Annotated in this window: 47 protein-coding genes, 1 tRNA gene and 1 pseudogene (1 of these 49 running past the window's edge); 25 read left to right on the top strand and 24 right to left on the bottom strand. The window is 70.1% G+C overall.

What is annotated here, in order from left to right:
• Positions 1 to 97 precede the first annotated feature (97 nt).
• From mshC to PIJ49_RS12270, 3 genes are all read right to left on the bottom strand, one after another.
• Entirely contained in the window at positions 98 to 1,342 is a 1,245-nt protein-coding gene (mshC, locus tag PIJ49_RS12260; protein WP_271826708.1) for a cysteine--1-D-myo-inosityl 2-amino-2-deoxy-alpha-D-glucopyranoside ligase, read from the bottom strand.
• On the bottom strand, positions 1,339 to 2,169 hold the full coding sequence (locus PIJ49_RS12265; RefSeq protein ID WP_209682544.1) for an undecaprenyl-diphosphate phosphatase: 831 nt from the start codon (positions 2,167 to 2,169) through the stop codon (positions 1,339 to 1,341). Before PIJ49_RS12265 ends, mshC begins: the two co-directional genes overlap by 4 nt.
• 61 nt (positions 2,170 to 2,230) lie before the next feature.
• A complete protein-coding gene (locus PIJ49_RS12270) occupies positions 2,231 to 3,547 on the bottom strand; it encodes a M20/M25/M40 family metallo-hydrolase (RefSeq protein WP_271826709.1) in 1,317 nt (438 codons plus the stop codon).
• A 187-nt stretch (positions 3,548 to 3,734) separates the two neighbouring features.
• Here PIJ49_RS12270 and PIJ49_RS12275 point away from each other — a divergent pair.
• Positions 3,735 to 3,820, top strand: a tRNA-Leu gene (locus PIJ49_RS12275).
• Positions 3,821 to 3,995: 175 nt separating this feature from the next.
• Here PIJ49_RS12275 and PIJ49_RS12280 read toward each other — a convergent pair.
• From PIJ49_RS12280 to PIJ49_RS12310, 7 genes are all read right to left on the bottom strand, one after another.
• Positions 3,996 to 4,577: a hypothetical protein gene (locus tag PIJ49_RS12280; protein ID WP_271826710.1), complete on the bottom strand. Its 582-nt coding sequence runs from the start codon at positions 4,575 to 4,577 to the stop codon at positions 3,996 to 3,998.
• 11 nt (positions 4,578 to 4,588) lie between these two features.
• Positions 4,589 to 5,728: a zinc-dependent alcohol dehydrogenase gene (locus PIJ49_RS12285; RefSeq protein ID WP_251155504.1), complete on the bottom strand. Its 1,140-nt coding sequence runs from the start codon at positions 5,726 to 5,728 to the stop codon at positions 4,589 to 4,591.
• 182 nt (positions 5,729 to 5,910) lie between these two features.
• A complete protein-coding gene (locus PIJ49_RS12290; protein WP_271826711.1) occupies positions 5,911 to 7,239 on the bottom strand; it encodes an NAD(P)/FAD-dependent oxidoreductase in 1,329 nt (442 codons plus the stop codon).
• Between the two features lie 89 nt (positions 7,240 to 7,328).
• Positions 7,329 to 7,538, bottom strand: a complete 210-nt coding sequence (locus PIJ49_RS12295) for a hypothetical protein (RefSeq protein WP_271826712.1) — start codon at positions 7,536 to 7,538, stop codon at positions 7,329 to 7,331.
• Positions 7,535 to 9,334, bottom strand: a complete 1,800-nt coding sequence (locus PIJ49_RS12300; RefSeq protein ID WP_066658243.1) for a DEAD/DEAH box helicase — start codon at positions 9,332 to 9,334, stop codon at positions 7,535 to 7,537. The genes PIJ49_RS12295 and PIJ49_RS12300 overlap by 4 nt, the downstream gene beginning before the upstream one ends.
• Before the next feature lie 164 nt (positions 9,335 to 9,498).
• Positions 9,499 to 10,749: a DNA polymerase IV gene (gene dinB / locus PIJ49_RS12305; protein ID WP_251160204.1), complete on the bottom strand. Its 1,251-nt coding sequence runs from the start codon at positions 10,747 to 10,749 to the stop codon at positions 9,499 to 9,501.
• 46 nt (positions 10,750 to 10,795) lie between these two features.
• Entirely contained in the window at positions 10,796 to 11,953 is a 1,158-nt protein-coding gene (locus PIJ49_RS12310; RefSeq protein WP_209682533.1) for an acyl-CoA dehydrogenase family protein, read from the bottom strand.
• Between the two features lie 23 nt (positions 11,954 to 11,976).
• On the opposite strand from PIJ49_RS12310, the gene PIJ49_RS12315 reads away from it, so the two are divergent.
• The gene (locus PIJ49_RS12315) at positions 11,977 to 12,768 is read left to right on the top strand and encodes an SGNH/GDSL hydrolase family protein (protein WP_209682530.1); all 792 of its coding nucleotides are present in this window, start codon (positions 11,977 to 11,979) and stop codon (positions 12,766 to 12,768) included.
• Between the two features lie 73 nt (positions 12,769 to 12,841).
• Here the strand turns inward: PIJ49_RS12315 and PIJ49_RS12320 are convergent, their stop codons facing one another.
• Together PIJ49_RS12320 and PIJ49_RS12325 are read right to left on the bottom strand one after the other, a co-directional pair.
• Positions 12,842 to 14,239 carry a serine hydrolase domain-containing protein gene (locus tag PIJ49_RS12320; RefSeq protein ID WP_271826713.1) on the bottom strand — a complete coding sequence of 466 codons (1,398 nt, stop codon included), beginning with the start codon at positions 14,237 to 14,239 and terminating at the stop codon, positions 12,842 to 12,844.
• A gap of 10 nt (positions 14,240 to 14,249) precedes the next feature.
• Positions 14,250 to 15,581 carry a D-alanyl-D-alanine carboxypeptidase family protein gene (locus PIJ49_RS12325; protein ID WP_144411301.1) on the bottom strand — a complete coding sequence of 444 codons (1,332 nt, stop codon included), beginning with the start codon at positions 15,579 to 15,581 and terminating at the stop codon, positions 14,250 to 14,252.
• A 140-nt stretch (positions 15,582 to 15,721) separates the two neighbouring features.
• On the opposite strand from PIJ49_RS12325, the gene PIJ49_RS12330 reads away from it, so the two are divergent.
• Together PIJ49_RS12330 and PIJ49_RS12335 are read left to right on the top strand one after the other, a co-directional pair.
• Positions 15,722 to 16,975 (top strand): acetamidase/formamidase family protein, encoded by a 1,254-nt coding sequence (locus tag PIJ49_RS12330; RefSeq protein WP_081984861.1) that lies wholly within the window; start codon positions 15,722 to 15,724, stop codon positions 16,973 to 16,975.
• Entirely contained in the window at positions 16,972 to 18,546 is a 1,575-nt protein-coding gene (locus PIJ49_RS12335) for an AtzH-like domain-containing protein (RefSeq protein ID WP_066654381.1), read from the top strand. The genes PIJ49_RS12330 and PIJ49_RS12335 overlap by 4 nt, the downstream gene beginning before the upstream one ends.
• 36 nt (positions 18,547 to 18,582) lie before the next feature.
• On the opposite strand, the gene PIJ49_RS12340 is transcribed toward PIJ49_RS12335, so the two are convergent.
• Complete coding sequence (locus PIJ49_RS12340; protein ID WP_271826714.1) at positions 18,583 to 19,410, bottom strand: TrmH family RNA methyltransferase; 828 nt, start codon at positions 19,408 to 19,410, stop codon at positions 18,583 to 18,585.
• A 74-nt stretch (positions 19,411 to 19,484) separates the two neighbouring features.
• Between PIJ49_RS12340 and PIJ49_RS12345 the strand changes: the two genes are divergently transcribed.
• From PIJ49_RS12345 to PIJ49_RS12355, 3 genes are all read left to right on the top strand, one after another.
• Positions 19,485 to 20,423 carry a Sir2 family NAD-dependent protein deacetylase gene (locus tag PIJ49_RS12345; RefSeq protein WP_271826740.1) on the top strand — a complete coding sequence of 313 codons (939 nt, stop codon included), beginning with the start codon at positions 19,485 to 19,487 and terminating at the stop codon, positions 20,421 to 20,423.
• Positions 20,420 to 21,055, top strand: coding sequence for a histidine phosphatase family protein (locus tag PIJ49_RS12350; protein ID WP_271826715.1), 636 nt, complete (start codon positions 20,420 to 20,422; stop codon positions 21,053 to 21,055). Before PIJ49_RS12345 ends, PIJ49_RS12350 begins: the two co-directional genes overlap by 4 nt.
• A gap of 150 nt (positions 21,056 to 21,205) precedes the next feature.
• A complete protein-coding gene (locus PIJ49_RS12355; protein WP_271826716.1) occupies positions 21,206 to 21,931 on the top strand; it encodes a hypothetical protein in 726 nt (241 codons plus the stop codon).
• 46 nt (positions 21,932 to 21,977) lie between these two features.
• On the opposite strand, the gene PIJ49_RS12360 is transcribed toward PIJ49_RS12355, so the two are convergent.
• Together PIJ49_RS12360 and PIJ49_RS12365 are read right to left on the bottom strand one after the other, a co-directional pair.
• Positions 21,978 to 23,051, bottom strand: a complete 1,074-nt coding sequence (locus tag PIJ49_RS12360) for a glycosyltransferase family 4 protein (RefSeq protein WP_271826741.1) — start codon at positions 23,049 to 23,051, stop codon at positions 21,978 to 21,980.
• 5 nt (positions 23,052 to 23,056) lie between these two features.
• On the bottom strand, positions 23,057 to 24,070 hold the full coding sequence (locus PIJ49_RS12365) for an alpha/beta fold hydrolase (protein WP_271826717.1): 1,014 nt from the start codon (positions 24,068 to 24,070) through the stop codon (positions 23,057 to 23,059).
• 215 nt (positions 24,071 to 24,285) lie between these two features.
• On the opposite strand from PIJ49_RS12365, the gene treS reads away from it, so the two are divergent.
• Both treS and PIJ49_RS12375 read left to right on the top strand, forming a co-directional pair.
• Complete coding sequence (treS, locus tag PIJ49_RS12370; RefSeq protein WP_066654389.1) at positions 24,286 to 25,998, top strand: maltose alpha-D-glucosyltransferase; 1,713 nt, start codon at positions 24,286 to 24,288, stop codon at positions 25,996 to 25,998.
• A gap of 382 nt (positions 25,999 to 26,380) precedes the next feature.
• The gene (locus PIJ49_RS12375) at positions 26,381 to 27,079 is read left to right on the top strand and encodes a 3'-5' exonuclease (protein WP_066658248.1); all 699 of its coding nucleotides are present in this window, start codon (positions 26,381 to 26,383) and stop codon (positions 27,077 to 27,079) included.
• Positions 27,080 to 27,808: 729 nt separating this feature from the next.
• Here the strand turns inward: PIJ49_RS12375 and PIJ49_RS12380 are convergent.
• From PIJ49_RS12380 to PIJ49_RS12390, 3 genes are read right to left on the bottom strand one after another with little or no spacing between them, the layout of a single operon-like run.
• Positions 27,809 to 29,878 (bottom strand): YhgE/Pip domain-containing protein, encoded by a 2,070-nt coding sequence (locus PIJ49_RS12380; protein ID WP_271826718.1) that lies wholly within the window; start codon positions 29,876 to 29,878, stop codon positions 27,809 to 27,811.
• Positions 29,875 to 30,591 (bottom strand): hypothetical protein, encoded by a 717-nt coding sequence (locus PIJ49_RS12385; protein WP_251154113.1) that lies wholly within the window; start codon positions 30,589 to 30,591, stop codon positions 29,875 to 29,877. The genes PIJ49_RS12380 and PIJ49_RS12385 overlap by 4 nt, the downstream gene beginning before the upstream one ends.
• Entirely contained in the window at positions 30,588 to 31,244 is a 657-nt protein-coding gene (locus PIJ49_RS12390; protein ID WP_066657692.1) for a TetR/AcrR family transcriptional regulator, read from the bottom strand. The genes PIJ49_RS12385 and PIJ49_RS12390 overlap by 4 nt, the downstream gene beginning before the upstream one ends.
• Before the next feature lie 158 nt (positions 31,245 to 31,402).
• On the opposite strand from PIJ49_RS12390, the gene PIJ49_RS12395 reads away from it, so the two are divergent.
• The gene (locus PIJ49_RS12395; RefSeq protein ID WP_271826719.1) at positions 31,403 to 35,062 is read left to right on the top strand and encodes a S8 family peptidase; all 3,660 of its coding nucleotides are present in this window, start codon (positions 31,403 to 31,405) and stop codon (positions 35,060 to 35,062) included.
• A 135-nt stretch (positions 35,063 to 35,197) separates the two neighbouring features.
• Positions 35,198 to 35,368 (top strand): hypothetical protein, encoded by a 171-nt coding sequence (locus tag PIJ49_RS12400; protein WP_153257418.1) that lies wholly within the window; start codon positions 35,198 to 35,200, stop codon positions 35,366 to 35,368.
• Positions 35,369 to 35,448: 80 nt separating this feature from the next.
• Here the strand turns inward: PIJ49_RS12400 and PIJ49_RS12405 are convergent, their stop codons facing one another.
• Positions 35,449 to 35,622, bottom strand: coding sequence for an Rv0909 family putative TA system antitoxin (locus tag PIJ49_RS12405; protein WP_066652055.1), 174 nt, complete (start codon positions 35,620 to 35,622; stop codon positions 35,449 to 35,451).
• A 205-nt stretch (positions 35,623 to 35,827) separates the two neighbouring features.
• Between PIJ49_RS12405 and PIJ49_RS12410 the strand changes: the two genes are divergently transcribed.
• A complete protein-coding gene (locus PIJ49_RS12410) occupies positions 35,828 to 37,132 on the top strand; it encodes an adenylosuccinate synthase (protein WP_066652061.1) in 1,305 nt (434 codons plus the stop codon).
• Between the two features lie 2 nt (positions 37,133 to 37,134).
• Complete coding sequence (locus tag PIJ49_RS12415) at positions 37,135 to 37,692, top strand: arsenate reductase/protein-tyrosine-phosphatase family protein (protein WP_066652063.1); 558 nt, start codon at positions 37,135 to 37,137, stop codon at positions 37,690 to 37,692.
• 63 nt (positions 37,693 to 37,755) lie between these two features.
• Here PIJ49_RS12415 and PIJ49_RS12420 read toward each other — a convergent pair whose 3' ends face one another.
• The gene (locus tag PIJ49_RS12420) at positions 37,756 to 38,754 is read right to left on the bottom strand and encodes a nuclease-related domain-containing protein (protein ID WP_271826720.1); all 999 of its coding nucleotides are present in this window, start codon (positions 38,752 to 38,754) and stop codon (positions 37,756 to 37,758) included.
• 154 nt (positions 38,755 to 38,908) lie between these two features.
• Between PIJ49_RS12420 and PIJ49_RS12425 the strand changes: the two genes are divergently transcribed.
• Together PIJ49_RS12425 and PIJ49_RS12430 are read left to right on the top strand one after the other, a co-directional pair.
• Positions 38,909 to 39,448, top strand: coding sequence for a hypothetical protein (locus tag PIJ49_RS12425; protein ID WP_271826721.1), 540 nt, complete (start codon positions 38,909 to 38,911; stop codon positions 39,446 to 39,448).
• A gap of 103 nt (positions 39,449 to 39,551) precedes the next feature.
• On the top strand, positions 39,552 to 40,496 hold the full coding sequence (locus PIJ49_RS12430) for a hypothetical protein (RefSeq protein ID WP_271826722.1): 945 nt from the start codon (positions 39,552 to 39,554) through the stop codon (positions 40,494 to 40,496).
• A 51-nt stretch (positions 40,497 to 40,547) separates the two neighbouring features.
• On the opposite strand, the gene PIJ49_RS12435 is transcribed toward PIJ49_RS12430, so the two are convergent.
• A complete protein-coding gene (locus PIJ49_RS12435; protein ID WP_271826723.1) occupies positions 40,548 to 41,267 on the bottom strand; it encodes a CPBP family intramembrane glutamic endopeptidase in 720 nt (239 codons plus the stop codon).
• Positions 41,268 to 41,420: 153 nt separating this feature from the next.
• On the opposite strand from PIJ49_RS12435, the gene PIJ49_RS12440 reads away from it, so the two are divergent.
• The 6 genes from PIJ49_RS12440 to PIJ49_RS12465 all read left to right on the top strand — a co-directional run bounded on the left by PIJ49_RS12440 (position 41,421) and on the right by PIJ49_RS12465 (position 48,855).
• Complete coding sequence (locus PIJ49_RS12440) at positions 41,421 to 42,869, top strand: tyrosine-protein kinase domain-containing protein (RefSeq protein WP_271826724.1); 1,449 nt, start codon at positions 41,421 to 41,423, stop codon at positions 42,867 to 42,869.
• Between the two features lie 13 nt (positions 42,870 to 42,882).
• Entirely contained in the window at positions 42,883 to 43,827 is a 945-nt protein-coding gene (locus PIJ49_RS12445; protein ID WP_271826725.1) for a beta propeller repeat protein, read from the top strand.
• Positions 43,828 to 43,840: 13 nt separating this feature from the next.
• On the top strand, positions 43,841 to 45,307 hold the full coding sequence (locus tag PIJ49_RS12450; RefSeq protein WP_271826726.1) for a sugar transferase: 1,467 nt from the start codon (positions 43,841 to 43,843) through the stop codon (positions 45,305 to 45,307).
• A 136-nt stretch (positions 45,308 to 45,443) separates the two neighbouring features.
• Positions 45,444 to 46,550, top strand: a complete 1,107-nt coding sequence (locus PIJ49_RS12455) for an O-antigen ligase family protein (protein WP_271826727.1) — start codon at positions 45,444 to 45,446, stop codon at positions 46,548 to 46,550.
• Positions 46,547 to 47,716 (top strand): lipopolysaccharide biosynthesis protein, encoded by a 1,170-nt coding sequence (locus PIJ49_RS12460; protein WP_271826728.1) that lies wholly within the window; start codon positions 46,547 to 46,549, stop codon positions 47,714 to 47,716. Before PIJ49_RS12455 ends, PIJ49_RS12460 begins: the two co-directional genes overlap by 4 nt.
• A gap of 98 nt (positions 47,717 to 47,814) precedes the next feature.
• Positions 47,815 to 48,855 (top strand): glycosyltransferase, encoded by a 1,041-nt coding sequence (locus PIJ49_RS12465; protein ID WP_271826729.1) that lies wholly within the window; start codon positions 47,815 to 47,817, stop codon positions 48,853 to 48,855.
• Positions 48,856 to 48,921: 66 nt separating this feature from the next.
• Here PIJ49_RS12465 and PIJ49_RS16995 read toward each other — a convergent pair.
• The 3 genes and pseudogenes from PIJ49_RS16995 to PIJ49_RS12480 form a co-directional block, all read right to left on the bottom strand.
• Positions 48,922 to 49,080: pseudogene (locus tag PIJ49_RS16995) on the bottom strand (DapH/DapD/GlmU-related protein); the annotation flags it as partial.
• A gap of 356 nt (positions 49,081 to 49,436) precedes the next feature.
• Entirely contained in the window at positions 49,437 to 50,507 is a 1,071-nt protein-coding gene (locus tag PIJ49_RS12475) for a glycosyltransferase family 4 protein (RefSeq protein WP_271826731.1), read from the bottom strand.
• On the bottom strand, positions 50,500 to 51,309 hold the full coding sequence (locus PIJ49_RS12480; RefSeq protein WP_271826732.1) for a glycosyltransferase family 2 protein: 810 nt from the start codon (positions 51,307 to 51,309) through the stop codon (positions 50,500 to 50,502). The genes PIJ49_RS12475 and PIJ49_RS12480 overlap by 8 nt, the downstream gene beginning before the upstream one ends.
• Before the next feature lie 1,589 nt (positions 51,310 to 52,898).
• Here PIJ49_RS12480 and PIJ49_RS12490 point away from each other — a divergent pair.
• The 4 genes in view from PIJ49_RS12490 to PIJ49_RS12505 are tightly spaced (at most 35 nt apart) and all read left to right on the top strand, a layout consistent with a single transcriptional unit that may run on beyond the window.
• The gene (locus PIJ49_RS12490; protein ID WP_271826734.1) at positions 52,899 to 54,149 is read left to right on the top strand and encodes a glycosyltransferase family 4 protein; all 1,251 of its coding nucleotides are present in this window, start codon (positions 52,899 to 52,901) and stop codon (positions 54,147 to 54,149) included.
• Positions 54,146 to 55,174 carry a GDP-mannose 4,6-dehydratase gene (gene gmd, locus PIJ49_RS12495; RefSeq protein WP_271826735.1) on the top strand — a complete coding sequence of 343 codons (1,029 nt, stop codon included), beginning with the start codon at positions 54,146 to 54,148 and terminating at the stop codon, positions 55,172 to 55,174. Before PIJ49_RS12490 ends, gmd begins: the two co-directional genes overlap by 4 nt.
• A complete protein-coding gene (locus PIJ49_RS12500) occupies positions 55,174 to 56,142 on the top strand; it encodes a GDP-L-fucose synthase family protein (protein ID WP_271826736.1) in 969 nt (322 codons plus the stop codon). The genes gmd and PIJ49_RS12500 overlap by 1 nt, the downstream gene beginning before the upstream one ends.
• 35 nt (positions 56,143 to 56,177) lie before the next feature.
• Positions 56,178 to 57,671 carry the 5' portion of a DUF4012 domain-containing protein gene (locus tag PIJ49_RS12505; RefSeq protein ID WP_271826737.1) on the top strand. Its footprint extends 327 nt past the window's final position, so the window shows 1,494 of its 1,821 coding nt (coding positions 1-1,494); it begins with the start codon at positions 56,178 to 56,180; its stop codon lies off the right edge, out of view.

Here is a 57,671-nt window from a genome sequence, read left to right on the forward strand (position 1 = left end):
CCCCCCCCCCCCCCCCCCCCCCCCCCCCCCCCCCCCCCGCGACGGCCACCGGCGGCACGTCGCGGGACCGGGAGAGCGCCTGCCCGAGCCCCCGGTCTCAGGCCAGGCGGATGCCGAGCAGGGCGTCGACGAGGTCGACCAGCTCCGGTGTCGCGCGGGTCCCCGCGGCGATCGCGGTGTCGACCGCGGCGACCGCACCCGGCGTGTCGAGGTCGTCGGCGACACGCGCGCGGATGCGGGCGATCGCGTCGGCGGCGTCGTCCTCGTGACCCGGAGCGTCGCCGGACGCCCAGGCGTCCCACGTCGCGAGCCGGGTGGTCGCGCTCGTCAGTTCGCCGTCGAACCACTCCCAGTCGTCCGAGTACCGGTGCGACAGCAGCGCGAGCCGGACGGCCCTCGGGTCGGCGCCGTCGTCGAGCAGTCCGCGCACGGTGACGAGGTTCCCGAGCGACTTCGAGATCTTCGACCCCTGGTACGCGATCATCCCGGTGTGCACGAAGGCGTTGGCGAGCGGCTGGTGCGCGAGTGCGGCGGCGTGCCCGGCGCTCATCTCGTGGTGCGGGAAGACGAGGTCGCTGCCGCCGCCCTGCACGCTGATCGGCAGGCCGAGCTTGTCGCCCGCGATCACGCTGCACTCGATGTGCCAGCCGGGTCGTCCCGGGCCGAGCTCGGTGTCCCAGCTCGGCTCCCCGGCGCGCTCGGCACGCCAGAGCAGCGGGTCGAGCGGGTCGCGCTTGCCGGCGCGGTCCGGGTCCCCGCCCCGCTCGGCCGACAGCACGAGCATCGTCTCGCGGTCCAGGCGGCTCTCGTCGCCGAGCGCCCACGCCTCGGTGGGGCGGTTCACGTCGAAGTAGACGTCGTCGCCCTCGGAGTCGTCGGTCGGCACGTCGTAGGCGTACCCGGTCTCCTGCAGGTACGCGACGGCCTCGGCGATGCGCTCGACCTCGTCGGTCACCGCGACGAAGTGGTCCGGCGGCAGGACGCGGAGTGCCTCCATGTCGCGGCGGAACAGGTCGATCTGCGACGCGGCGAGCTCACGCCAGTCGACGCCGTCCCGCTCGGCGCGCTCGAGCAGCGGGTCGTCGACGTCGGTGGTGTTCTGCGCGTACTCGACCTCGAGCCCCGCGTCCCGCCAGGCGCGACCGAGCGTGTCGAACGCCAGGTAGGTCGCCGCGTGGCCGAGGTGGGTGGCGTCGTACGGCGTGATGCCGCACACGTAGAGCGTCGCGCCCTCCGCGCCGTGGGTCGGGTCCACGGGCCGCCCGGCCGCGGTGTCGTGCACCACGGGTCGGGGCGCGTCACCGGGGACGGACGGGACGGACGGGACCTGCCAGGCCCTCACGGCTGGATCACTCCGAGCGACAGCAACACGATGAGCACGATACCGAGTGCGATCCGGTAGACCACGAAGGGCATGAAGCTGCGCTTCGAGATGTAGTTCATGAACGCGGCGATGACGACGAACCCGACGACGAACGCGACGACGGTCGCCACCAGCGTGTCGACGAGACCGAAGGGCGCGCCGTGGTCGCCGAGGCTCGTCGCGGCCTCGTAGAAGCCGGACAGGAAGACCGCGGGGACGGCGAGCAGGAACGCGAAGCGCGCCGCGGCCGGTCGGGTGTAGCCGAGGGCGAGTCCCATCGACACCGTGGCGCCGGAGCGCGAGACGCCCGGGACGAGCGCCAGCATCTGGGCGACGCCGATGAGCAGGCCGTTCCGGAACGTCATCTGCTCGATCGGACGGACCTTGCGCCCGACGACGTCGAGCACGCCGAGCACGACGCCGAAGACGATGAGCACGATCGCCACGATCCAGAGCGACCGGAACGTGGTCTCGATGGAGTCCTTGAGCAGGAGTCCGGCGACCCCGATCGGGATCGTGCCGAGGATCACCAGCCACCCGAGCCGCACGTCCGGGTCGCCCTTCGGCACGTCGCGCCGGACGACCGAGCGGAACCACCGCCCGACGATCCGGGTGATGTCCTTCCAGAAGTAGATCAGCACGGCCGTCTCGGTGCCGAGCTGCGTCACCGCGGTGAACGCGGCACCCGGGTCCTTCGCATCGGGCAGGAAGAGCCCGACGATGCGCAGGTGCGCGCTGGAGGACACGGGCAGGAACTCGGTGAGTCCCTGCACGAAGCCGAGGAAGATCGCCTCGAGGATGTGCATCGAGCGGGGCCTTTCGTGCCGGTCGTCGCGGGTCGCCGCCGAGGGGCGACCCGGCAATGTATCAGTACGTGGCGAGCAGGTCGCCGAGGACGCGCCGCCCGAAGGCGAGGGCGTCGAGGGGCACGCGCTCGTCGACGCCGTGGAACATCGCCGGGAAGTCGACGTCCTCCGGCAGCTGCAGCGGGACGAACCCGTACCCGGTGATCCCGAGCCGCGACATCGCCTTGTTGTCGGTGCCGCCGGACAGCAGGTAGGGCAGCACGGGCGCCCCGGGGTCGTGGCGCTCGAGCGTCCCGCGCACGGCGTCGACGAGGGGTCCGCCGAAGTCCTGCTCGAGGCCGACGTCGCGGTGCGTCATCACGACCTCGACGTCGTCGCCGGCGAGTTCCCGGACCCGCTCGAGCACGGTCTCCTCGTCGCCCGGCAGGCAGCGGAGGTCGACGAGGGCCTCGGCAGCGTCCGGGATCACGTTGTGCTTGTACCCGGCGCGGAGGACCGTCGGGTTGGTCGTCGTGTGCAGCGCCGCGTGGATGAAGCGCGAGGCGGACCCGGTCGCGAGGGCGACCTCGTCCGGCCCGGTCGTCACGGGGTCGACGCCGAGGAGCCGCGCGATCTCGCGGACCATCGCCTCGGTGGTGCCGGAGAGCCGTACCGGCCACTCCTCCGCTCCGATGCGCGCCACCGCGGCGGCCACCTTGGTCACCGCGTTGTCCCGCATCACGTGCGAGCCGTGCGCCGCGGTGCCCCGCGCGACGAGCTTGATCCACATCAGGGCCTTCTCGCCGGTCTGCAGCAGGTAGGCCCGCTGCCCGCCGAGGGTCACCGAGTACCCGCCGACCTCGCTGATCGCCTCGGTCGCGCCGGCGAAGACCTCCGGGTGCGTGTCGACGACGTGGTGCGCGCCGAGCACCCCGCCCGCCTCCTCGTCCGCGAAGAACCCGATGACGAGGTCACGCTCGGGTGCGCCCTGACCCTCGACCACGTCGCGCAACGCCGTCAGCATCATCGCGTCCATGTTCTTCATGTCGACCGCGCCGCGGCCCCAGAGCATGCCGTCGCGCACCTCGCCGCCGAACGGGTCCACCGTCCAGTTCGCGGGGTCGGCCGGCACCACGTCGAGGTGCCCGTGCACGACGAGCCCCGGCTTGTCGGCGTTCCGCCCCGCCACACGGGCGACGACGCTCACCCGGCCCGGCTCCGACTCGAAGAGCTGCGGCGCGAAGCCCAGGTCGCGCAGCTCCGCCTCCACGTACTGCGCCGCCTCGGTCTCGCCGACCGACCTGCCCTCGCCCCAGTTCGTGGTGTCGATGCGGATGAGGTCCCGCGCGATGGCGGCGGTGGCCTCGAGGTCCGGCTCGGTCGGCTGGGCGTCGCTCATGCCACCAACGCTACCGGCAGCCCGCGACGCACCTGCGTGCGCCCCCTGCTCGCCCGTCGTTCCGGGGGACTCGCCCGGGATGCGCACCCGTGTTCATCGTGCGTTCAGAGCCGTGCTAGTGTCTTCTCTCGGCAGGAACGCCGGGAAAACAGCCCGGAACGACAGCCGAACAAGTGAATGACACCCTGTCCGGGTGGCGGAATTGGTAGACGCGCTAGCTTGAGGTGCTAGTGCCCGTATTAGGGCGTGGGGGTTCAAGTCCCCCCTCGGACACAAGAAGAGAAGAGCCCCCTGGCCTGTCGGCCAGGGGGCTCTTCTCGTCCGTGCTCGCCCGGCGAGCATCGCGGGCCGATGACCCGATGCACGCGCATCGTGCGACATCACCGCTGTCGAACGACGAGCGCGGTGTCGCAGGAGGCGCGCGGCGCGAGGGCCTCCGCCCCACGTCTCAGTGACGCCGCAGGCGACGCACGACCAGCACCAGGCCGCCGAGGGCGGCGAGCCAGCCCCAGTTCGCCACGACCGGGTCGAGCAACTGGTGGCGCCCGTCCCGTCGCGAGGAGCCCAGACGCGTCGAGACGGGCCGGTTGCCGAGCTCGGCGCGCCACCCGGTCTCGTGCACGACCCGGTCCGGTCGGCCGCGGAACGCGTCCGTCACCCGGTGGGTGGCCACGTCGATCCGGTCGCCCAGCACGAGGAGCAGCCAGTGCGCCAGCCGTCCCTCGCTGTACCGGGCGTAGGCGTACCGCTTCACGACCCCGGCGAGCCCGGACAGCGGTTGCGCCGTCCCGAACACGGGCGTGACGTGGGCGTGCTCGATCGACCGCTCGCGGCCCTCGCCGCCGGGCTGTGGCTCGGGGACGTCCCAGTGGGCACCCGAGGCGAGTCCGACCTCGCGGGAGAGCTTCGGCACCGACGGACGGTCGGCCGGGTCGAGGTCGCTCCCCCACCCGGGGATGCGCTCACGGAGCTCCGCCGACGAGGGCACACGTCGGGGCGGGTCGGCGATGTAGGGCGTGTGGTCGGTCACGGGTGTCTCCTTCACGGCACGATCACCGTCTTGATGCAGTCGTCGAGCTTCGACGAGAACAGGTGGTAGGCCTCGTCGATGTGCTCGAGCGGGACCCGGTGCGTGATGATGTCGCTCGGACGGAAGTGTCCGGCCTGGATGTGCTCGAGCAGCCGGGGCCACTGGCGCTTGACCGGCGCCTGGTTCGTGTGGATCGTCAGGCCCTTGTTCATGGCGTCGCCGAACTTCACCGCGCTCGGGATCGGTCCGTACGCGCCGACGGCGGAGATCGTCCCGCCCTTGCGCACACCGTCGATCGCCCAGTTGAGCGCCGTCGGTGACCCGCCCTGCAGCTTGAGCTTCGACGCCGTGACCTGCTGGGTGAAGTTGCCGTCCGCCTCGGCACCGACGGCGTCGATCACGCTGTCCGCTCCGAGGAAGTCGGTCTGCTGCTTCATCTCGAGCACGACGTCGTCGACCTCGGCGAAGTTGATGGTCTCGGCGTGGGCGAAGGTGCGCGCCTTCTCGAGCCGGTACTCCAGCTGGTCGATGACGATCACGCGGCCGGCACCCATGAACCACGCCGACCGAGCAGCGAACAGCCCGACCGGGCCGGCGCCCAGCACCACCACGGTGTCGCCCTCGCGGATCGAGGCGAGCTGTGCGCCGAAGTAGCCCGTGCTCAGGGCATCGGTCATCAGGAGGGCGTCCTCGGCGTCCAGCCACTCCGGGATGACGGACGGGCCGACGTCGGCGAACGGTACGCGGACGCGCTCCGCCTGCCCGCCGTCGTAGCCGCCCGTGGTGTGCGAGTACCCGTAGATGCCGCCGACGGCCGTCGCGTTCGGGTTCACGTTGTGGCAGTTCGAGAACAGCCCCCTCGCGCAGAACCAGCAGGAGCCGCAGTAGACGTTGAAGGGCACCATCACGCGGTCGCCGACGGCGAGTGACGCCACCGACGAACCGACCTCCTCGACCACGCCGATGAACTCGTGGCCGAAGGTGTGCCCGACGCGGGTGTCGGGCATCATGCCGTGGTACAGGTGCAGGTCGGAACCGCAGATCGCGGCCCGTTCGACCCGGACGACGGCGTCGTTCGGGTGCTCGATCCGCGGATCGGGCTTCTCCTCGACACGGACCCGGTACGGTCCGCGGTAGGTCATGGCACGCATGGGCGCTCCTCTCGTTCGTGGAGCCCACGCTCGCCTCGGTGCCGTGCGAGGCGCTCCAGGACCGCGCGATCTGAGCAGAACGACCGGGACCGTCGACGGCGGACCGGCGAACGGACGGGAGGCGCGGTGCCGACCGGCACCGCGCCTCCCGTCCGTCCGTCACGAGGTGACGTCGACCTGTGTCAGCTCTTGGAGGCCTCGACGAAGTTGCGTCGCGGGTCGGTCTCCTTGATGAGGCTGGTCGCGTCGCGGCCGGACACCGCACCGGTGATCCAGCCGATGACGATGCGGACCTTCCGGTTCAGCGTCGGCATCGCGTACACGTGGTACGAGCGGTGCGCGAGCCAGGCGAGCAGGTTCGTCATCTTGACACCCTTGATGTTGCCGGCGCCCTTGCCGACGCCGTACGACGCGACGGTGCCGATGGAGGGGTGGCGGTACTCCTCGAGCGGCTTGCCGGTGATCGAGGCGACCACGTTGTCCGCGGCGACGACGGCCTGACGGACGGCGTTCTGCGCGTTCGGCGGGTAGTAGGCCGGCTGCTTCTCGGCGGTCAGGTCGGGGACCTGCGCGACGTCGCCGAGGCCCCAGACACCCGGGACGACCTCGTGCGTGTCCTCGGCCTCGACCTGGAGCTTCGCGTTCGCAGCGAGGTGGCCCTTCGGACCACGCGGCAGGTCCGTGGCGTCGAGGAGCGGGTTCGGCTTGACGCCGGCGGTCCAGACGAGCAGCCCGGTGGCGAACTCGTCGCCGTCGGAGAGCTTGATGACCCCGCCCTCGGCGCTCGGCATGGTGGTCTTCAGACGGACGTCGATGCCGCGGGCACGGAGCGACTCAAGGGTCCACTTCGAGAGCTCCGGGCCCACCTCGGGCGCGACGCGGTCGAGCGCGTCGATGAGCACCCAGCGCGGCTGCTCACCGGCGAGCGACGGGTAGGTCTTGATGGCGGCCTGCGAGACGTCGAAGAGCTCACCGATCGCCTCGACGCCGGTGTAGCCACCGCCGACGAAGATGCTCGTCAGCAGACGGCGACGCTCGTCCTCGTCACGGGTGGCAGCGGCCTTCGCGATGTTGTCGAGGAGCTTCGCGCGGACGTAGGCAGCCTCCTCCACGGTCTTGAAGCCGACGCCGTACTCCTCGAGCCCGGGGGTCGGGAACGTACGGGTCACCGAGCCGAGCGCGACGACGAGCTGGTCGTAGCCGAGCGTGCGGTCGTCGCCGCCGGCCGTGGCGATGGACACGGTCTTGTCCTTCGACGAGATGCCGGTGACCTTGCCCTGGATGACGCGGGTCTTCTTCAGCGCGCGACGGAGCTCGAAGGTGACGTCCTTCGGGGCGATGTGCCCGCCCGCGACCTCCGGCAGGAACGGCAGGTACGTGTAGTACGTGTTCTGGTCCACCAGCGTGATCCGCATCGGCACGGTCGCGGCGTGCTTCTGGAGCTGCTTGACCGTGGTGTAGCCGGCGGAGCCGCCGCCGAGGACGAGGACGTGAGGGATGGAGTCTGCCATGCACCCGGTCTACCGGAAGAACCCCTGTGACGTCACCAAGCCGCGCCGCCCGGTCCGTGCACCGCAGCCGGATCGGTCGCCCGGTCGCTTCACCGTCCGGGTGGACGGTCCTGCAGGCGCCACCAGGCGGTCTCGGCCAGCTCGGGGCCGGTGTGGACGCCGTACGGGGTGCGACGGGACTCGGTGAGCGAGAACCGGCGCAGGCGGTACCCGCCGCCGAAGCGGTCGATGATCGCCTCGGGTGAGGACTCCGGCGTGCGCTTCACCAGCCACGTGCGGTCGTCGACGGGCTCGATCACCGTCGGTTGCCGATCCGCGAGCGCAGCACGTCGATCCGCTTCTGGATCTGTTCGATGCTCGCCTGCGCCACGGCCGGCCCACCGCTGATCCGACGGAGCTCGGCGTGGATGGCCCCGTGCGGTTCGTTCGCGTGCCGGGACCAGATCGAGACGAGCCGTGCGAGCTCGGTCCGCTGCTCCTTGATGGTCTGGTACATCGGGCGCGACTCGTCGGGCTTGGGCTTGGGGAGGCCGTCCTTCGCCGCGCGTCCCTTCGACCGCTTCGCCTGGGATGCCTGACGGGCCCGCAGGAGATCGCGCACCTGGTCGGGCTCGAGGAGCCCCGGGATGCCGATGAAGTCGAGTTCCTCGAGCGAGCCGACCTCGCCCCCGGTGCCGAACTCGCCGCCGTCGTAGAGCACCCGGTCGAACGACGCCTGCGAGTCGAGCGCCTCGAACGGCTGCACCTCGAGCAGGCTCTCGGACGCCCGGTCCTCCTTGTTGGCCTCGGCGACCATGGCGTCCTCGGGGTTGTACATCCCGTCGTCGCTGTCCTTCGGCCGGTCGAGGGCGTGGTCGCGCTCGAGCTCGAGCGACGCCGCGAGGGCCATCAGCCCGGGCACGCTCGGCAGGAACACGCTCGCGGTCTCGCCGCGGCGGCGGGCCCGGACGAAGCGCCCGATCACCTGCGCGAAGAACAGCGGTGTGCTCGCGCTCGTGGCGTACACGCCGACGCAGAGCCGGGGTACGTCGACGCCCTCGGACACCATGCGGACGGCGACCATCCAGCGCGAGGTGTCCTCGGCGTACGCCTGGATCCGGCTCGATCCGGCGGCCTCGTCGGAGAGCACCACGGTCGGTCGCTCGCCGGTGATCTGCTGCAGGATCCGGGCGTAGGCGCGCGCGGTCGTGGTGTCGGTCGCGATCACCAGGCCGCCGGCGTCCGGTACGCCGCGACGGACCTCGGTCAGCCGCTTGTCGGCGGCCGACAGCACGGCGGGCATCCACTCGCCCTCCGGCGAGAGCGCGGTCCGCCACGCCTGTGCGGTGATGTCCTTCGTGACCTGCTCGCCGAGGGACGCCGACATCTCGTCGCCCATGCGCGTCTTCCACCGCATCTGCCCGGCGTAGGCCATGAACAGCACCGGGCGGACGACGCCGTCCTTGAGCGCGCGGCCGTACCCGTAGTTGTAGTCGGAGATCGAGGTCCGGATGCCCTGCTCGTCGGGGGCGTACTGCACGAACGGGATCGGGGCCGTGTCCGACCGGAACGGGGTGCCGGAGAGGGACAGCCGACGGGTCGCCTTCGTGAAGGCCTCGCGGATGCCGTCGCCCCAGGTGAGTGCGTCGCCGCCGTGGTGGACCTCGTCGAGGATCACCAGCGTGCGACCGCCCTCGGTGATCTTCTGGTGGACCTCGGGGTTCATGCCGACCTGCGCGTAGGTGATCGCCACGCCCTGGTAGTGCCGCCCGAACATCCCGTCGCCGTTCTTGAACATCGGGTCGATCCGGATGCCCACGCGGTCGGCAGAGTCCGCCCACTGCCGCTTGAGGTGCTCCGTCGGGGCCACGACGACGATGCGGTCGACGGTGCCGCGGGCGAGGAGCTCCGTGGCGAGGCGGAGCGCGAACGTGGTCTTGCCGGCGCCGGGGGTCGCAGCGGCGAGGAAGTCGCGCGGCTCGGTCTCGAAGTACTTCGTGAGCGCCTCGACCTGCCACGCACGGAGCTTCGACGCGGTCCCCCACGCAGCCCGCTCCGGGAAGGCCGGTGACAGGTGCTCGGCGGCCGCGTTGCCGGCGTTCTCCGCCTGGACCACGGCCTCGTCGTGGGGTCGGGCAGCGCCCGGCGCGGCCGGTTCACCACCGACCGCGGACTGCTCCCGCGTCGCCCGGTCGTCGCCGTCCGGGGCGTCGCCCCACAGCGTCGCGGGCTGCTGCTGGTCGTCGTACTCCGCTGCGCTCACTTCACGCGATCCTACCGTCAGGCCGGGTCCTGCCGGGCGTGCGGCGGACGCTGCTCGGGCGTGCCGCGCACGAGCGAGGCGGGCCGGAGCACGCCGGCACCGAAGCGTGCGGCGACCGCGTCGACCGTCGTCTCGGTCTCCCGCCACGGCGCGTCGTCGTCCCACAGCGCGTTGCTCGCCGCTGCCGGGACGAGGTTCTCGCCGCGCACGCCGATCAGGCGGATCCGGTTGCCGGGCCGGTGCAGGACGTCGTAGAGCTCGACCGCCTCGTGGTGGAGCCGCTTCGCCACATCGGTCGGTTCGGCGAGCGTCCGGGACCGGGTGAGGGTGCTGAAGTCGGTGTACCGCACCTTGAGCGCGACCGTGCGGGCCTGCACGCCGGCGCGGCGCAGGCGCACGGCGACCTTGTCGGCCAGGCGCAGGAGCTCGCGGGCGACGTCGTCACGCTCGGTCAGGTCACGTCCGAAGGTGACCTCGTGCCCGATCGACTTCTCGCTGACGCCGGTGTCGACCACGCGCGGATCGCGGCCCCAGGACAGGTCGTGCAGGCGCTGTCCGCCGGCGGGTCCGAGTGCGGCGACGAGCGACGGCAGCGGCGTGTGGGCGAGGTCCCCGACCGTGCGGATGCCACGGCGCTCGAGCTTCTCCTGCGTCGTGCCGCCGACGCCCCAGAGCGCCGCGACCGGTTGGGGGTGCAGGAAGGCCACGGTGTGCGCGGCCGGCACGACGAGGAGCCCGTCCGGCTTGGACCGGCTCGACGCGAGCTTGGCGACGAACTTGGTGGAGGCCGCGCCCACCGAGCAGTGGAGACCCGTCTCGGCGAGGACCGCGGCGCGGATGGCGGTGCCGATCTGCCACGGGGTGCCGTAGAGCCGGAGCGCACCGGCGACGTCGAGGAACGCCTCGTCGATCCCGAGCTTCTCGACCTTCGGGGTGAACTGCCCGAAGACGCGCATCACCGCGGCCGACTTCGCCGCGTACTTCTCGAAGTGCGGCTCGACGATGACGGCGTTCGGGCACCGGCGCTTCGCCACGGCCATCGGCATCGCCGAGTTCACGCCGTAGCGACGGGCCTCGTACGTGGCGGCGGTGACGACGGAGCGGTCCGAGTCGTGTCCGACGATGACGGGGAGCCCGCGCAGGTCGGGACGGTCCAGCAGTTCGACGGAGGCGAAGAAGGCGTCCATGTCGACGTGCAGGACCGTCGCCGTCACGTCGTCGACCGGACGCTCGGAGACGAGCCGGTTGCGTCCGTCCTGCTTGCTCACCCGGCGATGATGCCACGCACCACCGACACCCGAGCCGGGCTCCGGCTCAGGCGAGCGGCCCGAGCTCCGCGGCGGCGATCGTCCGCGCCGCCGCGTCCCGCGTCGACGGGTGGTACTGCCCCGCACGGACGTCCCGCGCGAGCCGGGCGAGTTCCGACGACGCCCGGAACGCCGAGCCGCCGGCGAGCCGCAGCGCCTCGTCCACGACGTGCTGCGCCGCGTCCACCGTCCGCGCCTTGGTGCCGACGAGCAGCGGGAACCAGCGGGGGCCGAGGTCGTCCAGCTCGTCGACCGACCGGGCCAGGGCGGACACCTGCAGGGCGACCGCGTCGACCGCGCCGCGCAGGTCGGCGACCGCACGGCGGACGTCGGGGTCCTGCGACCGCGGGACGCCGTCGCGCCCGCGTCGACCGGACACCGCTGCGACGGCCAGTCCGAGCGCCCGTTCGGCGATCCCGACGTACACCGACGCCACGAGCAGCTCGAACGCCGCGAACACCCCGAAGACGAGCGGGTCCTGCGTCGGACCGACGGGGAGCACCCGGACGATCCGCGACGCCGGCACGTGCACGCCGTGCAGCAGCGTCGTCCGGCTCTGGGTCGCGCGCATCCCGAGCGTGTCCCAGTCGTCGAGGTGCTCGACGTCGCCGTCGGACCGCAGCACGAAGCCGTGCACGAGCCGTGGCTCCGGACCACTGGTGTCCTTGCCGAACACGCTGAGGACGTCCCACGCCGGGGCGAGCGAGGTGGACACCTTCGTGCCGGTGAAGCGGTAGCCGCCGTCGCCGTCCGGCTCCGCCGTCGTCGACGAGTCGAACAGCACGGCGTCGTTGCCCGGTTCGCTCACCCCGAAGGCGAGCAGGTGGTCGTCCGCCGCGTGGTCGGTGACGGTCTGGAGGAACGACCCGCCCCGCGCCGTGACGGCGCGCGCCGCCTGCACCCACACCTGGTGCATCCCGAGCCCGAGCGCGGTCGCCGGCGCGGCCTGCGCGAGCCGCCGCTGCAGGGTGCTCGTCGCGGCGAGGCCGAGCCCAGCGCCGCCCTGCTCGACCGGGACGCCGATGCGCAGCCAGCCGGCCGCGCGCAGCTCCTCGAGGTCCTCGGCGCAGAACGCGTTCTCGGCGTCGTACCGCGGCGCGCGGGCGGCGATCCGCTCCAGCAGGTCCTGCGACAGCGTCCACCCGGGTTCGTCGGCCAACGTCATGCCACGAGACTACGGTCGGAGGCGTGTCAGCTCGTCATGCGTGGTCCAGGTACGTCGCGATCGGTGACTCGTTCACCGAGGGGATCGGTGACCCGGACCCCACCGTCCCCGGCGGCAACCGTGGGTGGGCCGACCGCGTGGCCGAGGTCCTCGCCGGACGGGCGGACGGGTTCGCGTACGCCAACCTGGCGATCCGCGGGCGCCTGCTGGGGCAGATCGTCGACGAGCAGGTCGAGCCGGCCCTCGCGCTCCGCCCCGACCTCGTGACGGTGTCCGCGGGCGGCAACGACATCATCCGCCCCGGTTCGGACCCCGACGAGCTCGCCGAACGGTTCGACGGCATGGTCGGGCGGCTGCGGAGCGACGGCGCCACCGTGGTGCTCTTCACCGGCCCCGACGTCGGCATGACACCCGTGCTCGGCATGGTCCGCGGCAAGACGGCGATCTACAACGAGAACCTGCACGCGATCGCGCTCAAGCACGGTGCCCTCGTCGCCGACATGTGGGCGCTCCGGGTCCTCCGCGACCCCCGGATGTGGGCGCCGGACCGCCTGCACCACTCCCCGACCGGCCACGCGACCGTCGCCGCGGCCGTGCTCGACGCCCTCGGGGTCGAGCACGGGCTCGACCCGGTGACGCCGGAGCCGCTCGAGGCCAGACCGTGGCGCGAGGCCCGCGTCGAGGACCTCGGGTGGGCGCGCGAGTACCTCGTCCCCTGGGTCGTGCGGCGCATCCGGCACACGTCGTCCGGCGACGGCATCAGCGCGAAGCGGCCCGACCTGCAGCCCGTCGAGGTGACGTCCGACACGCCCTGACCCGGGATGCACCCTCGGTCGGAGGCCGCACCCCGGTGTGCGCAGCGCGGTGTCCGCCAGGGGGCGCGATCGGTCAGTCGACCGGGCGGCGCAGCGTGAGCGGCCCGTCGTGCAGCGGCTGCGTGGTCCACTCCCCCGTCGCCGTCCCCGCGGTCGGGTCGAGCCGGAGCCGGGCGGCGTGCGGGGTCTCGACGAAGCGGACGACGACCTCGACGGTGCCGTCGGGTCCGGTCGCACCGCTCGCGGCGAGCGGCCCCTCGACCGACCACGCGCCCTGACCGACCGGGACCGACAGCAGCCCGCCGTCGACGTCGACCGTGAGTCGCCAGCCCTCGGCGTCGGACTCCAACCGGAGCCCCTCGAGCACGCCGTCGGACTCGTAGGACCCGGCCACGGCGTCGGCCAGGCGACCGCCCTGCACCGGGGGCAGCCCGAGGGAGGCGAGCCGTGCCTCCAGACCGGGGTCCGCGTCGACACCGGCGGCCGTGCCCGCAGCGCCCCCGTCGCCGTCCCGCGGCGCGATCGCCGGCAGCAGGTGCTGCCAGGCCGCGTCGAGCACCGCCTGCATGTCGAGCGACTGCCCGGTCAGGGCGAGCACGACGTCCTGCTCCGGCAGCACGACGCAGAACTGGCCGTACGCGCCGTCGCCGCGGAAGCCGTGGCGGGCCATCCAGAACTGGAAGCCGTAGCCCTGCCGCCAGTCCGCGTTCTCCTCGTGGGGGTTGTCGACCTGCGTGCTCGTGGCGGCGTCGACCCAGTCCTCGTCGAGGATGCGCTGCCCGTCCCACACGCCCCGCTGCAGGTACAGCTGGCCGAGCGCTGCGACGGCGGCCGTCGGCGCGTACGCACCGCTGAACCCGAGCTCGGCGCCCGTGTCGTCGCGCTTCCACGCGAGGTCGTCGATGCCGAGCGGGTCGAGCAGGCGCGGGCGCAGGTAGTCGACGAGGGACTCGCCGCTCGCCCGGCGGACGATCGCGGCGAGCGTGTACGTGCACGGCTGGTTGTACGCGAAGACCGTGCCGGGTTCCTCGTCCGGCGGGGTGAGGAGGAACCCGCGGACCAGGTCCTCCGGGTCGGTGGCCTCGGCCCGCTGCAGGGTCTCCTCGCGGTGCCCGGACGCCATCGCGAGCAGGTGTCGGACCCGGATCCGGCGACTGCGCTCGTCGGTGACGTCCGCGTCGAGCTCAGGGAAGCACGACAGCACCGTGGCGTCGAGGTCGACGAGCCCCTCACGGACGGCGATGCCGACGGCAGCGGCGGTGAAGCTCTTGCTGAGCGAGTAGAGCAGGTGGACGCGGTCCGCGGCGTAGGGGGCCCACCAGCCCTCGGCGGCCACCCGGCCGTGTCGCAGCAGCACGATGCTGTGCGGCTCGACGTCCGGTGTCGACTCGAGGGCGTCGAGGAACGCGGTGATCCCGCGTGCGTCGATGCCGAGGGCGGACGGGGTGCTGCGCGGGAACGTCGTCGTCACGCTCGAGAGCCTACGCGGCGAGCCCCCAGCGCTGCGGTGGCGACGCGGGGTCGAGCGACGTGGAGGCCGCGCGCGGGGCTGCGCCGGCGGCGGCTGCCGACGGACTGGTCTCGACGCCGCGGAACGGGTTCGTCCAGCGCCACCAGAGCCCCGGGTCCTCGATGGAGCGCTCGAGCTCGAGCGGCACGGTCACGGGGTCGTGGTGCTCGATCGAGAACCGTACGGAGCCGACCCGCTCGCCCCGCTCGCCGAGCGTGACGCTGTCGAGCCGGGTGCGTGCGGTGACCGTCGTGTCGCCCCAGACCAGGACCTCGGCGGCATCGGCGGCCACGGCGTCGGCGTCGTCCCGCCAGGGCGTCGAGTAGGTGCCGAAGGTCTGGCCGGCGTGCGTGAGCGTGACCGTCTGGAAGTTGTCGGCCACCGAGCGGAGCAGGCGGCGGACGTCGACGTCGAGTGACGGGTGGTCCCTGCCGCCGAGCATGACACCGACGACGGTGACCTGCCGGCCCCCGCGCTGGTACGTGGCGGCGAACAGCAGGCAGGCCCCCGCCTCGTCGAGCGTGCCGGTCTTGATCCCCTCGATGCCGTCCATCCCGAGGAGCTTGTTCGAGTTCTCGATCTCGCCCGCCCCGGGCACGGTCACCTGCTCCGTCCCGACGATCTCCTTCACGACGGGGTCAGCCAGTGCGAGCTGTCCGAGCCGCACCAGGTCGGTCGCCGTCGAGCGGTTCGCGGGGTCGAGGCCGGTCGGCTCGTGGATCGTCGTGTCGTCCAACCCGTGCTCGTCCAGCCAGGCCGAGGCGGCGCGCTCGTAGCCGTCCATCGACCCGAAGGCCCAGAGCGCGAGTGCACCGGCGTAGTTGTTCGCCGACTTCATCAGCATGACCTGCATGGTCTGGTGCTCGGACAGCCGCAGGCCGTCCGGCATCGGCGCCACCTCGCCGTTCTGCGCCAGGTACTCGGCGTAGAGCGCCTGCATCTGCGCGTCGAAGCGGATCGTCGGGCCGGACTCCCCGCGGTCGAGCGGTCTCGCATCGAGCACGACCAGGGCCGTCACGACCTTGGTGATGCTCGCGATCGAGCGGGCCTTGGTGTCCCCGCTGGTGCGCAGGCTCTCCGGGAACCCGGTGGCCTGGACCGCGGTCGCCCCGTAGCCCGGGAACCGCAGGTCCGGCAGGGTCGAGGTCGGGGCGGAGTACTTCGTCGTGGTGGCGCTCGCCGGCGCGAACGGCACGACGGCGACGGCCACCAGGTACCCGACGGCGAGCAGGAGCACCGCGACGACGCCGATCGTCACGGGCCTCCTGACGGCGGAGCGGGGGCTGCGGACGACACGGGGCACGGGAACCGAGGGTACCGGGCAGTCCCGGGGTGCCGGCCGACAGCGAGCCGCCGGTCGTCCCCCGACCGTCGTGTGACGAACACGTAAAACATCGCGCTCCGGGATCCGTGCGTCGCCCGGCAGCCCCTAGCGTGCTGGACATGCACCACGGAACCACCCCGGGCGCCACGCGTGGCGGCCGCACCACCGCCCCGTCCACCGACCCGGCCACCGACCCGGCCGAGGGCAAGAAGACCGCACCGGGCCCGGCTCCGGCTCCGGCTCCGGCTCCGGTCACGGTGCTCCAGCCCGACACCGGCCCGGTCCGGTCGTCGCGGTACCTGCCGGCCGAGGCCGACCGGGTGCTCTGGGGACGGCTCCCGAACGGCGACGACCGCCCGGTCGTGACGCTCGCTCCCGGTGACGACCTGACGATCGACACCGTGAGCCACGAGGGGCTCCTGCCGGACCAGGGCAGTGACCCCGTCGCCTTCTTCGGCCGCCACGGCGTCGCGCCGGAGCACGTGCTCGCCGACGCGGTCGCGATCGCCCGGACCGGTCGCCGCGACCCGGAGCGGGACGGCCCGCACGTGGTCACCGGACCGATCGCCGTCGACGGTGCCGAGCCGGGCGACGTCCTGACCATGACCGTGCTCGAGACGCTCCCCCGCGTGCCGTACGGCGTGGTGTCGAACCGGCACGGCCGCGGGGCCCTGCACGGCGAGTACCCGGTCGACGGGCGCACCGTCAGCGTCTTCGCCGACGTGGTGCCCGCCGACGACGGGCCCGGCGACGACGGGCCCGGCGACGACAGGCCCGGCGACGACCGGCTCCTCGGACGCATCCCACTCACCGAGCGCGGGGACCGGTACGCCCGGTTCCCGCTCGCGCCCTTCCTCGGCATCATGGGCGTCGCGACCCCCGGCGAGCGGCTGCACTCGGTCCCGCCCGGACGTCACGGCGGCAACATCGACGTCAACCTGCTGCAGGCCGGTGCGCAGCTCCACCTGCCGGTCCTCGTGCCGGGTGCCCTGGCCTACGTCGGCGACCCGCACTTCGCGCAGGGGGACGGCGAGGTCGCGCTCACCGCCATGGAGGCCTCCCTCCGTGCGACGGTGCGCTTCGACGTCACGCCGGCCGCCGAGGCAGCGCAGCAGTTCGGGGAGCTCGTCTGGCCGCTCGTCGAGACGCGGGACCACCTGGTGCCGACCGGACTCGACCCCGACCTCGACGAGGCCGTCCGGGCCTGCGTCCGGCACGCGATCGCGATCCTGGGCGCGCGGTACGGCATGGAACCGCACCTCGCGTACGCCTACCTCAGCGCGGCGACGGACTTCGACGTGTCGCAGGTGGTCGACCTGGTGACCGGGGCGCACGCCCGCATCCGCAAGGCCGACTTCGCGGACGTCCGGTGACGGCCGCGGCACGGCCGACCGGCGGTCCGTCGGCACCGACCGGCCTGCTCGACGCCCTCGACGCCTACGAACGGGCACTCGCCGACGACGACCTCGCGGCGCTCGACGACGCGTTCGTCCGCTCCGCCGACACCCTGCGCGGCGACGACCGCGGCCTGCTCGTCGGGCACGACGCGATCAGCACCTTCCGCGGTGCGCGGGGTGGAGTCGCGCCGCGCCACCTGTCCCGCACCGAGGTCCGGGTGCTCGCCGAGGACCTCGCGCTCGTCGTCTGCGTCGCCGCGTTCCGCGACGGCGGCTCGGGTCTGCAGACCCAGCTCTGGCGCCGTCAGGCCGACAGGTGGCGCATCGAGGCGGCGCACGTCACCGGTCGATCCCGACCCCTCGACACCACCGTGTGGCGCGTCGTCGGCGACCCGCTCCTGCCGCCGACCGGCCGCGGCCGTCTCGACGGCGCCACGGTGGCGGTCAAGGACCTGTACGCCGTCGCCGGCCACCGCGTCGGGGCCGGCAACCCGACGTACCTGCAGGAGTCCGTGCCCGTCCCCGCCTCCGCAGCGGCGGTCGCCGCCCTCCTCGACGCCGGCGCGTCGGTCCGCGGCATCGCGCGGACGGACGAGTTCGCCTACGCGCTGACCGGACGCAACGAGCACCACGGCACCCCGCCGAACGGCGCCGACCCGTCGCGTGTGCCGGGAGGCTCGTCCAGCGGATCAGCGTCGGCCGTCCGTTCCGGGGTGGCGGACGTCGGACTCGGTACGGACACCGCGGGATCGCTGCGGATCCCCGCCTCGTACCAGGGGCTCTGGGGCCTGCGGACGACCCACGGCGTCGTCGACCGCGCCGGACTGCTGCCGCTCGCGCCGTCGTTCGACACCGTCGGGTGGCTGACCAGGGACGCCGACACCATGGTCCGGGCCCTCGACGCCTCGGTGCCGCACGGGTCGCACCCCGTGTCGGAGTCCGGGGCGCCGGTCGTGCTCGCGGAGCTCCTCGCCGCCGCGGACCCGGCGACGCAGGACGCCGTCCACGCCGTCGTCGGTGACCTGCCGGTCGTGACGCTCGACGACCTCGGGCTCCCCGCGCTCGACGACCTCCGCGAGCTCCTGCGGCTCGTGCAGGGTGCCGAGGCGACGGCGGCGCACGGGAAGTGGATCGCGGCCCACCCCGGCGCCCTCGGGGCCGTCGTCGGGCAGCGGTTCGCCGCGGCCGCCGCGAACCCGCCGGACCTCGTCGCGGAGGCCCTCCGGCGCTTCCCGGGGGTCCGGGCGGCGATCCGAGCGGCCCTGGTCGACCGGGTGCTCGTCACGCCGACCGCTCCGGGCCCGGCCCCGTCGCTCGGCGCCGGCGCGGAGGAGCTCGAGCGCGTCCGCACCGCGACGACCACCATGACCGCGCTCGCGAGCGTGGGCGGGGTGCCCTCCCTGAGCGTGCCGGCGCTCACCGTCGACGACGCACCCGTCGGCCTGTGCCTGACCGGCGGGACCGGCACCGACCGAGCACTGGTGACCACGGCGGACCGCTGGCTGCGCGACGGGGTCGGCACGGGCCTCCCGGCCGGCGCTGCCTGAAGCGGTACGCCGGGCCGTCGACGAGCGGTCAGCTGGTCAGGTGGTCGGACGTGCAGCGCGCTGCGCGTGCGTGACCGCCCAGAGCCCCACCGCGCTCGCCGCCGCCACGTTGAGCGAGTCGACGCCGTGCGCCATCGGGATGCGGACCGTCGTGTCGGCGGAGGCGATCGCGGCGTCGGTCAGGCCCTGCCCCTCCGTGCCCATCACGAGCGCGACCCGCTCGGGGACGTCGGCGACGAACGCGTCCAGGTCGACCGAGCGGTCGGTGAGCGCCATCGCGGCGAGGTGGAAGCCCTGCGCGCGGAGTTCCTCGCCGGCGGCCGGCCACTCCCCGATGCGGGTCCACGGCACCTGGAGCACCGTGCCCATGCTCACCCGGACGCTCCGGCGGTACAGGGGGTCCGCGCAGCGCGGGCTCACCAGGACCGCGTCCGCCCCGAGGCCGGCGACGCTGCGGAACACCGCGCCGACGTTGGTGTGGTCGACGACGTCCTCGAGCACCACGACGACCTTCGCGTCCCGGACCACGTCGGCCACCGACGGCAGCTCCGGTCGGTGCATCGCGGCGAGGGCACCCCGGTGCATCCGGAAGCCGGTGAGGTCCTCGAGCAGCGCGTCCGGTCCGACGAAGACCGGGCCGTCGTGGTCCGCCACCAGGGGCAGCACGCTGTCGAGCCACTTCTCCTGCACGATGACGCTCCGCGGGACGTGTCCGGCGCGGACCGCGCGCTCGATGACCGTGTTCGACTCGGCGATGTACAGCCCGCCCTCGGGCTCCGTGACCCGACGCAGCGCCACGTCGGTGAGGCGGGCGAAGTCGTCGAGTCGGGGGTCGTCGAGGGAGTCGATGCGGACGGCGTGCACGGGGCTCGTTTCGTGGGAAGGCGGCTGGGCGTTCGGCTGTTGAGGGTACCGTGGACGACGTGCTGACCGACCCGATGACGGACGAGCTCGATCGCGTCGTGGAGCTGCTGACGGGCAAGCGCGTCGCCGTGCTCTCCGGCGCCGGGCTGAGCACCGACTCCGGCATCCCCGACTACCGCGGCGCGGGCCGGGTGGTGCGGAAGCCGATGACCTTCCAGGAGTTCCGCTCCGACCCGGCGAAGCGCCAGCGCTACTGGGCCGGTTCGCACCTGGGGTGGCGCACCTTCGCCGCCGCCCGGCCGAACACCGGTCACCGCGCGCTCGCCGCCCTCGAGGACGCCGGCATCGTCACGGGGGTCGTCACGCAGAACGTCGACGGCCTGCACCTCCGCGCTGGGTCCCGGCGGGTCGTGGAGATCCACGGCTCGATGGACCGCGCGGTCTGCCTGACGTGCGGTCAGGTGTTCTCGCGCGCCGACCTCGCCGGTGTGCTCGACCGCGAGAACCCCTGGATCGACGAGCCGGGCACGGTGCAGCTGCAGCCGGACGGCGACGTCGAGATCACCGACGTGCAGCGCTTCCGGGTGCCCGACTGCTCGGTGTGCGGCGGGGTGCTGAAGCCGGACGTCGTGTTCTTCGGCGAGTTCGTGCCCGCCGAGAAGTTCCGCGAGGCCGTCTCGATCGTCGCGGACGCCGACGCGCTGCTCGTCGTGGGCTCGTCGCTCACCGTGAACTCCGGCGTCCGACTGGTCGACCACGCGACCCGGCGGAAGCTCCCGGTCGTCATCGTGAACCGGGGAGCCACCCGCAGCGACCGGCGCGCGGTGGCGAAGCTCGACGCCGGCACCACGGAGACACTCGAGGCCCTGGCCGCGCGGCTCGTCCCGTCCGCCGCGGTGTCGGCTGCACCGGCGCCGCCCGCTGCGGAGTCGTCCGCTCCGGTGATGGCTGCTCCGGAGTCGTCCGCTCCGGTGTCGGCTGCTCCGGAGCGCTCTGGCAGGATCGACGGGTGACGACGCTCCTCACCCTGGTCCGGCACGGCGAGACCGACTGGAACGCGCAGCGGCGCATCCAGGGATCGACCGACATCCCCCTCAACGACACCGGGCGTTCCCAGGCCGCGGCCACCGCGCTGCTCCTCGGTCGCCGACGGTTCGACGCGGTCGTCGCGTCACCGCTGTCACGCGCGTTCGAGACCGGCGCGATCATCGCCCGCCACCTCGGGCTGCCGGAGCCAGCCACCCACCCGGGTCTCGCGGAGCGCTCGTACGGCGAGGCCGAGGGGCTCACCGACACCGAGGTCGCCCAGCGCTACCCGCACGACGACGTCCCCGGACGGGAGTCCCGCTCCGCGCTGCTCGCACGGGCGACCGAGACGCTGGCCGAGATCGCCGTCCGCTTCGACGCGGGGTCGGTCGTGGTCGCCACGCACGGTGCCGTCATCCGGGCCGTCGTCAACGCCGCGGCTCCCGGCACGGCGGACCGGTACACGACGCCGATCCGCAACGGGTCCGTGCACTCCTTCCGCTGGGACCCCGAGCGGTTCCGTGCCGAGCTCGTCCGCTTCGACGACCCGCTCGACGAGGTCTCGGAGCAGACGGCCGATGAGTCCTTCGCCGAGCAGAACCCGCTCGAGCGCCGGTAGCGCGGGCGGCGGCCCGTCGCGCACGGTGGACCGGTACCGGACCGTTACCTGCGGCTGCGCGAGCGCGGCGACCCGCTCGGACTAGGCTCCGGTCCACGGGCGGCCCGACCACCGTCCGGTGGTGCTCGCACCCGTGCGCGAGGAGGGGCCGTGACGAACCAGGGACCGGTGGACGACCGAGTCGACTCGTCCGACGACCTCGACCGGGCGTTCGGCCCGGACACGGCCTCCGTCACCCGGCCGTCCACCGGCCAACGACTCCGACGCGGCACCGTCATCACGCTGTCCTTCGTCGCGGTCGGCGTCGTCATCGCCGTCGTCCTGTCGACGATCGTCGGCAGCATCCAGACCGGGGTCGGCGGGGTCTTCCCGCGTCCGCAGGCCGCGCTCGACCGGTTCCGGACCGCGGCGTCCGACGTACCGGGCGTGCTCGCCGTCCGTGACGAGGAGACCACGCGCGACTCCCTCGCGGCCTACCGGGTGTCCGCCGTCGTCGAGGCGTCACCGGACCTGTCGCCCGGTCAGCAGGTCGACCTCGTCCGCGCCCTGAGCGCCGCGGCGGCCGACGCGGACGGCAGCGGAGTCGTCGTGTCGGCGGAGGCCCGCTTCGACACCCTGGTGGTCGGGGTCACGACGGACGCCGAGGTCACGCGACAGCGGCTCGAGGTCGCTCGCTCGGTCGCGGCGATCGGCGGGGTCGTCGCGGTGCGCAGCGACTGGGGTCCGGGGGCACCGTCGGACGAGCCGGACGCGCAGCGCGTCGAGCTCGCCACGGTCGGCACCGGTGTGGCCCTCGCCGCGATCATCGACGTCGCACAACGTGAGACGCACGGGGTCTTCCCCGGCGCCGAGGTGACCTCGCGTCAGCCGTCCTGACGACACCGCTGCTGTCGGCGCCCCACCACTCGTGCGCCGGTCCCGGTCAGCGCTGCTCTCGGTCCTGCACCGCGCGCTCGACGGCCCGGGTCACCTGTTCTGCCGAGTCCTGCCACCGGAACCGGGCCGCCCGCTCGAGCGAGGCCCGCGATGCCTCGTCCCAGCGGTCCTCGAGTCGCCGCACCGCCGCTGCCACCGCGGACGGCGACGACGGGTCGAAGTACTCGGCGGCGTCCCCGCCGATCTCGCGGAAGATCGGGACGTCGCTGACGACCACCGGGGTCCCCACACCCATCGCCTCGACGAGGGGGATGCCGAAGCCCTCGTCGAACGAGGCCGTCGCCAGCGCCGTCGCCCCGCGCAGGGTCGCCAGGTACTCGTCGTCGGAGGCACCGTCGTGGAAGACGATCGCCCCGGGCGGCGCCAGGGCCTCGAGCCGTCGTCGGTCCGCGTCGGACACCCGCGACATGCAGTGCAGCGTCCATTCGGCTCCGAGCAGGGGCAGCGCGGCCGCGAGCGTCTCGACGTTCTTGTACGGCATGAACGACCCCATGTAGACGAGCGTCCGGGCACGGCTCCCGTCGGGGTCGCGGGGCACGGCCGGGTCGGCCGCGTTGTACGCCACCGTGACGGGGCGCTTCGTCAGACGGTGTTGCTCGATCAGCCCCGCGGTGGTCTCGGACACCGTCACGACGCCGTCCGCGCCGTTCAGCAGCAGGCGTTGCGGCGCCCAGCTCAGGTGGAAGAGCCGCCAACCGAGCCGGATCGGCCACGAGAACTCCCGCGGAGGCGTGCGGTTCCGGTAGTAGATGAGGTCGTGCAGCGTGAGCACGAGGGCGTAGCGGCGGCCGCGGGACCCCATGGTCTGCATCGGTGAGAAGACCGCGTCGAGACCGAGCCGGTTCACCGTCCGGGCCACGAGCGGCTCCCCCGCGTCCGTCGGGGCCGGGATGCGTTCCCACGGGATGCCGTCGGGCAGCGACTCGAGTTGCCGTTCGTCGTGCACGAGCAGGACGTGGTCGTGCCGGTCGGGCAGGTGCGCGACGATGCCGGCGGTGAAGCGGCTGATGCCGTCGTGCCGACCGATCCGGACGTACCGGCAGTCGATCCCGATCCGCAGGCGCCTCACGAGGCGGACTCCCCCGGCGTGCCGTCGGCCGACGGTGACGCCGCCGTCGCGTCGGGAGCCTGCTGCGGTGCGGTGGACTTCGTCCTGCGCGGGTTCCCACGTCCGGCACGACGGCGGGCCGTCGGCTCGGCCATGCGACGGAGCACCGCGTCGGCGGCGGCTCCGGGCGTCTCGTAGTGCACGAGGTGTCCCACGTCGGGCACCACGACGAGCTCGGCGTCGCGGAGTCGGGAAGCGAGTGCACGCTGCTCGGGCAGCGCCGTGATGTCGTCGTGCTCCGCGGCGACCAGCAGCACGGGGACGTCGATGTGGTCGGCGTACTCGGACACGTCGTGCGTGACCGAGGTGCGGAACGCCTCGAGCACGCTCGTGCGGTCCGCGAACGCCGAGAAGTACCGGTCGTGCTGGTCGTGCACCCATCGCCGCAGGTCGCGGTCGCGTGACTTCACCATGGCGAGGCTCATCGCCCGCACGATCGCGCGGTTCCGGAGCAGCCCGAGTCCGAGCGGCCTGGGGAGCACCGCGCCGGCCCGGTAGTAGCCGATCGCGATGCCGGTGCCGACGGCCCGGGGCCCCTGCAGCGCGGGTGCCGCGATCGGGTTCACCAGCACGAGCAGCCGGGTGTCGAGGCCGGCCGCGACGGTGGCCGCCGTGACGATCGACCCGAAGGAGTGTCCGAGCACCACGGTCTCGGGACCCAGGGCGAGCGCGCGGTGGAACCCGGTGAGCCACCCGACGTAGGCGTCGACGTCGGAGACCGGCAGCGGGTCGGAGATCCCGAAGCCGGGCAGGTCGGGGACGACCACACGGACGCCCCGGAGGTGGGCGGCGATCGTCTCGAGTCCGTGGTGGTCGCCGCGGAACCCGTGCACGGCGAGGACCGTCTCGGTCGCGTCGGCCGGCCCGTACTCCCAGTAGTGCGTGGTGCGGCCGTCGAGGGTCACGGCCCGGTGCACGACCGGCGTCGCGGCGACGAGCGACTGGTACGGGGAGATCACGGGTGGTTGCATCGCGGCCAGTCTACGAAGCGGCGACCGGGCGGGGTGCGTCCCGCGCCCCGCTGTGGAGGACGACGGACGGGAGGGACGCTGTGGAGGGGTGTCGCGCCTCCCGTCCGGCCACGTGACGCGGTCGTCACGGCGACCCGCGGACAGCAGCAGGAGCACGCGCCTACTGTGGCCGTGGTCGGGCCACGCCGCCGGCCCGCCGACGACGAGGAGCACGCTTGACCTTCACGGCCCCGATCCAGCTGCCCGGCCTGACCCTGGACCCGCAGTGGTACAAGCGCTCGGTCTTCTACGAGTGCATGATCCGCTCGTTCGTCGACTCGAACGGCGACGGCATCGGGGACATCCAGGGCGTCATCGGCAAGCTCGACTACCTGCAGTGGCTCGGCGTCGACGCCATCTGGCTGCCGCCGTTCTTCCAGTCCCCGATGCGCGACGGCGGGTACGACATCTCCGACTACCGGGCGATCCTGCCCGAGTTCGGCACGCTCGACGACTTCCGCGAGCTCGTCACGAAGTCGCACGAGCGGAACATGCGCATCGTCATCGACATGGTGATCAACCACACCTCCGACCAGCACGAGTGGTTCCAGCAGTCCCGCGAGGACCCGGACGGCCCCTACGGCGACTTCTACGTGTGGCGTGACACCGACGAGCACTACGAGAACATCCGCATCATCTTCGTGGACACCGAGGAGTCGAACTGGACCTTCGACCCGGTCCGCCGGCAGTTCTTCTTCCACCGGTTCTTCTCGCACCAGCCCGACCTCAACTTCGAGAACCCGGCCGTGGTCGAGGCCGTCTACGACGTCGTGCGGCACTGGCTCGACCTCGGTGTGGACGGGCTGCGGCTCGACGCCATCCCCTACCTCTTCGAGTCCGAGGAGGGCAACGGCGAGGGCGAGCCGGAGACCCACGAGTTCATCAAGAAGCTCCGGGCCATGGTCGACGACGAGTACCCCGGGCGTGTCCTGCTCGCCGAGGCGAACCAGTGGCCGCGTGAGACCGCCGCGTTCTTCGGCACCGACGAGGAGCCGGAGTGCCACATGGCGTTCGACTTCCCGGTGATGCCGCGCATCTTCTACTCGCTCCGCGCGCAGCACGCCGCCGAGCTCAAGGCGATCCTGTCCGAGACCCTCGACGTCCCCGAGAAGGCCGCCTGGGGGGTGTTCCTCCGCAACCACGACGAGCTCACGCTCGAGATGGTCAGCGAGGAGTACCGCCAGGCGATGTACGGCTGGTACGGCTACGACCCGCGCATGCGGTCGAACATCGGCATCCGTCGTCGCCTCGCTCCCCTGCTCGACAACTCACGCGCCGAGCTCGAGCTCATCCACGCCCTGCTGTTCTCGCTGCCCGGGTCGCCGTTCCTGTACTACGGGGACGAGATCGGCATGGGCGACAACATCTGGCTGTCGGACCGCGACTCCTCGCGCACGCCGATGCAGTGGACCCCGGACCGCAACGCGGGCTTCTCGACCGCCGACCCGGGCAAGCTGTACCTGCCGGTCGTGCAGTCGCTCGTCTACAACTACGCGCAGGTCAACGTCGAGGCGCAGCTCGCCCAGTCCCGCTCCCTGCTGCACTGGGTCCGCAACGTCATCCACGTCCGCAAGGCGCACCCGGTCTTCGGCCTGGGCTCGCTGCACGTGCAGGACACCACCAACGACTCGGTGCTCGCGTTCGTCCGGTCGTGGGAGGGGTCCGGGCAGCAGTTCGGCCCGTCCGCCGAGGACGTCCTCTGCGTGTTCTCCTTCGCCACCAACCCGACGTCGGTGACGATCTCGGCGCCGGAGTTCGCCGGACGGCCGCTGTACGACCTGTTCGGCGGCGGGTCGTTCCCCGCGTTCGACGAGGACGGCAACGTCACCCTCACCATGGGGACGCAGTCGTTCTACTGGCTGCACGTGGGCGCGCCGGTCGGCGTGTAGCGAGCGTCGGCGGGCGGCCGCCGGTCGGGGGCGACCGTCCGTCGGAGGGCGACCGTCCGTCGGAGGGCGGCCGTCCGTCGGAGAGCGACCGTCCGTCGGAGGGCAACCGTCCGTCGGAGGGCGACCGTCCGTCGGGGAGGCGCTGCCGGCCTGGAGGCTCGACTCGCCCCCGCCGGGTGGCTCACCACCCGCTCGTCGCCGCGTCCGGCGCATCGACCGGGGCGCACCGGCCGCGCTCGTCGACCAGGACGCGGGCGGGTCGCGGCGTGCCCGCCAGGCGGGTCGCGTGGAGCGTGTCGGACCGTCCCGTTAGCCTCGTGCCGTGACGTACTCCCCAGCAGCGCTCGACACGCCCGCACCCGCCGCCCCGGCCGTGCAGGACCTGAGCGGTCGTCCCTGGTGGCACGCGCTCGGCGTGTTCGACCTCGAGACCACCGGCGTCGACGTCGAGACCGCCCGCATCGTCACGGCGCACGTCGGCCTGATCGACATGACCGGACGCTCCATCGCGGAGGGTGCCTGGATCGCCGATCCCGGGATCGCGATCCCCGAGGGCGCTGCCGCCGTGCACGGCTACACGACCGAGCGCGCCCAGGCCGAGGGGCGCCCGGCCGGCGAGGTCGTCGCCGAGATCGTGGCAGCGGTCGAGGCCGTGTTCGCGCGCGGCATCCCGCTCGTGATCTACAACGCTCCGTACGACCTGACGGTGCTCGACCGCGAGGCCCGACGGCACGGCATCGCCTCCCCCGTCATCGGCAACGTCGTCGACCCGCTCGTGATGGACAAGGCGCTCGACACCTACCGCAAGGGCAAGCGCACGCTCGAGGCAGCGTCCGAGCTCTACGGCGTGACGTTGTCCGACGCCCACGACGCCGCCGCGGACGCGATCGCTGCCGGGCGTGTCGCGCAGGCCATCGCGGCGAAGTACCCGGAGGAGCTCGGTGTCTCCGCCGAGGAGCTGCACCGCAAGCAGGTCGGCTGGTGTGCCGAGCAGGCCACCTCGTTCCAGGACTACATGCGGAAGAAGCGCGACCCCTCGTTCACCGCCGACGGTCGCTGGCCGCACCGCAACGGCTCGTAGCCGCCGCGGTCGCCGCGCCGCCGTCTCCGAGCCGCCACTGAGCCGCTGTCGCCGCGCCGCCACTGGGCCGCTGAGCCGGTGTTGCCGCGCCGGCGCTGAGCGGCCGCTGTCGCCGCGCGCCGCAGCTGGGCCGCCCTGCGAGCGGTGCCGCGCATCGGAGCTCCCGGCCAGCGCCGGGCACCGGCGTCCGGCACCCGCTGCGGTCCCGCAGAACCGGGAGCACGTCGCGCCGTGGAATCACGTGGTGCGACGTGCTCTCCGTGGTGCGCGAGCATCGCGCACCACGGCCCGCGCACCGCGGCCTGCGCACCACGGTCTGCGCACCTCGCAGCCCGTGCACCACGGCCTGCGCACCTCACAGCCCGCGCACCACGGCCCGCGCACCGCGCACCACGGCCCGCGCATCACGCACCACGGCCGGTACCCCGCGCACCACGGCCCGTGCACCGCGGACCGCGCACCGAGGCTGCGCCGCACGGTGCGCTGCCGGGCCGTCGGGCGGCGCGACGCTGCCACCTCGACCGGCGAGCGTTCCCGGCGGTCCCACACCGAGCCTCCTTGCCGTGACCGCGGCTCGCGCCCGCAGTACGTGCACAGTCGAACGCACCTCGAACCACGTGAACGCCTGGCGCGACGTGCTCCACGTTGCGCGCGAGCACCACGCGCCACGGCGCGACAGCACGACGACGCCGTGCGCGCATGCTGGACGCCGCGCCCGCGCCGCCCGCGCTACCCGATCAGGCTCGGCCGCAGGTCGCGCAGCGTCCGCGAGCGGGTCTGCCGCGCCGTGACGACGTACGACACGAGCAGCGCGCCGAGCAACCAGCACGCGAGCACCCCCGCGTCCGACCACACCGCCGCGAACGACCCGCCGTACATCGTCTGCCGGATCGCGTCGACGGAGTAGGTCATCGGGAGCGCGAAGTGCAGCGCCGCCAACGGCCCCGGCAGCGTCTGCCACGGGAAGGTCCCGCCGGCGGTCACGAGCTGCACGAGCATGAGCACCAGGCCGAGGAACTGCCCGACCGAGCCGAGCAGCACGTTGAGCGCCATGATGATCGCCGCGAAGGTCGCCGAGGCGAGCACCATCACGGCCACCGTCGACCCGGCGTGCACCACGTCGAGGTCGAGCGCGAACCGCACGATCAGGAACAGCGCCGCCATCTGCACGACCCCGAGGAGCGCCGGGGTGAGCCAGCCGCCGAGCACCACGCGCAGCGGCTTCTGCACGGCGGTGATCGCTCGCTTGGAGATCGGCTTGAGGATGAGGAACAGCGCGTACATGCCGATCCAGGCGGCGAGCGAGATGAAGAACGGTGCGAGGCCGGCGCCGTAGTTCGATGCGGCGGCGACGTTGTCGTCGCCGACCTTGACCGGGTCCGAGATCACGGACGCCTGCGACGAGCGCTGTGCGGCGGTCGACGCCGGGATCCTCGTGCGTCCCTGGTCGAGCTTCGCGGCGAGCTCCTTCGAGCCGTCCTCGAGCTGGTCGACACCCGACGAGAGCTGCGAGGCGCCGGACGCGGCCGACGCGGCACCGTCCGCGAGCGAGGCCGCACCGGAGGACAGCGTCGGTGCCGCGGCGGCGAGCTTCGACGTGCCCGCGGCGACCTGCGACGAGCCCGATGCGAGCTGCGAGGCGCCGCTCGACGCCGATGCGATGCCGTCCGCGAGCTCCGGCGACGCCGAGGCCAGCGCCGACGTGCCGGCCGCGACCTGGGCCGACCCGTCGCGGAGCTGGTCGACGGCCGACTTGGTCGACGCGTAGGTCTCCTTGGCCGAGGCGCCGGCGGTGTTCACGTCGCCGACCGCCTTCGTGATCGCCTCCTGCTGCGAGGGGGTCAGCGTGACGCCCTCCGGCAGGTTCGCGGTGATCTGCGCGAGCACCGTGGCGGCGTCCACCGGCTGCACCGCGTCGACGTCGGCGCTGACCGAGTCGACCTTCTCGGCGAGCGCGGCGTTCCCCGCGGCGACCCGCTGCGCGCCGTCGTTCAGCTGCGCGGTCTGCGCGGGCAGCGACGCGGTCTGCTGCTGTGCGGACTGCAGCCCGGACGCCAGGGTCGAGGCCCCGGACGCGACCTGCTGTGCGCCGCTGTCGAGCTGCGCGGTCTGCGACGGCAGTGCGGCGGTGCCGGAGGCGAGCTGCGATGCCCCGGCGGACAGCGCGGAGGTGCCGGACGCGAGCGAGGACGCGCCGTCGGCAGCCGTGGTCGCCCCCGATGCGAGCTGTCCCGCACCGTCGACGGCGTCGCCGAGGCTGTCCCGCACGTCGGCGAGTCCGACGAGCAGGGTCGTCGCCGCCTGCTTGCCGACCCGCTCGGCGACGGCCGTGCGCATGGTCTTGCCGGCCTGTTCCGCGATGGTCGAGGCGAGGTACGAGTTCGTGTCCGCGGTCGTCATGACGAGTTCGGCACGCTTCGGGTCGTCGCCCTGCGCCGACGCCAGGGCCTCGGAGAAGTCGTGCGGGATCGTCACGACGAAGTCGTACTTGCCGTTCCGCACGCCCGAGCGCGCGTCGGCCGCGGTCGTCTCGGTCCACTTGAAGTCGGCGCCGTCGATCGCCTCCTTCGTGACGTCCTCGCCGTAGTCGACCCGGTCGCCGTCGAGCGTCGCGCCGGCGTCCTGGTCGACGATCGCGGCCGGGATCTGGTCGAGCTTGGCGTACGGGTCGCGGTTCGCCCAGAGGTACGCGCCGCCGTAGAGCAGCGGCACCACCATGAGGGCGACGAACGCGAGCCGGGCGAGCGGCGTTGCGGTGAGGCGCGCCAGTTCGGCGCGGATGAGCGAGGGGATGGTCACGCGGGTGCCTCCGTCGGGACGGTTGCGGGAGTTTCGGGGTCGGAGGGGCCGGACGGGAGGCCCTGGTCGCCCCCGTCGGTCGAGGTCGCGTCGTCGGGACCCTCGGTGCGGATCGTGTCGAGCAGCTGCTCGACGGTGGCTGCGGCGGCCTTCGACGTCACGAGGACGACGGTGACGCCGCGCCGGGCGACGTCGCGCACGACCGCGAACCAGTCGGCCACGGCGCCGCCGTGCCGCTCGGGCGAGGTGAGCACGATGCCCGTGACCCCGTCCCGCAGCAGCGCGAGCTCGACGAGCAGCCGCACCCGCACGTCGGTCGGGACCCGCTGCACGTGCGTGTCGGCGTGGTCCCGCATGCCGAGCTCGTCGAGCACGGTGTCGACGTGGTCGCGCGAGGGGCGCTGCCCGGCGAACGCGAGTTCTTCGCGCACGACCTTCCGGAGCGTCATGACGGGGAACGGTTCGGCGACGCCCGGGGTGTCCACGAGCGCGAAGGCCGCGCGCACCGCTGCGGCGTCCTCGTGTCCGTCGAGCAGCACCCGCCCGGACTCGGGACGCATCCGCCCGCCGGCGATCAGGGACGCGAGCACCGGGGCCTGCTCGGTCTCGACGGCGACGACACCGGGGCGACCAGGGGCGGCGACGGCGGACACGACGGGCAGCGCGGCGCCGGGCTCGTCGCCGATGCCGACGTGGTCGAGTTCGAGCGTCATGCGCGGGTCTCCTGCTCGGTACGGGGTGCGGGTGCGGCGGGTTCGGACAGCAGCGCGGTGCGCCAGTCGATGCCGGCGGTGCCGAGCGCCGACAGCACGACCGTGCGGCGACCGGCTTCGTCGCTCGTGCCGGACCGGGTGGCCTCGTCGAGGACGGCGATGCAGGCGGCCTCGACCAGGCGGGCGAGCGTGTCCGCGTCGACGTCGTCGCGCATCGAGCCCTCGTCGATGCCGAGCGCGCAGGCCGTGCGGACCTGTGCCCGCAGTGGCGCGAACACCTCGGCCACGGACTCGGCGAACGGGCTGCGCAGGGCGACGCGGGCCATGGAGCGCACGTGCGAGACCTCGGCCCAGAGCGTCACGGCGATCGCCGCGAGCCGTGCGGCGGGCGGGAGGTCGGCGAGCTCGGACGACGACGGCATCGCGCCGGCGATCCGTGCGGCGCCGCCGGTCACGACCTCGCGCACGAGGTCGTCGCGGGAGGGGAAGTGTCCGTAGACCGCACGGCGCGACAGGCCCGCGGCGGACGCGATGGTCTCGAGCGAGGCATCGGGGTCCTGCTGCAGGACGCTCCGTGCGGCCTCGATCAGGGCGGCCCGGTTCGCCGTCGCGTCCCGTCGGGGCGCGCGTCCGGGCTGGTCGGTGGTGGTCACGAGCACCATCGTAATAACGTGCACACAGCTGTGCAAGTTACGAGGTGCTGTACCCCCGAACGAGGGCCAGTCCTCCAAAGTGCGGACTGTTCCGCCTGTGAACGAACGCATAACTTCACAGGAATTCCCACCACGGACAGAGCCGAGGAGTGCGCCCTGTGACACGTGCAACACCGAACCGTGCAGTACCCGAGCAACCACCCACCACGGAGCGCACCACGCGGTCACGCGTCGCACGCATCCTGACCGCCGGCATCGCCGCCGTCGCCCTGTCGTGCGGCGGTCTCGCCGTGGGCGGCGCAGCGAACGCCGCGCCGAGCGGTCTCTCCGCCGCCGACCTCAAGCTCGCGGCGCCGCTGCGCGACGCCAAGCCCCAGAAGACGGTCGCGGCGTTCGTCCGCACGACCGGCCAGGGGGCCCTCGAGGTCGACGCGAAGGCGAAGGGCGGCGACCTGACGAAGTCGAAGACGCCGTCGTCCGCCGCGAAGGAGCGCGTGCAGGCGATCACGTCGACCGTCGACGCCGTCCGCGCCGCCGTCAAGCGGTCCGACGCAAAGGCGACGGAGCTGTACTCGACCGAGTACACCGTCCCCGGTGTCGCCGTCGTCGCCGACGTCGACGCCCTGCGCGACATCGCCAGCCGGTCGGACGTCGAGAGCATCATCCCGCTCACGCCGAAGAAGATCGTCGACCCGACCCCGGGTGACGCGTCGAAGGCCCCGAGCGGCGTCGACCCCGACCTGGTGCAGCCGGGCGCGGACGGCGTCAGCCCGAAGAACGCCGCGAGCGACGTCTACACGCGCTCGCTCGACGCGTGGCAGCAGACCGGCCGCACCGGCAAGGGCGTCAACGTCGCCGTCCTCGACACCGGTCTCGACTACACCCAGGCCGACTTCGGCGGCCCCGGCACGACGGCCGCGTACGAGCAGGCCCTCGCGAGCACGAGCGCGCCGGACCCGAGCTGGTTCGATGCGAAGAAGTACCTCGGTGGCTACGACTTCGCCGGCCCCACCTACAACGCCGACTCCTCGAGCGCGGGCTACGACCCGACCCCGAAGCCGGACGCGAACCCGATCGACGGCAAGGGCGGCGACCACGGCACGCACGTGTCCGGTACCGCCGCGGGCTACGGCCTGACCGCGGACAAGAAGACGTTCCGCGGCGACTACACGAAGCTGACCAACCAGTCCGTCCAGGACATGTGGATCGGCCCGGGCACCGCGCCGGACGCCGGCCTCTACGCCCTCAAGGTGTTCGGTGACGGCGGCGGCTCGACCGACCTGACCGGTGCCGCGCTCGACTGGGTCGGCCAGGCCCTGACCGAGGGCAAGGACATCAACGTCCTCAACCTGTCGCTCGGTTCCGACTACGGCGCACCGGACGACCCCGACAATGCGAAGATCGACGCGCTCACCGCCCGCGGTGTCCTGCCCGTCATCGCCTCGGGCAACGCCGACGACTTCACCGACATCGGTGGCTCGCCGGGCAACGCCGAGGGCGCCCTCACCGTCGCCGCGAGCGCCACCGGGCAGTCGCTGTTCGACGGTGTCAAGGCCACCGCGCCGTCCGACGTCGCCGGCACCTACCGTGCGCAGTACTCGCAGAACTACCAGGGCACGCTGCCCGTCGAGGGTGACGTCGTCGTCCCGACCACGAACGTCGACGGCTGCGCAGCGTTCAGCGCCGACGAGGCCGCGAAGGTCAAGGGCAAGGTCGTCTGGCTGAAGTGGACCGACGGGGCGCTCGAGTGCGGCTCCGGTGTGCGCTTCACCAACGTGCAGGCAGCCGGCGGTGTCGGCGTCCTGCTGGCCGGGACGGTGACCAGCTTCGACTCGGGCATCGCGGGGAACGCGACCATCCCGGGTGCCGAGCTGACCTCGGACAGTGCTGCGAGCCTCCAGGCCGCCGCGACGGCCGGGACCCTGCACGTGCAGTTCGCCCAGGAGCTCAAGGGCTTCCAGCTGGCGACCGACCAGGCGAACGTGAACACGCTCGCCCCGTTCACCAGCCGTGGCGTGCACGGCTCGTTCGACGACATCGTCAAGCCGGACGTCGCCGGCCCCGGGGTCAACGTGATCTCCGCGGCCAACGGCACCGGTGACGGCCGCATGTCGATGAGCGGCACCTCGATGGCGACCCCGCACGTGGCCGGCATCGTCGCGCTGACGTTCCAGTCGCACCCGTCGTGGACGGCCCCGCAGGTCAAGGCCGCCGTGATGAACACCGCGACGCACGACGTTCGTCAGGGTGACCGGGACGCCACGCTGCTGCGCCAGGGCACCGGCCGCGTCGACGCGCTGCAGGCGGTCACCGCGGGCACCACGGTGCGCAGCATCGAGAACGACCAGCTCGTCACCGCCTCGTACGGTGTCGTCGAGGTCAGCGGGAAGACCACCGAGTCCCGCACCCTGCAGATCCAGAACACCGACGGCCGTCCGCACACGTACGACGTGGCGTACCAGGCCCAGGTGGACCAGCCCGGTGTCGCGTTCTCGCTGAGCACGAAGCGGGTCACCGCTCCGGCGCACGGCACCGCGACCGTCAAGCTGACGTACACGATCGCCGACCCGACGCAGCTCCGTCGCGTCATCGACCCCACGCAGGAGTCGGTGCAGTCCGGCTACCAGCGTGAGTTCGTCGCCGCCGAGTCCGGTGTCGTGTCCTTCACGCCGACCGACGCGAAGCTGAACCCGATGCGCCTCGGTGCGTACGTCGCGCCGAAGCCGGTCAGTGCCGTGCACGGCAAGGACATCGCGTTCTCGGGCTCGACCACGACCGCGGAGCTCGCGCTCACCGGCCGCTCGGTCGACCAGGGCGACGCCGTGACCGGGTACCACTCGTCCGTCGCACCGTTCGTCCTGGGCGGGACCGACCCGCAGGAGCCGCTGCCCGCCGGTTCGGCGAAGCAGTCGCTGCAGGCCGCCGACATCCGGGCCTACGGCGCGAACTACGACGAGGCATCCGACACGCTCGCCTTCGGCGTCCAGACCGCGGGTGCCGACGCGAACCCCGGCGCGGTGACCAACGTCGAGGTCCTCATCGACACGGACCGCGACGGTGAGCCGGACTACCTCGTCTACGACGCCAAGTCGGCCACGGTCGACGCGACGCTCGCCACCACGGTGGACCTCGCGACGGGCAAGACGGTCGACGCGCAGCCGCTCAACGGCGGCACCGCGGGACAGGACGTCAACACGTTCGACAGCGCCGTCAAGGTGCTGACGGTGTCGGCGTCGACCATCGGTGCGACCGGTCCGTTCGACTACTCGGTCCTGACCGAGTCGGCGTACGCCCCGGCCCTCGCCACCAGCGGCTCCAACGTCGTGGACGAGACCGACCCGGCGACGTACGACCCGTCGGCACCGGCGCTCACCTTCGCGCAGGGCACCACCACCGGTGTGCTCTACGCGGACAAGGGCGCGCTGCAGGTCACGCGACAGGCCGACGCCACGAACGCCCGGGTCCTGCTGCTCCACCTCGGCAACGCGGTGGGCGACCAGGCCGACGTGCTCCAGGCGGCGCAGACCGCGCCGACGCTCACCCTCCGCGAGGGCAGCGCCGTCACGATCTCCGGCACCCCGAAGGTCGGCAAGACGCTCAAGGCGAAGCCCGGCTCGTGGGACGGCAAGAAGGTCTCGTACTCGTACCAGTGGCTCCGTGACGGCGTCGCGGTGCAGGGTGCGACGGACCAGCGCTACACGCTCGGCACGACGGACGCGGGGCACCGCTTCTCCGTCGAGGTGACGGCGAAGGCGACGGGCTACCAGGACGGCTCGGCGACCTCCGCCGAGACCGCGAAGGTGGCACCTCGCAAGTAGCGATCGACACGAACGCCCCGTCACCGGTCCGGTGGCGGGGCGTTCGCCGTTCCCGGTCTCGGAGCGGAGTGGTCCCGAGTGCGGCAATGGGACATGTAGTTAGGCAAACTAGGCAATGGATGGGAGAGTGAGGCCATGCGATCCCACACCTCCCTGATGCAGCTCCGGGCGAACCCGATGGAGTGGCGCCGCCGTGGGCTGACCCCGCCCGACGCGCTCCAGGCCATGGTCGAGGAGCGGCTCGCGCAGCCCGGTCACGCCCAGCCGGTGGGCGACCCGTCGTACCAGGACTTCTTCCGCGCCTGATCGCGGAACGCCACCACCACGACGGACGGGAGGCGCGGTGCCAGCTGGCACCGCGCCTCCCGTTCGTTCCGTGGTGCGGTCTACTTGCCGATCTTGTCGTCGGCTGCGTGCTCCGCCTTGTCGATCTGGTCGCCGTGGCCACCGCCGGTGGCCTTGTCGGCCGCGTCCGCGGCCTTGCCGAGACCGGCGTCGGTCGCCTGCTCGCCCTTGTCGCTGTCCGCGAAGTCCTTGGCCTTGTCACCGAGGTCACTCATGTCGTGCTCCCTTGCTCGTCGGATCTGGCTGGTCCGACGCTGCGCCGGTCGGCCCGGACGGGCTCCCAGGTCCGATCTGTGGGTCGCCCTCGTCAGGCGTCTCGTCCGCAGGGATGTGGCGTGGAGGTGTCCACTCGATAGACTCGGGTGGACCATCGGCCCATGCCCGCCGGTGCGGTCCTCCGCCAACGTGAGGAGAACCTCCATGCCCGCAGCAGTCATCATCGGTGCCCAGTGGGGTGACGAGGGCAAGGGGAAGGCAACCGACCTCCTCGGGTCCCGCATCGACTACGTCGTCAAGTTCAACGGCGGCAACAACGCCGGCCACACCGTCGTCGTCGGCGGCGAGAAGTACGCGCTGCACCTGCTGCCGTCCGGCATCCTGACGCCCGGCGTGACCCCGATCATCGGCAACGGCGTCGTCGTCGACCTCGAGGTCCTGTTCCAGGAGCTCGACGCGCTCCGTGCCCGCGGGGTGGACGTCTCGAAGCTCCTGGTGTCCGCGAACGCGCACGTCATCACGCACTACCACCGCACCGTCGACAAGGTGACCGAGCGCTTCCTCGGCAAGCGCCAGATCGGCACGACCGGTCGCGGCATCGGCCCGACCTACGCCGACAAGATCAACCGCGTCGGCATCCGCATCCAGGACATCTTCGACGAGAACATCCTGCGGCAGAAGGTCGAGGCGGCCCTCGACCAGAAGAACCACCTGCTGGTCAAGGTCTTCAACCGTCGCGCGATCGACGCGGACGAGGTCGTGGAGTCGCTGCTGTCCTTCGCCGAGCGCCTGCGCCCGATGGTCGCCGACACCGCGCTCGAGATCCACCGCGCGCTCGAGCGGGGCGACACCGTGCTGTTCGAGGCCGGCCAGGCCACCATGCTCGACGTCGACCACGGCACCTACCCGTTCGTGACCTCGTCGTCGGCGACCGCCGGCGGCGCCGCGACCGGTTCGGGCATCGGCCCGGGCAAGCTCGAGCGCATCATCGGCATCGTCAAGGCGTACACGACCCGCGTCGGCGCCGGCCCGTTCCCGACCGAGCTGTTCGACGAGTCGGGGGAGTTCCTCCGCGCCAACGGCTTCGAGTTCGGCACCACGACCGGCCGTCCGCGTCGCTGCGGCTGGTACGACGCCCCGATCGCCCGGTACACGGCGCGCATCAACGGCGTGACCGACTTCGTGCTGACGAAGCTCGACGTGCTGACGGGCCTCGAGACCATCCCGGTCTGCGTGGCGTACGAGGTCGACGGCGAGCGCGTGGACGAGGTCCCCGTGAACCAGTCGGACTTCCACCACGCGAAGCCGATCTACGAGGAGTTCCCCGGCTGGACCGAGGACATCACCGGCGCCCGGTCGTTCGAGGACCTGCCGAAGACCGCGCAGGACTACGTGCTCGCGGTCGAGGCGATGTCCGGGGCGCGGATCTCGGCGATCGGCGTCGGCCCCGGCCGTGACGCGATCGTGGTCCGCCACGACCTGCTCGGAACCGGCGAGGCTGCCGCGTGACCATGCGGATCCTGTTCGTCTGCAGCGGCAACATCTGCCGCTCGCCCCTCGGCGCCCAGGTGCTCGAGGCCCGGCTCGGCCCGGACGCCCCGGCGTTCACGGTCGAGTCGGCCGGCACCATCGCCGACGACGGCGCCCTGATGGACGAGACGGCTGCCGCGCAGTCGTCACGTCTGGGTGGGGCGCCCTCGACGCACCGTTCGCGCTACCTGACAGAGCAGATCGCGGCGTCGGCCGACCTCGTGCTCACCGCCGAGCGCTCGCACCGCGCAGCCGTCGTGTCGCTCGCACCGCGGGCAGCGAAGCGGGCGTTCACCATCAAGCAGTTCGCCCGGGTGCTCGACGGGCTGGAGCCCGGCGACCTGGCCGGCATCGAGACCGCGCAGGACCTGGTCGACCGGGTCGCTCGACTGCGGGGGACCGTGCCGCCGCCCGCCGACCCGGCGGACGACGACGTGGACGACCCCTACCGTCGGTCCGAGGACACCCACGTGCGGGTCGCCGACGAGATCGACGCGGCGCTCACGCCCATCGCTGACGCCCTGCGCGCGCTGCGCTGACGCCCCTCCGCCCCGGGAACGACGAAGCCCCCGCCTCGGTGGCGGGGGCTTCGTCGTGTCTGCTCACGCCTCCGGCAGGCGGTACGTCCCGACCGTGATCGTGTGCGCGCCCTGGCCAGCCAGCTGTCGCACGACCGAGTCGGTGCGCGCCCGGTTCGGCACGGCGTGCTTGCGTGCCAGGTCGGTAACGAGTCCGCGGAGCTCGTTGTCGTTCGTCACGACGGCGGTCGTCGCGGAACGACCCGTCGGCGTCGTGCTCGTGCTGCGGTCCTCGGGGTTGACGTACGCCGCGGCGTCGCCGGAGTAGAACACGCACGAATCGACCCACTGCGGGCCGTTGCCGTCCTCGTCGGCCAGGAACCGCTGCAGCCGGCGGGCCTGCTGCCGGACCTGCCGGGTCGGGGCGTTCCCGCCGGACTGCACCCGGATCTGCCACCAGTGCTCGACGTCGTCCGCGTGGTCGAGGACGCGACGGCTGCGCACCTGGATCGCGAACGAGCCGGTCAGGGACGACTCGTCGAGCAGGTTGCGGAACGCGTGGTGCACGGCGCTCGGCTTGCGGCCGTCGAACACGATGCCGTTCCACCGCTTGTTCTCGATGACCAGCACGTGGCCGGACTCGAACACGAGCACGTGGTCGAGCTGCGCGGCGTAGCTGCGGTCGCGGTCCCGCTCGCCCTGGGCCACCGGCACGAACACCACGTTGGTCAGCAGGGCGCCGTTGATCCCGGCGGCCTTGCAGACCTCGAGGATCGTGCGCTGCGATGCCTCCTCCCAGCGCATGCCGGTGCGGGCGAGGGCGCGACCGGCCTCGGCCTCGGCGAGGGCCTGCTGGCGGGAGGCCTCTGCACCGGCGAGCTGCCGCGCTTGCTCCGCGTCGGCGGCGGCGGTCTGCTCGCGGTGCTCCCGCTCGAGGGTGCCGGTGCGGTGGTCCAGCCGGACCTCGGCGTCGGACAGGGCGGCACGGTTGGAGGACTGGGTCCGCCGCAGGACGATCACCAGGACGACCACGACGATCGCGAGCCCCCCGGCGACCACCCACGGCACGAGGTCGCTGGTCATGGGTTCACCTCACCACGGCTCGACGCGAGTCGGTCGCCGCACCCCGGCGCGTCCCGAGGTCCGATCGCACGCCCGGTACCGAGGACGAACGCTCCGGGGGACTGCTGCGTAGGTTCGGGTGGTCCCCACCGACCCGTGCCGAAGGAGCTCGACCGTGCCGCGACGCAAGCAACCGCTCAAGGAGTCCGCGTTCCGCATCGGCGTGACTGTGGTGGGGATGATCGTCGGGCTCACCGTGGCGTTCCTCGTGCTGCCCGCGGTCACCGGTGACGACGAGCGCGGACCACTCTGGGCGTACGTGGTCGGTGCGGCCCTCGCCGTCGTGGTCGGCGTCGGTGCCCTCGTGCTCGGCCTCGCCGTCGGTCGACGCCTCGTCGGTGACCGGGTCGAAGCTGCGCTGCGCGAGCCCGGTGGGAAGTGGCGACACGGACGGTTCGACGTGGCGCACGGTGGGACGACCTTCGAGCGGTACCGGTGGCAGCTCCGGATCCCGAGCGGTCGAAAGCTGTTCCTCACCGGTGTCGGACTCGGACCGGACACGGGAGAGCGGCCGCCGCTGCGGCAACTCTGGACCATCAACCCGCAACTCCACGTCATCGGACTCGACAGCGATCAGGGGCGCTACGAGGTCGCTGCGTCACCGAGCAGGCTCGAGCTCCTCCGCGACCAGCTCGACGAGCAAGCCGGCCGGTAGCCGATCGAGGCCGGTACCCGCCGGGCCGGTGGGCGATGTGTCCGTCGGCCCACGGGTGGCAGCGGACGCCAGCGCGATGCACTGTTGTCGGTACGGTGCCGTGGTGCATCAGGGAGAAAGCAGCACCGCGCAGCAGATCACCGTCGGAGTCGCGGTCGGAGCCGGGGCGGCCGTCGCCGGTCTGCTCCCGTGGATCATCACCGGGATGCGGCTCCCACTGCAGAACCTGTGGGCGACGCCGACCACCGACCCGTCGGACATGCCGATCGCCCTGCTGCCGTTCAGCCAGTACGCGGTGACGACCATCGCGGCACTGCTGCTCGTCGGGGGAGTCTTCGCCGGCATCGCCGTCCGGGTACTGCGTGCTCGCGGGTCCGTCCGGCGCAGCGGATCGCTCGCGGCGCTCGCCGGGCTGGTCGGGGTGCAGGTCGTGGCCGTCGTCGAGACCGCCGTCGTCACGGGCGCCGGCATGCGGATGGACGGGACGCCGGGTACCGGTGCGGACGTCAGCGCCGCGCAGTTGTACGTCGTCGCGCTCACCGTCGGGTCGCTCGTGTGCGTCGGAGCGGCGGCGGTGCTCGCTGCGCTCGTCGCCCGAGCGGCTCCCGGCGGTGCGCTCGTCGCACTGGCCGTCGGCGCGGTGACGTTCGGGTCGTGGGCGAACACGTTCGTCGTCCCGCCGGTGTCCTCGCCCGGTGACGCGGCGGGCGTCGTCCTCGCGGTGCTGCGGTGGCTGCCGGCCGTGGCGGTCGGTGCGGCGATCGCGTGGACCGGGCTCCGTACGGTCGGTCAGGGCATCGCCGCGCTGATCGCGCTCGGGCTCTTGTGGACGGGGACCGCGGCGATCACGGCGGTGTCGTACGCACTGGGGTCGCGCGTGTACCTGCCGTACCCGCTCGAGATGGTGTCGGCCGGCGCCACGGTCTTCGTGATGGCGATGGGACCGGCGGGAGCGACCCTGGTGCCGCTGCTGGTCGCCGCCGTCATCGGAGTCGCCGGTGCGGTCGTCGTGCGCCTGCGGGACGGACGGCGCCGGTCGGATCCCTGAGCAGGATCGGTGCGGCCAGGTCGAACGGCGCTGGGCGGCCCGTGAACCGGGTCAGCGCGGCCAGGTCGCGACGACCGCCACCGCGTTGAACAGCACGTGCGCCACGATCGCGCCGCCGACGCGGTTCGTCATCGCGACCAGGGTGCCCGTGAGCAGCCCGAGCACGAAGGTCGTCAGGAACACCTGCACCCCACCGAGCGAGGTCGTCGCCGACCCGAGGAAGAGGTGCGACAACGCGAACAGGAACGCCGTCACGAGCACGGCCAGCCAGCGCGTCCGGGGCGTGAGCTCGGCGGCGAGGAGGCGCTGGAACAGCCCGCGGAAGAAGAGCTCCTCGAGCACGGGGCTGACCAGCACGATGCCGACCGCCGACACGAGCAGCAGCCCGATGTCCGGGGTCCCGAGCGACGGCGCGGGCTGCAGGCCGCTCGTCCCGGTGAACGACAGCGCGAGCACGGCGTCGAACACCCGCGTCAGGATCACGACCCCGAGCGCGAACACGAGGTCGCCGAGCTCGATCCGGAAGCGACCGAACAGGTCACGGCCCGAGCGGCGCAGGACCCAGACGATGCCGAGCACGAGCGGCACCCACACCGCAAGGTTGCCGAGCAGCACCTGGAGCACCGGGCCGGGGACGGCACCGCGCAGCGTCAGGCTGCTCACGATCCGGGCGAGCACCACCGCCACGACGAGGGCGACCAGCAGAGCGACGAGGTCGCGTTGCCGTGCGGTCGAGGGCTCGGTGGCGGCCACCTCCGGCTCGGATGTCATGGGGCGAGCGTAGAGGACGACCGACGCAGATCGGCAAGAACAGCCGAGTGAGGCTCAATGGTGTGGCACTATTTGTATGCCGTCTGCTGGGACAAGCCCACGGAACCTGTGTCGGGACCACAGGAACGGCCAGGATCGGGGAAGGCGGGCCGCGTGGAACTGCGCGACTACATCACAGTGCTGCGGAAGAGTTGGGCACTGATCCTCGTGCTCGCCCTGGTGGGCGTCGCGGCGGCGGCAGGTTTCTCCCTGCTGAAGAAGCCGGTGTACTCCGCCGAGGCGCAGGTGTTCGTGTCGACGGAGACGTCGGGCAGCGCCAGCGACCTGGCGCAGGGCAACACCTTCACGCAGCAGCGCGTGCTGACGTACTCGAACCTGGTGTCGACGCCGATCGTGCTCCTGCCGGTCATCTCGTCGCTCGGGCTCGACATGAACGCTGACCAGCTGGCGACGATGGTGTCGGCGACGGCGCCGACGAGCACCACGCTCATCTCGATCACCGTCGAGGGCACCGACCCGGTGCAGGCGACGAACATCGCGAACGCGACCTCGCAGAGCCTGACCAACGTGGTCGAGGAGATCGAGGCCACCGACGAGAACGGCTCGAGCAGCGTCAAGCTGACCCGGGTGAAGCAGGCGCAGGTGCCGAGTTCGCCCGTCAGCCCGAACGTCCCCGTCAACATCGCGCTCGGTCTGCTCGTCGGTCTGGCGCTCGGCGTCGGCATCGCCGTGCTGCGCGAGACGCTCGACAACCGCGTCCGCGTCGAGACCGACGTCGAGAAGATCAGCGACAAGCCCGTCGTCGGTGGCATCGCCTACGACAACAAGGCGTCCGAGCGACCGCTCATCGTGCAGGTCGACCCGCGCAGCCCGCGCGCCGAGTCCTTCCGCACGCTCCGCACGAACCTGCAGTTCCTCGACCTCGGCACCGGCTCGCGCACGTTCGTCATGACGTCGTCGATGCAGTCCGAGGGCAAGAGCACCACCGTCGCGAACCTGGCGATCGCGCTGGACAGCGCCGGCTTCAAGGTCATCCTGATCGACGCCGACCTCCGTCGCCCCCGCGTCGGCGAGTACATGGAGGTGGACGGCTCCGCCGGGCTGACCGACGTGCTCATCGGTCGCGCGAGCCTGGAGGACGTCGCGCAGCCCTGGGGCCGCGGCAACATGGTCGTGCTGCCTGCCGGCCAGATCCCGCCGAACCCGTCGGAGCTCCTCGGCTCGAAGGCCATGCAGGACCTGATCGAGACGCTCGAGCAGCAGTTCGACTACGTGCTCTTCGACGCGCCGTCGCTGCTGCCCGTCACCGACGCCGCGATCCTGTCGAAGAAGGCGTCCGGTGCCATCCTCGCGGTCGCGTCCGGCAAGACCCACAAGGGCCAGCTCGCCGCCGCGGTCGCGTCGCTCGAGAACGTCGGCGCACCGATCGCCGGCTTCGTCATCACGATGATGCCGGTCAAGGGTCCGGGCGCGTACGGCTACGGCCGCTACGGGTACGGCTACGGGTACGGCCTCGACGAAGAGGAACCGCCCCAGAAGTCCACCAAGTCGTCGGGGAAGACCCGCGGCAAGCTCGGCGTGGTCCGCCGCGCGGACCGCTGACGGCGGTCAGGGGATGAGCCAGCGCCGGGGGATCCGAAGCCTCGGGAGCGAGCTGCCGCGGACGACGCTGATCGGGATCGCACTCGTGGTCGTCGCGCTCGTCGTCGTCGACGTCGTCCTGGTGGCGCTGGCGCTGGCGCGCACCGCGCCGGAGGCGCGTGGCGACGCCGGTCCGGTGCCGACGTTCGGGTCGAGCGCGTCAGCGCCGGCGACGCCGGGACCGTCCGCCACCGCGTCCGCAGGACCGACGGCCGACGGGGTGTCGACCCGCCACATGCTGTCCGCGGTCGACGGCCTGGAGGCATGGCGAGCCTCCAGTACGACCTGTGACGTCTCCGAGACGGTGCTGGAGCACACCACCGACGGCGGGCAGGAGTGGTCACCCGTCGCCCTGGGCGACGACGTGCGGACCATCGGGTCGCTGCGTGCGACCGCCGAGGGCCTGTCCGTGCTCGTCGGCGTCGGCGACGAGTGCGCGACCGAGGTCCGCACGAGCACCGACGACGGAGCCACCTGGGTGCTCGGGACCGCCGGTGCCGCCGGCGCAGGTGTGACCGACCAGGGGCTCGTGCTCGGGGATGCAGTCGTGCCCTCGCCGTGCGAGGACCCGCTCGACGCCTTCCGCGGTGACAGTACGACGCTGGTCGCGTGCGCCGACGAGCTGCAGTGGCGCACCGGTACCGGTGCGTGGGTGACCGTGCCGATCGACGGCGTCCGTGCGCTCGCGGTGAACGGGACCGAGTACACGCTCGCCCGCATCGGGACCGACTCGTGCGACGGCGTGCAGATCGAGACGATGCCTGCGTCAGGTGTGACTCGCGCGACGACCACCACGCCGATCGGGTGCAACCCGGTCGCGACCGAGGGCGCGATCGCGCTCGACCGCTCCGGGCAGGACGTCTGGATGTGGACGGGCGACGGTGTCGCGGTGTCGAACGACGGCGGGGCGACGTGGTGACGCGGGGTCGGCGATGACGGCCGAGGCCGTCCACCAGCCCGTCTCCACGGGGAGCACCCGCGAGTGGAGCCGCACGTACTCGCGTCGCGTGCTCGTCACCGACCTGCTGGCGCTGATCTGGGTCGTGTTCGGCGTGCAGATCGCCTGGCTCGGGTTCGACTCGAACCTGATGACGAACACGGCGGACCTGCGCCTGAGCTACTTCGGCATCTCCGTGGTCGTCATCGCCGTCTGGATGATCGGGCTGGCGCTCTACGACACCCGTGGTGACCGCGTCATCGGCGTCGGGAGCACCGAGTACCGGCTGGTCGCGGACTCGAGCGTCCGGGTGTTCGGGCTGATCGCGATCGCTGCCTACCTGCTGCGCGTCGACCTGGCCCGCGGCTACGTGCTCATCGCGTTCCCCGTCGGCATCCTCGTGCTGCTGCTCTCTCGCTGGATGTGGCGCCAGTGGCTCGTCGCCGAGCGGAAGCACGGCGGGTACTCCGCGCGGGTACTGCTCGTCGGCTCGACGGCGAGCGTGCTGCACATCGCACGGGAGCTCGCCCGGGCACCCGAAGCCGGCTACCGTGTGGTCGGCGCGGCCGTGTCCGACGGCACGCGGGGTCTGCTGCCAGGATCCACCGTCGAGAGCCACGGCGGCATCGACGACGTCACGGCAGCCCTGGCGGCGACCGGAGCGGACACCGTCGTCATCACGAGCTCAGACGACCTGCCCCCGGAGCGGGTCCGCCAGCTGAGCTGGTCGCTCGAGCCCGGACGGCAGCATCTGGTCGTCGCGCCGAGCCTGACCGACATCGGCGGCCCGCGGATCCACACCCGCCCGGTGCAGGGCCTCCCGCTCATCCACGTCGAGACTCCGACCTACTCCGGCCGGAAGCTCTACACCAAGCGTGCGTTCGACCTGATCGGATCGGCAGCACTGATCATCGTGCTCTCCCCGGTCCTGCTCGTGCTCGCGTTGCTCGTCAAGGTCACGTCCACTGGGCCCGTGTTCTTCCTGCAGGAGCGCGTCGGACTGAACGGTTCGACGTTCCACATGATCAAGTTCCGGTCGATGGTCGTCGACGCGGAGCAGCGCCTGCAGGAGCTGAGTGCGCTCGACCGGGCCGAGGGCAACACGGTCCTGTTCAAGATGAAGAACGATCCGCGCGTCACGCGCGTCGGTGCCTTCATGCGTCGCTACAGCCTCGACGAGGTGCCGCAGTTGTTCAACGTCCTGGTCGGGAACATGTCGTTGGTCGGCCCGCGGCCCCCTCTCGCCCGTGAGGTCGAACGGTACGACGTGCACGTCCACCGGCGCTTCCTGGTGAAGCCGGGGATGACCGGTCTGTGGCAGGTCAGCGGACGGTCGGACCTGTCATGGGAGGACTCGGTGCGGCTCGACCTGTACTACGTCGAGAACTGGTCGATGGTCGGCGACCTCGTTCTACTCTGGAAAACCATCAAGGCGGTGAGAGGCAGTGCCGGTGCTTATTGACCGCTACGGCCAAATTGACGGCACTAGTCGGAGCCGCCCGGATCCTCTCGCAACCGTTGGCTGGGGGCTGACTCTTTTCGGAGCAGTGTCATTACCTGCGCTAGTCGCACGAATCGGCGAGTTCACAATTTCCGATTTGAGCTTCGTCCTTGGGGCGGTGTGCCTCTTCCTTGCGCGCCGAGAGGGCCCTCGCACCACGTCGCGCAGCCTCCTCCTCGCACTTTTGATGGCAGCGATTGCGGTGATCATCAGCTCCTATCAATCGTCTCATTTCATGGAGAGTTTGCTCGTCGGTTTACGACTCCTCTACGTCTTCAGTATCTGGCAGTGGAGTCTTCGTCGAGTGCTGGTGGATACGTCGCGCGTAGAGCAGATCATTCGAGCGTTCCTGCTCGGAGCGGCGATGTCTTCGCTTGCGGCGATAATGCAGATAGCCTTCCACTTCGACATTCCCGGGTCGCTAGTCATCTTCGGTCGTGCGTCAGGTCTTCAGGGGCATCCGAATGGGCAAGGAGGAGTGCTCGCGGTAGCGCTTCCAATGGCGCTTGCATTGACCTTTCGCAAGAATGGTCGCGCTTCCGCTTTGTTGTATCTGACGCTGTCGGTGGTCGGGCTGATCCTGAGCGGTAGCGTCACAGGCATGCTGGGCGCTGCGGTCGGCGCTGTCGTCGTCGTTCTAGCTGGCCGGAAGAAGATCCTCAAAATAGTCGTGCTAGTCGCTGCAGGTCTATGCGTAACTCTGCTCGTTCAAAATCTTGACAGGCTGTTTCCGGGCGCCGCGTCCCCGCTCAAGCGCTTGGCTGACACCACCGGGAATGGCGTAGGCGACAGCACACTTACGGCGCGGCTCTTGACAGACCAGTTTGCGTGGCAGCGCATCAATGAGCACCCCTTCGGTAGCGTGGGGCTCGCGGCAGCCGATGGCGTGACGTATGACGGGCAGACGCTCACGCACAACTTGTTACTGCTCTCCTGGTACCAGGGCGGTCCGCTCCTGGTCGCCGCTGTGGTCCTTGCTTCAGCTGCAGCCCTCCTTGCCGCGGTTCGGTACCTGCGAATGGGACAATGGCACATCGGGACGGTACTGACAGCTGGTGTTCTCGCTGCACTTGTATTCGCAATGACTGGCCCAGTTCTGTACGACCGTTGGTTTTGGTTCCCATTGCTAGTGTCTATCGCTGCACATCGACAAGCGTCTACGACGAATCGTGACGAGAATCGACCCGGTTTCCTCTCCGAATGAGAAGCTTCATCTCCCAGTATGGCCGATTGATAATTGGCAGGGGCGGCAGCGCGCTCCTTCAGGCGGCCACTCTGGTTGCACTAGCTCGACTCTCGAGTATCAAGGACTTTGGTATATATGCAACCGGTGTTGCTCTAGGCGCGATTTGCATCGGCGTTTTTGGGGCTGGTCTTCCAACGCTTGTCCTGCGTACAGAGGCGAGAGATTCGACGGGCCTTGCGGGATCAGCGCTGATGATCGGCGCATTGGGTGCGGGAGCGACGGGTGGAGTCGTCGCGGTAGTGCTTGCGCTCATCGTTCCCGCGGCTCCTGGCTCGATAATTACAGCAGCGGCTATATTCGCTGCTAGTGAATTGTGGCTGAACCTGGTCCAGAACGTACTGCTCGGTACGCAACAAGAGAAGCTGGCAACGTGGATTATCGTGTTGCGGCGAGCAGTGCCGCTCGCGGTACTCCTTCTCGCCGCGTCTGTAAGTTGGAGCAGTTACGAGGGTTTCTTTCTTGGGTCCATCCTGATCAGCCTGGGCTCCTTACTGGCAGTATGGAGATTTCGACGTCGCGTGACGACTTTGAGAAATCTATGGACACTAGCACGCCATTTTTGGCTAGCAAATATAGCGTCGATGTTCCAACAGCTCGATGTGATCTTTATAAGGCAGGGCATTGGTAATGGGCCTGCTGCGGCTTATGCCGCGGCATTCCGACTAGCGAGCCCTATTCACATCGTCACCACCGCAATTACCGCTAAGCTCGTGCCAGCTCTGGCCGCTGAAGATGATATGGCTCATCGAACAGTACGCCAGCGGAAGTACATGCTGACCGGCGTCGCCTACTCTGTTTTGGTCTTGGTCGCGTCGCCTGCCGCAGGCATAATCGGTCCTGTGCTGCTGGGCGCACAGTACGAGGAATACCATTGGGTATTCGTGCTCACGCTCGTTAATAGCGCCTTCAGTGTGTTGAACCAGATTCAGGCAGCGATCCTCTACGCCTACGGGCGGGCGCGGGTGGTAGCGAGAGCAACGATCATTTCGGTAGTTCTGGGGCTCGCGTTAGTAGTAGTTGGCGCCGCGATCGGAAGCTTGATCATTGCAGTCGCGGGAACCATCTCGATTCAGGTCATCCTGGTCATCTGCCTTGCGGTTCTACTGAGAAAGGGAAATCGATGAGATCTGTTCTGATCGCTTTTGCGGACGATACCTTGGGTGGAACGTCGCGTAGCGCCTTAGGCTGGGGTCAGGCGTATTCAAATGCGGGATGGAAGGTCATGTTCTACGCGATGCGAGGGGTGCACGAATCGCGGGCTGAGGCCTTTCGAGCGGTGGGGCGCTTCGTCGATCCAACGCAGCAGTTCACAACCGACGAGCCGCCTATCCTGGCGCTCCATCACGGAGCTTGGTCGCGGAGGATGAAATCGGAGGTGCTCGAACTCGCAGATTGGACTCAGAGGACGTGGGCTGAACCAGTCGAGCTGATTACGAACAATATTTTCGCAGTTTGCGACGATTTTATAGCGAAGTCGTTCCCGCGCTCGCGTCGAACCACCGCCGTACTAGGCGACTGGGCCGCTGCGCAATATCGCGGAAACATGCTGTTCAAGCCCAAACCGGATGAACTGATCGTTGTCCCGAACCCGCAAGACTCTGATTTCTTCAGACCACCCTCGATCGCGGAACGACGGAATGCGCGGGCGCGACTCGGTCTGACGACTGCCGATAAGACCGTGCTCAGAATCGGATCGCCGCACGACGGTAAGTGGTCAAGGCAATATGTTCGTCTCGAAGGTCAGCTTCGACGAGAGATCCTCCTGCTCGTCGGCGCTCCTACAAAACTGCGGTCCGCGCTAAGCCAGAAGGACAAGGTGCGCCTACTGGCACCGATTGATAACGATACTGCGGTACGTGAGCTGTATTGGGCCGCCGACGTCTTTGCGCACGATGCCGCGCGGGGGGAATCATTCGGCAATGTGCTGCTAGAAGCGCTACTTTGCGGGCTCCCTGTAGTCTACCGGGGTCGGCCATTCAGGGACAATACGCCCTGGGAATTCATCCGTCTCTCTAATTTCAACTACCGTTTTATATCGCGTGCATGGCGCAATGAGGTGTTGGCAAAGCGGCGTGGCAGGATCAACGATTACGACAGCTGTATCTCGCAATACAGCGTCACTTCCCTCACTCGCCTCCTAGTCGATTCGAAGACGATGGGTCGAGCACCGGCGCAGGTTCCCCTACTTGGTAGGCTTGCGGCTTTCTGCCTGCATAATCCGGTCATGGCCGCGGTGAAGCAGTGGAGGCTCGATCGTTTATAGTGCAGACGATCAAGGGGCGAGTGCTGCTAGCTTCGCAAGATGTCTTTGCTGATCCTCTGTGTTCGCGAATCGCTGCTTGAGAACCTTTGCTGGATTGCCTCCAACTATGCTGAACGGAGGAACGTCCCGTACGACGACGCTGCCCGACGCAACGATCGAACCGTCACCGATGGAGATACCGCTCATCACGATTGAGCCGGCTCCGATCCAAACGTCAATACCAATGTGCACTGCGTCTTTTCGGGACGCAGCGCGGTCGCCCACCCAGGTGCCGCGTACGATCGGAACGCCGATGTCGGATGACAGATGATCGGATCTGCCTACGATCTGTACTCCCATGCCGATCAGGGCCCAGTCGCCAATGGTTCCATCCACCTGAACGATTGAGCGTGGCCCGATACTTACATTGTTCCCGATGGTGAGTCCATGGGGCGCACTGATGACGCAGGAACGTCCCACTCTGAAATGGCTGCCGTATCGTACGTTCTCGTGAACGTTAAGTCTGCGGAGTATCTCTCGGGCCAAGCCGCGCGCGGGCCCGATAAGACCGGACCGCGCCGACACCCGTTGTCTGTTGTCGTTCAAGGGTGATTTCCCTCCAGTGCTTGAATGAGCCCCTCAGCCATTCGTTCGGCAGAGTAGTTGTCTCGGACGGTTTGACTCAATTCGTCTCGAAGGACAGTCGTTTCAGCGCTACGGACGCGCCTCAACGCACCTGCGAGACTGCTAGGGTCGTCAGAATCAAACCACTCGGCGTTCATCTCGGTAGCTAGTTCCACTTCTGGCGAATGCGGCTCGCGTCGTGCGATACAGATGGGTACTCCGAAACCGATGGTTTGCGTGATTTGAAGTCCAACAAAGCCTGGTGAGACTGAAGTGAACGCGCGCGAGTAGATTTCCCTCAAATCGTTTGGGCTGTTCTTCCACCCATGGAAGATGACCCTGGAAGATATACCGAGGGCATCGGCAAGGCTTCGGAGGTGAGCTTCTTCGCCGCCGCCGCCCACGAGTTCAAGTTGCACTTCGTTGTCCTCCTGCGCCAGAACCGCGAAGCCTCGAATCAGGAGGTCTACTTTCTTTGACTGAACGAACCGACCTACGTAAAGCACCGAGTTTCGCTGCGGCGCATCCTCCACGAAAATGTCGCGCTTGAAGTACAACGCGTTGGACGCGACGAAGACCGGCTGCTTAGGTAATTCGAGTTTCGCCAGTTCTTTAGAGGAATAGGTGTATACGATCGTACCTGTCGCCAGCCGTCTCATTAGAAGTCTCAGATGAGCCGTCTTTGAGGTGGGCCCATTCTGGCCATGCAGATGGCCCCATACGGCCGTTGGCCTGCGTAAGAGTCGACGCACTACGAGAAGTAACCAAGCGGTGAGGGAGCGAGGATTCAAGTCGACTATGAGGCTGGCAGCCCGAGCGGCGGCCAGGAGATGATCCGTCTGAAGGAACACGCGGCCGCGCCACCGCAGCATTCTGGTTTCGGAAAACCACGCGGCGGGAATCCCGGTGCGGACAGTCGAATCAAGATGTGCTTCAGAAACCCAGATCTTGACATCTTCTCGCAAGACTAAACGCAGGTACTCAATGCAAGCGTTGCGGTAGGAAGGTAAAACCGCTAAGTACAATCCGAATTTCACTGGTTCAGGCATGACGATTCCGGCCCCCAATCTGCTCGCGGGTCTTCAAACCGATCTGCCAGTAGTAATGAGCGAGGGCGAAGGCGTAATCGAAGCCCGCGCGGCCATCTAGGAAACCTAGCCGTGCCACATATGAATAGACGAAAAAGAGTAGAGGCTTGAAGGGTACGGCCGCGAACGCTTTACCTTGCCTCGAGCGGTATCTATTGGCGGCGGTAGATTTGGCTGCTGCCAAATGGGCCTCCCAGTCGGAGTACCTATTGTGGCGATCAAACCAGGTGCGTACTGGGTCGAGATCTTCGTGACGAAGCCGACCGCGGAGCCGTTCCACGCGACCGTGCGCCGTTGGCTGGTAGTGGCCCTCAAGCTCGCCCATGCCGGGCGCATTGAGATCGTCTATCACGGGGAAGCGCACCCCCTTGCGGTTGACAAGGGCACGTTTTTGAACGCGGTGTCCATGTCGCAGAGGACGTTGCGCAAAGTAGTAAAGAAGATGTAAATCATACGCCGCAGGCCGCTGTTCCTCTGGCCGGTTCATGGCGCGCCGCATGCTCTCGATGAGTTGCTCATCGGGAGTCTCGTCAGCATCTAGGAAGAGGATCCAATCGTGCCTAGTTTCTACGTTATCCAGCTGCCACTGCTTCTTCTTAGGATAACGCCCGTTCCAGTCGAACTCAACGACCTCCGCACCCATTCGCCGCGCCACATCGATCGTTTCGTCAGTGCTCCTTGAATCAACGACGATCACCTGGTCGAAATCCCCGAGAGCGCGAAGGCACGCTTCAATCCCGATCGCTTCGTTCTTCGTCTGCACCAGCACGGTAACAGGTATCTTGGTATTCATTATCTCCCGAGTTCGGATCTGCTTCTCGCGGTCCAATAAAGAGCAACTGCAGTCGGCAAAGTATCGGTTCCGACTTGCGAAACAGTAGCGTGGCGGAGCGTCATTGCACGGCTGAGTCCGGCAGGACGCTGGTCGCTCGACGGCTCATTCCATGACGAAGCGCCATCCCTGGTGACCGGCGGGATTGCCGCCGGAGATTGAATTGGCAGGAACGTCTCGGTTGACGACGCTCATCGGAGTTATCAATGCGGACCGGCCAATCGTGACGCCGCCGCTGACCATGCAGCGGGAAGTCACCCAGACTCCGTCCTCGATGACGATTGGGCGGGTTATAAGCGCCATGTTTCTGCGGTGAGCGTGGCTTCCCGTCGTGAGAAAGGTATCTTGCGATAGGACGACGTCTGCGCCGATAATAACTTTGTCCTGGTTATGGAACCAGACGCCCTCCCCTATCCAACTTCCGGCGCCTACCGACAACTTCCAAGGAAATCGGACGCGGGTTCTCGGGCGGAACACTACGCCGCGGGCAATATTCGCCCCGAACAGTCGCAGCCCCCAGATGCGGATCCTAGAGCTAATCTGCCAAGGGTTCGTAACAAGTAGCAGCTCTACGACGTGCCACAATAGGACTACCAATATCGGTCGGTCCCAAGTTGTGCGCTCACCCGGCGCTTCTCTCAGCGGGATGACCGGGGGCGTAGTCGGCTGGCTTTGTTTAGAAGGGTTTCCCACACTGACTCCCCGCTTGATGCGCTGTGGGAGCCGCTTGCCCCCTCGTGAGCATACTTGCTCCGCAAGAGTTCCGAGGCATGCTCGCGCAAAGTAGGGCAGGTTCCCTGCTCCGGGTTTGAGTAGCTAGTGATCGTTCGACCGTGGCCTGCGACACGCCCGCTCCTGTAGCTCGCCTGGTGGCAGCGCGCGTGTGGCGGAGGAGCGCGGTCGCCTTACCCACAGTGATTTCGGGTCTGCCTTAGTGCTGCTGTTCGGTTTCGGCCATGCTTCTGGGGTTGAGCCCACGAGCCCCGACCCGGGTCGACTGAATCGGCTGGAGGCGCGCGCGGTGGTGCAGTGGTGGTCGCCGAAACGGTGCGGCGCCGTAAAGCGCGCCCGCGTGTCGCGTTCCGGTCCGGAACGTGGCTGCGGGGGCAGCAGAAGCTGGGACGGGTACAGGCGATTGGTGTCGCATGGCGGCGGCACGAGACGAGATGAGGAGTCGCCTTCGCCTGGCGAGGCGTGAGGAATAGAAGCGCTGTCCGATCACCTCCGACGCGGTTGCGGTCTGAGGCGAGCACTCCGCCTGACGCAACCATCGGCATCAATCTTCTGTGCGTGCCAGGGTACTGACTGTGCGCGACAGGGCCCGGATCGGCAATGCCGGACCGTCAACGTGAAGTGCTGTAGGCGGGCTCGTGCGGTCTGTGGCGATCGACGGGGTCCTCGCTCGTTGAGACGCGGCTGCAGATTGTCAAGTGCGCCTGGGCGACCGCGGGCGCCTACCTCGCAGGAGCGCGGGTCAAACTGAGGACCTGTTATCATTGCGTGTGCATAGAGCGGGATCCGTGACGATCGTCGGGCTCAACTACAGGCCCGAATCAACGGGGATCGCCCCCTATACGAGCGGATTAGCCAGGGAGCTCGCGTCTCGGTCTTGGCGCGTCCGGATGCTGAGTGGCTTCCCGCACTACCCGCAGTGGAGCTTCGATGACGAACCGATCCCGCGTTCGCGGACCTCCATCGAGGACGGGGTGATGGTTGTCAGGCGCCGGCATCGGCTCCCGTCGAAGCCCGGGGGAGTTGCGCGCGCCGTCTCTGAACTGTCTTTCGGCGTCGCGGCGGTTTGCACACGCTTCGCGAAGCCAGACGTCGTCGTCCTGGTCTCACCTGCGCTCATCTCGTCCGCAGTGGCGCTGGTGAAGGCGCGTCTCGTGACGCGGCGTCCGGTCGTAGTTTGGGTGCAGGATCTCTACACTCTTGGTCTTCGGGAGCTCGGCGTCGGACGTCCTGGTCTGTCAAGCCGGCTCATCGGTGCGATCGAGAAGTGGACACTGCGGTCTGCCGATGCGGTCGTCGTGATTCACGAGCGGTTCCGCGACACTGTCGTCGAGGAGCTCGGTGTTCGTCCTGCTTCAGTCGAGGTCGTCCGGAACTGGTCCCACCTCGACGACGGCTGGCAGGTCGATCGCGACGCATCACGCGCGGCCCTCGGCTGGGACCCGTCGGAGTTCGTCGTCCTGCATGCGGGGAACATGGGTGTGAAGCAAGGCCTCGAGAACGTGGTGGACGCGGCTCGCCTCGCAGCTGCGACCGGTTCGCGAGTGCGCTTCGTCCTGCTCGGAGACGGGAACCAACGATCGACCCTTGCTGAACTCGCCGCCGGGGTGGCCAACGTGGAGATGATTGCCTCTCTCCCTGACGACCAGTTCCGCGATGCGCTCGCTTCCGCTGATGCGCTGCTGGTGAACGAACGTGCTGGAGTTGCGGGCATGGCTGTCCCGAGCAAGCTCACTTCGTACTTCAGCACAGGGCTGCCAGTCATCGCCGCCACAGACCCGGGCAGTGTCACCGAGAGTGAGGTACTCCTCGCGGGAGCGGGGCCAGTTGTGCCCGCCGGCGACCCGCAGGCTCTGCTTGACGCAGCGGTCGCGCTCGCCGGAGACGCTCAGCGGGCCCGTGCGATGGGCGCGTCTGGTCGACGGTTCCGGACCGAGCGTCTGACGGCAGCGGCCTCGTTCGATACATTTGCTCAGCTGTTGGAGACGCTGGCGAGAGGCCGCCGCTCAACCGCCACTAGGGAATCGGGGACTGCTTGACCAAGCGCGCGCTCATCACGGGCATCACCGGACAGGACGGGTCGTACCTGGCCGAACTTCTGCTTCGCAAGGGGTACGAGGTGCACGGCGTCATCCGTCGTGCGTCGACGTTCAACACCTCGCGCATCGACCACCTCTACGTCGACCCCCACAACCCCGACGCGAAGCTCTTCCTGCACTACGGGGACCTCGGCGACGGTGCCCGTCTCGTGAGCCTCCTCGGTGAGTTGAAGCCCGACGAGGTCTACAACCTCGCCGCGCAGTCGCACGTGCGCGTGTCCTTCGACGAGCCCGAGCACACCGGTGACGTCACGGGCGTCGGATCGATGCGCATGCTCGAGGCCGTCCGCATGTCCGGTATCCACACGCGCTTCTACCAGGCGTCGTCGTCCGAGATGTTCGGCGCGACCCCACCGCCGCAGAACGAGGAGACCCCGTTCTGGCCGCGCTCGCCGTACGGTGCCGCAAAGGTCTACAGCTACTGGGTGACTCGCAACTACCGCGAGGCGTACGGCATGTTCGCCGTCAACGGCATCCTCTTCAACCACGAGTCCCCTCGTCGTGGTGAGACGTTCGTGACGCGCAAGATCACGCGCGCAGTTGCCCGGATCAAGGCGGGCATGGAAGACCACGTCTACCTCGGCAACCTCGACTCAGTCCGGGACTGGGGGTACGCGGCGGAGTACGTCGAGGGCATGTGGCGCATGCTGCAGGCGGATGAACCGGACGACTTCGTCCTCGCGACCGGCGGGAACTTCACCGTCAAGGACTTCCTGTCGACGGCGTTCACCCACGCCGGGCTGAACTGGGAGGACCACGTGCGGTTCGACGAGCGGTACCTCCGCCCGAGTGAGGTCGACGCCCTGGTCGGCGACGCGTCGAAGGCGAAGGAGAAGCTCGGTTGGGAGGCCACGGTCGACACCGCGGAGCTCGCTCGGATCATGGTCGACGCGGACATCGAAGCGCTCCAGCACGAGGGTCGGCCCTGGATCGACACCGTCAAGCTCGCGAGCTGGGAGTCCTGATGGCGGCCGAGTTCACCCCAGGGCCGCTCGATCGTGACGACCGCGTCTACATCGCTGGACACCGTGGTCTCGTCGGGTCGGCGGTCCAACGGAAGTTCGCAGCAGAAGGCTTCACCGATCTGATCGGACGGACCTCGTCCGAACTCGACCTCAAGGACCGTGTCGCCGTCTTCGACTTCTTCGCGCAGGAGCAACCGAAGCACGTCGTCCTGGCGGCGGCCAAGGTCGGTGGCATCCTCGCCAACGACACGTACCCGCACGACTTCCTGAGCGAGAACCTGCAGATCCAGGTCAACGTCATGGACGCGGCCGTCGAGCATGGTGTCGAGCGTCTCGTGTTCCTCGGATCGTCCTGCATCTACCCGAAGCTGGCGGAACAGCCGATCCAGGAGGACTCCCTCCTCACCGGGCACCTCGAACCGACCAACGACGCGTACGCGATCGCGAAGATCGCCGGGATCCTGCAGGTGCAGGCGGTACGACGTCAGCACGGTCGTTCCTGGATCTCCGCCATGCCGACCAACCTCTACGGGCCGGGCGACAACTTCTCGCCCAAGGGGTCGCACGTGCTGCCCGCCCTCATTCGTCGGTACGACGAAGCGGTGCAGCAGGGTGTCCACCAGGTGGAGAACTGGGGCACTGGGTCACCCCGCCGCGAGTTCCTGCACGTCGACGACATGGCCTCGGCTGTCCTCCACCTCATTGAGCACTACGACGGCCCGGACCAGGTGAACGTCGGTACGGGGTCGGACGTCACGATCCGGGAGATCGCCGAGACCATCGCGAGGGTCGTCGGCTTCGAGGGCGAGACGGTCTGGGACACGTCCAAGCCCGACGGGACCCCGCAGAAGCTCCTCGACGTGTCCAAGCTCGCCGAAGCGGGTTGGACCGCGCAGATCGGGCTCGAGGAGGGCCTCCGCAGCACCATCGATTGGTACCGCGAGCACGCGGACTCGGTTCGGCAGTGACCTCGGTCGGACATGAGGGACCGTAGGATTACCCCATGTCCGACCAGCCCGAGTCGCGACGCGCTGCAGTGAGCCGGGGGTCCGGGGCCCGCGTCGTGCTGTGGACCGTCCTGGCCGTCGTCCTCCTGCTGATCCTCGCCGTCGTCTGGGTGGGGGTGCGCGGTGTGCTCGCCAAGGGGCATCTCGAACGCGCGGTGTCCGACGTCAGCACGCTGCGGTCGCAGTTGACGGACGCGGACACGAGCGCGGCGCAGCAGACCGCAAGACACCTGGAGGACGAGGCGTCCGCTGCCCGGTCACTCACCGGCGACCCGGTGTGGGGCGCAGCCCAGTACGTCCCGTTCTTCGGGACGAACCTGCGTGCTGTGCGCGAGGTCGCCAAGGTTGTCGACGACGTGGCCGACGGTGCGGTGAGTCCCGTCGCCAGCGTCGTCGGTGGACTCGGCGTCAACTCGTTCGCGCCGAAGGACGGCAAGATCGACCTCGATCCGCTCGTCACGGCACAGCCGGCGGTCGCGCAGGCGGCCGAGACGCTGACCAAGGCCGACCGCGATGCGCAGGCGATCGACACGAGCGGCACGCTCTCGCCGGTGACCTCTGCGGTCAACCAGCTGCGGAACGCCGTGCAGTCCGCGTCGACGCAGGTCGACACGGCCAACCGTGTCGTGCAGCTCGCACCGGCGATGCTCGCTCGCGACGGTGAACGCAACTACGTGCTCCTGTTCCAGAACAACGCCGAGCTCCGCGCCGGTGGGGGTATCCCGGGGGCCGTCGCGCTGCTCAAGGTGCAGGACGGGTCGATCAAGCTCGAGAATCAGGCTGCGGGTGCGTCCTTCGGCCCCTACGAGCAGCCGGTGCTTCCGCTCGAGGCGGACACGGCCAGCCTGTACGGGGACATCACGGGCAGGTACATGCAGGACGTCAACCTCACGCCCCGCTTCGACGTGTCAGCACAGCTCGCCCGCGAGATGTGGAAGCAGAAGTTCGGGCAGGAGGTCGACGGGGTCCTCGCGATGGACCCGGTGACGCTGAGCTACATGCTCCGGGCGACCGGGCCGGTCCAGCTGGCAACAGGTGACACGCTCACTGCGGACAACGCCGTCCAGCTGTTGCTGAGCGACGTCTACACGAAGTACTCGGACCCCGCGGTGCAGGACGCGTTCTTCGCCTCGGCCGCGAGCGCGGTCTTCGACAAGGTGTCGAGCGGGGGCTTCGACGCGAAGCAGTTCATCGGAGCGCTGACGAAGGGAACCGATGAAGGTCGACTCCGGCTGTGGAGCGCGACGAAGGACGAGCAGCGGCAGCTCGACGGGACGCCGTTGGCCGGCGAGCTCCCCGCCGCATCGCGGGAGACCCGGCAGTTCGGCGTCTACCTGAACGACGGCACCGGTTCGAAGATGGACTACTACCTCGACAAGACCATCTCGGTCGGATCGTCGGTCTGCAGGAAGGACGGCCGTCCGACCTCCGTGGTCGAGGTAACCCTGAAGAACACGGCTCCAACCGATGCCGCCACGAGTCTCCCCGAG

It is taken from the genome of Curtobacterium uvaldense (assembly GCF_028307415.1).
In the GTDB taxonomy this organism is placed as follows: domain Bacteria; phylum Actinomycetota; class Actinomycetes; order Actinomycetales; family Microbacteriaceae; genus Curtobacterium.

Excerpts from the sequence above, each read along its gene's own strand:
- PIJ49_RS12435 (WP_271826723.1), bottom strand. The coding sequence starts at position 41,267 with ATGACATCCGAGCCGGAGGTGGCCGCCACCGAGCCCTCGACCGCACGG.
- PIJ49_RS12465 (WP_271826729.1), top strand. The coding sequence starts at position 47,815 with ATGTTCTACGCGATGCGAGGGGTGCACGAATCGCGGGCTGAGGCCTTT.
- PIJ49_RS12405 (WP_066652055.1), bottom strand. The coding sequence starts at position 35,622 with ATGAGTGACCTCGGTGACAAGGCCAAGGACTTCGCGGACAGCGACAAG.
- PIJ49_RS12285 (WP_251155504.1), bottom strand. The coding sequence starts at position 5,728 with ATGCGTGCCATGACCTACCGCGGACCGTACCGGGTCCGTGTCGAGGAG.
- PIJ49_RS12445 (WP_271826725.1), top strand. The coding sequence starts at position 42,883 with ATGAGCCAGCGCCGGGGGATCCGAAGCCTCGGGAGCGAGCTGCCGCGG.
- PIJ49_RS12345 (WP_271826740.1), top strand. The coding sequence starts at position 19,485 with ATGACGGACGAGCTCGATCGCGTCGTGGAGCTGCTGACGGGCAAGCGC.
- PIJ49_RS12270 (WP_271826709.1), bottom strand. The coding sequence starts at position 3,547 with ATGAGCGACGCCCAGCCGACCGAGCCGGACCTCGAGGCCACCGCCGCC.
- PIJ49_RS12460 (WP_271826728.1), top strand. The coding sequence starts at position 46,547 with ATGAGAAGCTTCATCTCCCAGTATGGCCGATTGATAATTGGCAGGGGC.
- PIJ49_RS12420 (WP_271826720.1), bottom strand. The coding sequence starts at position 38,754 with ATGACCAGCGACCTCGTGCCGTGGGTGGTCGCCGGGGGGCTCGCGATC.
- PIJ49_RS12330 (WP_081984861.1), top strand. The coding sequence starts at position 15,722 with ATGCACCACGGAACCACCCCGGGCGCCACGCGTGGCGGCCGCACCACC.
- PIJ49_RS12400 (WP_153257418.1), top strand. The coding sequence starts at position 35,198 with ATGCGATCCCACACCTCCCTGATGCAGCTCCGGGCGAACCCGATGGAG.
- PIJ49_RS12265 (WP_209682544.1), bottom strand. The coding sequence starts at position 2,169 with ATGCACATCCTCGAGGCGATCTTCCTCGGCTTCGTGCAGGGACTCACC.
- PIJ49_RS12310 (WP_209682533.1), bottom strand. The coding sequence starts at position 11,953 with ATGACGTTGGCCGACGAACCCGGGTGGACGCTGTCGCAGGACCTGCTG.
- PIJ49_RS12365 (WP_271826717.1), bottom strand. The coding sequence starts at position 24,070 with ATGCAACCACCCGTGATCTCCCCGTACCAGTCGCTCGTCGCCGCGACG.
- PIJ49_RS12385 (WP_251154113.1), bottom strand. The coding sequence starts at position 30,591 with ATGACGCTCGAACTCGACCACGTCGGCATCGGCGACGAGCCCGGCGCC.
- PIJ49_RS12475 (WP_271826731.1), bottom strand. The coding sequence starts at position 50,507 with ATGCCTGAACCAGTGAAATTCGGATTGTACTTAGCGGTTTTACCTTCC.
- PIJ49_RS12415 (WP_066652063.1), top strand. The coding sequence starts at position 37,135 with ATGCGGATCCTGTTCGTCTGCAGCGGCAACATCTGCCGCTCGCCCCTC.
- PIJ49_RS12500 (WP_271826736.1), top strand. The coding sequence starts at position 55,174 with ATGGCGGCCGAGTTCACCCCAGGGCCGCTCGATCGTGACGACCGCGTC.
- PIJ49_RS12450 (WP_271826726.1), top strand. The coding sequence starts at position 43,841 with ATGACGGCCGAGGCCGTCCACCAGCCCGTCTCCACGGGGAGCACCCGC.
- PIJ49_RS12290 (WP_271826711.1), bottom strand. The coding sequence starts at position 7,239 with ATGGCAGACTCCATCCCTCACGTCCTCGTCCTCGGCGGCGGCTCCGCC.
- PIJ49_RS12410 (WP_066652061.1), top strand. The coding sequence starts at position 35,828 with ATGCCCGCAGCAGTCATCATCGGTGCCCAGTGGGGTGACGAGGGCAAG.